The sequence below is a fragment of the Streptomyces sp. NPDC006529 genome, assembly GCF_040611795.1.
GTDB lineage: Bacteria > Actinomycetota > Actinomycetes > Streptomycetales > Streptomycetaceae > Streptomyces.
This window is the reverse complement of record NZ_JBEXPB010000026.1, coordinates 1-54,451: the sequence shown is the minus strand read 5'-3', so window position 1 is coordinate 54,451 and position 54,451 is coordinate 1. Positions and strand designations below refer to the sequence as shown.

Annotated in this window: 54 protein-coding genes (1 of these 54 cut by a window edge); 28 read left to right on the top strand and 26 right to left on the bottom strand. The window is 74.3% G+C overall.

Features of this window, described 5'->3' with window-relative positions; genetic code table 11:
- From rplT to infC, 3 genes are all read right to left on the bottom strand, one after another.
- Nucleotides 1–276: the 5' portion of a 50S ribosomal protein L20 gene (gene rplT, locus ABZY31_RS19280; RefSeq protein ID WP_330329547.1), read on the bottom strand. It extends 111 nt beyond the left edge of the window; the window shows 276 of its 387 coding nt (coding positions 1–276); it begins with the start codon at nucleotides 274–276; its stop codon lies beyond the left edge, outside the window.
- A gap of 103 nt (nucleotides 277–379) precedes the next feature.
- Entirely contained in the window at nucleotides 380–574 is a 195-nt protein-coding gene (gene rpmI, locus ABZY31_RS19275) for a 50S ribosomal protein L35 (RefSeq protein ID WP_030387121.1), read from the bottom strand.
- 103 nt (nucleotides 575–677) lie between these two features.
- Nucleotides 678–1,418, bottom strand: a complete 741-nt coding sequence (gene infC, locus ABZY31_RS19270; RefSeq protein ID WP_356411907.1) for a translation initiation factor IF-3 — start codon at nucleotides 1,416–1,418, stop codon at nucleotides 678–680.
- Nucleotides 1,419–1,834: 416 nt separating this feature from the next.
- Here infC and ABZY31_RS19265 point away from each other — a divergent pair, with 416 nt between their 5' ends.
- Nucleotides 1,835–2,212 (top strand): DUF1844 domain-containing protein, encoded by a 378-nt coding sequence (locus tag ABZY31_RS19265; protein ID WP_356411904.1) that lies wholly within the window; start codon nucleotides 1,835–1,837, stop codon nucleotides 2,210–2,212.
- Nucleotides 2,213–2,318: 106 nt separating this feature from the next.
- On the opposite strand, the gene ABZY31_RS19260 is transcribed toward ABZY31_RS19265, so the two are convergent.
- The 3 genes from ABZY31_RS19260 to ABZY31_RS19250 are packed head-to-tail and all read right to left on the bottom strand — an operon-like array spanning nucleotide 2,319 to nucleotide 5,107.
- Nucleotides 2,319–3,059 (bottom strand): SseB family protein, encoded by a 741-nt coding sequence (locus tag ABZY31_RS19260; RefSeq protein ID WP_356411901.1) that lies wholly within the window; start codon nucleotides 3,057–3,059, stop codon nucleotides 2,319–2,321.
- Nucleotides 3,060–3,071: 12 nt separating this feature from the next.
- The gene (mycP, locus tag ABZY31_RS19255; RefSeq protein WP_356411898.1) at nucleotides 3,072–4,271 is read right to left on the bottom strand and encodes a type VII secretion-associated serine protease mycosin; all 1,200 of its coding nucleotides are present in this window, start codon (nucleotides 4,269–4,271) and stop codon (nucleotides 3,072–3,074) included.
- Nucleotides 4,268–5,107 carry a hypothetical protein gene (locus tag ABZY31_RS19250; RefSeq protein WP_356411895.1) on the bottom strand — a complete coding sequence of 280 codons (840 nt, stop codon included), beginning with the start codon at nucleotides 5,105–5,107 and terminating at the stop codon, nucleotides 4,268–4,270. Before ABZY31_RS19250 ends, mycP begins: the two co-directional genes overlap by 4 nt.
- A gap of 460 nt (nucleotides 5,108–5,567) precedes the next feature.
- On the opposite strand from ABZY31_RS19250, the gene ABZY31_RS19245 reads away from it, so the two are divergent.
- On the top strand, nucleotides 5,568–6,770 hold the full coding sequence (locus tag ABZY31_RS19245; RefSeq protein WP_356411892.1) for an amino acid deaminase/aldolase: 1,203 nt from the start codon (nucleotides 5,568–5,570) through the stop codon (nucleotides 6,768–6,770).
- Nucleotides 6,771–6,802: 32 nt separating this feature from the next.
- Here ABZY31_RS19245 and ABZY31_RS19240 read toward each other — a convergent pair whose 3' ends face one another.
- On the bottom strand, nucleotides 6,803–8,107 hold the full coding sequence (locus ABZY31_RS19240; protein WP_356411889.1) for a haloacid dehalogenase-like hydrolase: 1,305 nt from the start codon (nucleotides 8,105–8,107) through the stop codon (nucleotides 6,803–6,805).
- Between the two features lie 324 nt (nucleotides 8,108–8,431).
- Here ABZY31_RS19240 and thpR point away from each other — a divergent pair, with 324 nt between their 5' ends.
- Nucleotides 8,432–8,977, top strand: a complete 546-nt coding sequence (gene thpR, locus ABZY31_RS19235) for an RNA 2',3'-cyclic phosphodiesterase (protein ID WP_356411886.1) — start codon at nucleotides 8,432–8,434, stop codon at nucleotides 8,975–8,977.
- Between the two features lie 173 nt (nucleotides 8,978–9,150).
- Here thpR and ABZY31_RS19230 read toward each other — a convergent pair whose 3' ends face one another.
- Nucleotides 9,151–10,140, bottom strand: coding sequence for an aldo/keto reductase (locus tag ABZY31_RS19230; protein WP_356411883.1), 990 nt, complete (start codon nucleotides 10,138–10,140; stop codon nucleotides 9,151–9,153).
- Between the two features lie 104 nt (nucleotides 10,141–10,244).
- Nucleotides 10,245–10,937: a GDSL-type esterase/lipase family protein gene (locus tag ABZY31_RS19225; protein WP_356411880.1), complete on the bottom strand. Its 693-nt coding sequence runs from the start codon at nucleotides 10,935–10,937 to the stop codon at nucleotides 10,245–10,247.
- Nucleotides 10,938–11,020: 83 nt separating this feature from the next.
- Between ABZY31_RS19225 and ABZY31_RS19220 the strand changes: the two genes are divergently transcribed.
- On the top strand, nucleotides 11,021–12,088 hold the full coding sequence (locus tag ABZY31_RS19220) for a WD40 repeat domain-containing protein (protein ID WP_356411877.1): 1,068 nt from the start codon (nucleotides 11,021–11,023) through the stop codon (nucleotides 12,086–12,088).
- Nucleotides 12,089–12,561: 473 nt separating this feature from the next.
- Here the strand turns inward: ABZY31_RS19220 and ABZY31_RS19215 are convergent, their stop codons facing one another.
- Entirely contained in the window at nucleotides 12,562–13,149 is a 588-nt protein-coding gene (locus ABZY31_RS19215; protein WP_356411874.1) for a TetR/AcrR family transcriptional regulator, read from the bottom strand.
- Nucleotides 13,150–13,239: 90 nt separating this feature from the next.
- Between ABZY31_RS19215 and ABZY31_RS19210 the strand changes: the two genes are divergently transcribed.
- The 3 genes from ABZY31_RS19210 to ABZY31_RS19200 all read left to right on the top strand — a co-directional run bounded on the left by ABZY31_RS19210 (nucleotide 13,240) and on the right by ABZY31_RS19200 (nucleotide 16,713).
- On the top strand, nucleotides 13,240–14,775 hold the full coding sequence (locus ABZY31_RS19210; RefSeq protein ID WP_356411872.1) for an MFS transporter: 1,536 nt from the start codon (nucleotides 13,240–13,242) through the stop codon (nucleotides 14,773–14,775).
- Between the two features lie 69 nt (nucleotides 14,776–14,844).
- On the top strand, nucleotides 14,845–15,063 hold the full coding sequence (locus tag ABZY31_RS19205; protein WP_356411869.1) for a hypothetical protein: 219 nt from the start codon (nucleotides 14,845–14,847) through the stop codon (nucleotides 15,061–15,063).
- A 126-nt stretch (nucleotides 15,064–15,189) separates the two neighbouring features.
- Nucleotides 15,190–16,713 (top strand): SPFH domain-containing protein, encoded by a 1,524-nt coding sequence (locus tag ABZY31_RS19200; RefSeq protein WP_356411866.1) that lies wholly within the window; start codon nucleotides 15,190–15,192, stop codon nucleotides 16,711–16,713.
- 181 nt (nucleotides 16,714–16,894) lie between these two features.
- Here ABZY31_RS19200 and ABZY31_RS19195 read toward each other — a convergent pair whose 3' ends face one another.
- The gene (locus tag ABZY31_RS19195) at nucleotides 16,895–17,821 is read right to left on the bottom strand and encodes a DUF3027 domain-containing protein (protein ID WP_356411863.1); all 927 of its coding nucleotides are present in this window, start codon (nucleotides 17,819–17,821) and stop codon (nucleotides 16,895–16,897) included.
- A 365-nt stretch (nucleotides 17,822–18,186) separates the two neighbouring features.
- Between ABZY31_RS19195 and ABZY31_RS19190 the strand changes: the two genes are divergently transcribed.
- From ABZY31_RS19190 to ABZY31_RS19175, 4 genes are all read left to right on the top strand, one after another.
- Nucleotides 18,187–19,551, top strand: a complete 1,365-nt coding sequence (locus ABZY31_RS19190) for an MFS transporter (protein ID WP_356411860.1) — start codon at nucleotides 18,187–18,189, stop codon at nucleotides 19,549–19,551.
- 87 nt (nucleotides 19,552–19,638) lie between these two features.
- Nucleotides 19,639–20,154: a DUF2771 domain-containing protein gene (locus ABZY31_RS19185; protein WP_356411857.1), complete on the top strand. Its 516-nt coding sequence runs from the start codon at nucleotides 19,639–19,641 to the stop codon at nucleotides 20,152–20,154.
- Between the two features lie 8 nt (nucleotides 20,155–20,162).
- A complete protein-coding gene (locus tag ABZY31_RS19180) occupies nucleotides 20,163–20,924 on the top strand; it encodes a futalosine hydrolase (protein WP_356411855.1) in 762 nt (253 codons plus the stop codon).
- Nucleotides 20,914–21,798 (top strand): 1,4-dihydroxy-6-naphthoate synthase, encoded by an 885-nt coding sequence (locus ABZY31_RS19175; RefSeq protein WP_356411852.1) that lies wholly within the window; start codon nucleotides 20,914–20,916, stop codon nucleotides 21,796–21,798. Before ABZY31_RS19180 ends, ABZY31_RS19175 begins: the two co-directional genes overlap by 11 nt.
- Before the next feature lie 91 nt (nucleotides 21,799–21,889).
- On the opposite strand, the gene ABZY31_RS19170 is transcribed toward ABZY31_RS19175, so the two are convergent.
- On the bottom strand, nucleotides 21,890–22,273 hold the full coding sequence (locus ABZY31_RS19170; RefSeq protein ID WP_356411850.1) for a cold-shock protein: 384 nt from the start codon (nucleotides 22,271–22,273) through the stop codon (nucleotides 21,890–21,892).
- Nucleotides 22,274–22,492: 219 nt separating this feature from the next.
- Here ABZY31_RS19170 and ABZY31_RS19165 point away from each other — a divergent pair, with 219 nt between their 5' ends.
- Nucleotides 22,493–22,735, top strand: coding sequence for a hypothetical protein (locus tag ABZY31_RS19165; protein ID WP_356412027.1), 243 nt, complete (start codon nucleotides 22,493–22,495; stop codon nucleotides 22,733–22,735).
- Between the two features lie 13 nt (nucleotides 22,736–22,748).
- On the opposite strand, the gene ABZY31_RS19160 is transcribed toward ABZY31_RS19165, so the two are convergent.
- The gene (locus ABZY31_RS19160) at nucleotides 22,749–23,441 is read right to left on the bottom strand and encodes an HAD family hydrolase (protein WP_356411847.1); all 693 of its coding nucleotides are present in this window, start codon (nucleotides 23,439–23,441) and stop codon (nucleotides 22,749–22,751) included.
- An 81-nt stretch (nucleotides 23,442–23,522) separates the two neighbouring features.
- Here ABZY31_RS19160 and ABZY31_RS19155 point away from each other — a divergent pair, with 81 nt between their 5' ends.
- From ABZY31_RS19155 to ABZY31_RS19145, 3 genes are read left to right on the top strand one after another with little or no spacing between them, the layout of a single operon-like run.
- Nucleotides 23,523–24,626, top strand: coding sequence for an iron ABC transporter permease (locus ABZY31_RS19155; RefSeq protein ID WP_356411845.1), 1,104 nt, complete (start codon nucleotides 23,523–23,525; stop codon nucleotides 24,624–24,626).
- A complete protein-coding gene (locus ABZY31_RS19150; protein ID WP_356411842.1) occupies nucleotides 24,623–25,765 on the top strand; it encodes an iron chelate uptake ABC transporter family permease subunit in 1,143 nt (380 codons plus the stop codon). The genes ABZY31_RS19155 and ABZY31_RS19150 overlap by 4 nt, the downstream gene beginning before the upstream one ends.
- Nucleotides 25,762–26,550 (top strand): ABC transporter ATP-binding protein, encoded by a 789-nt coding sequence (locus ABZY31_RS19145; protein WP_356411839.1) that lies wholly within the window; start codon nucleotides 25,762–25,764, stop codon nucleotides 26,548–26,550. Before ABZY31_RS19150 ends, ABZY31_RS19145 begins: the two co-directional genes overlap by 4 nt.
- Before the next feature lie 365 nt (nucleotides 26,551–26,915).
- Here ABZY31_RS19145 and ABZY31_RS19140 read toward each other — a convergent pair whose 3' ends face one another.
- On the bottom strand, nucleotides 26,916–27,971 hold the full coding sequence (locus ABZY31_RS19140) for a hypothetical protein (protein WP_356411837.1): 1,056 nt from the start codon (nucleotides 27,969–27,971) through the stop codon (nucleotides 26,916–26,918).
- A 130-nt stretch (nucleotides 27,972–28,101) separates the two neighbouring features.
- Here ABZY31_RS19140 and ABZY31_RS19135 point away from each other — a divergent pair, with 130 nt between their 5' ends.
- From ABZY31_RS19135 to ABZY31_RS19125, 3 genes are all read left to right on the top strand, one after another.
- Nucleotides 28,102–30,549, top strand: coding sequence for a helicase-associated domain-containing protein (locus tag ABZY31_RS19135; protein WP_356411834.1), 2,448 nt, complete (start codon nucleotides 28,102–28,104; stop codon nucleotides 30,547–30,549).
- A gap of 63 nt (nucleotides 30,550–30,612) precedes the next feature.
- Nucleotides 30,613–31,203, top strand: a complete 591-nt coding sequence (locus ABZY31_RS19130) for a DUF4291 domain-containing protein (RefSeq protein WP_356411831.1) — start codon at nucleotides 30,613–30,615, stop codon at nucleotides 31,201–31,203.
- Nucleotides 31,204–31,335: 132 nt separating this feature from the next.
- A complete protein-coding gene (locus ABZY31_RS19125) occupies nucleotides 31,336–32,979 on the top strand; it encodes a DNA repair helicase XPB (RefSeq protein ID WP_356411828.1) in 1,644 nt (547 codons plus the stop codon).
- Between the two features lie 16 nt (nucleotides 32,980–32,995).
- Here ABZY31_RS19125 and ABZY31_RS19120 read toward each other — a convergent pair whose 3' ends face one another.
- Complete coding sequence (locus tag ABZY31_RS19120) at nucleotides 32,996–33,256, bottom strand: hypothetical protein (protein ID WP_356411826.1); 261 nt, start codon at nucleotides 33,254–33,256, stop codon at nucleotides 32,996–32,998.
- Nucleotides 33,257–33,729: 473 nt separating this feature from the next.
- Between ABZY31_RS19120 and ABZY31_RS19115 the strand changes: the two genes are divergently transcribed.
- Nucleotides 33,730–35,718 carry an AAA family ATPase gene (locus ABZY31_RS19115; RefSeq protein WP_356411823.1) on the top strand — a complete coding sequence of 663 codons (1,989 nt, stop codon included), beginning with the start codon at nucleotides 33,730–33,732 and terminating at the stop codon, nucleotides 35,716–35,718.
- A gap of 425 nt (nucleotides 35,719–36,143) precedes the next feature.
- On the opposite strand, the gene ABZY31_RS19110 is transcribed toward ABZY31_RS19115, so the two are convergent.
- Nucleotides 36,144–36,830, bottom strand: a complete 687-nt coding sequence (locus ABZY31_RS19110) for a copper homeostasis protein CutC (protein WP_356411820.1) — start codon at nucleotides 36,828–36,830, stop codon at nucleotides 36,144–36,146.
- Nucleotides 36,831–36,956: 126 nt separating this feature from the next.
- On the opposite strand from ABZY31_RS19110, the gene ABZY31_RS19105 reads away from it, so the two are divergent.
- Together ABZY31_RS19105 and ABZY31_RS19100 are read left to right on the top strand one after the other, a co-directional pair.
- Entirely contained in the window at nucleotides 36,957–37,619 is a 663-nt protein-coding gene (locus ABZY31_RS19105) for a hypothetical protein (protein ID WP_356411818.1), read from the top strand.
- A 115-nt stretch (nucleotides 37,620–37,734) separates the two neighbouring features.
- Entirely contained in the window at nucleotides 37,735–38,958 is a 1,224-nt protein-coding gene (locus tag ABZY31_RS19100; protein WP_356412025.1) for a Cmx/CmrA family chloramphenicol efflux MFS transporter, read from the top strand.
- Here the strand turns inward: ABZY31_RS19100 and ABZY31_RS19095 are convergent.
- From ABZY31_RS19095 to ABZY31_RS19075, 5 genes are all read right to left on the bottom strand, one after another.
- Nucleotides 38,955–40,397 carry a lanthionine synthetase C family protein gene (locus ABZY31_RS19095; protein ID WP_356411815.1) on the bottom strand — a complete coding sequence of 481 codons (1,443 nt, stop codon included), beginning with the start codon at nucleotides 40,395–40,397 and terminating at the stop codon, nucleotides 38,955–38,957. The genes ABZY31_RS19100 and ABZY31_RS19095 overlap by 4 nt on opposite strands.
- Entirely contained in the window at nucleotides 40,394–43,534 is a 3,141-nt protein-coding gene (locus tag ABZY31_RS19090; protein WP_356412023.1) for a lantibiotic dehydratase, read from the bottom strand. Before ABZY31_RS19090 ends, ABZY31_RS19095 begins: the two co-directional genes overlap by 4 nt.
- A gap of 153 nt (nucleotides 43,535–43,687) precedes the next feature.
- On the bottom strand, nucleotides 43,688–43,843 hold the full coding sequence (lanA, locus tag ABZY31_RS19085) for an SCO0268 family class II lanthipeptide (protein WP_356411813.1): 156 nt from the start codon (nucleotides 43,841–43,843) through the stop codon (nucleotides 43,688–43,690).
- 411 nt (nucleotides 43,844–44,254) lie between these two features.
- Complete coding sequence (locus ABZY31_RS19080) at nucleotides 44,255–44,527, bottom strand: DUF4031 domain-containing protein (RefSeq protein WP_356411810.1); 273 nt, start codon at nucleotides 44,525–44,527, stop codon at nucleotides 44,255–44,257.
- A gap of 10 nt (nucleotides 44,528–44,537) precedes the next feature.
- The gene (locus tag ABZY31_RS19075; protein ID WP_356411808.1) at nucleotides 44,538–44,909 is read right to left on the bottom strand and encodes a hypothetical protein; all 372 of its coding nucleotides are present in this window, start codon (nucleotides 44,907–44,909) and stop codon (nucleotides 44,538–44,540) included.
- 104 nt (nucleotides 44,910–45,013) lie between these two features.
- Here ABZY31_RS19075 and ABZY31_RS19070 point away from each other — a divergent pair, with 104 nt between their 5' ends.
- The 3 genes from ABZY31_RS19070 to ABZY31_RS19060 are packed head-to-tail and all read left to right on the top strand — an operon-like array spanning nucleotide 45,014 to nucleotide 48,653.
- Nucleotides 45,014–46,057: a MurR/RpiR family transcriptional regulator gene (locus ABZY31_RS19070; RefSeq protein WP_356411805.1), complete on the top strand. Its 1,044-nt coding sequence runs from the start codon at nucleotides 45,014–45,016 to the stop codon at nucleotides 46,055–46,057.
- A 12-nt stretch (nucleotides 46,058–46,069) separates the two neighbouring features.
- A complete protein-coding gene (gene murQ / locus ABZY31_RS19065; protein WP_356411803.1) occupies nucleotides 46,070–47,047 on the top strand; it encodes an N-acetylmuramic acid 6-phosphate etherase in 978 nt (325 codons plus the stop codon).
- A gap of 52 nt (nucleotides 47,048–47,099) precedes the next feature.
- Nucleotides 47,100–48,653 (top strand): PTS transporter subunit EIIC, encoded by a 1,554-nt coding sequence (locus tag ABZY31_RS19060; protein ID WP_356411800.1) that lies wholly within the window; start codon nucleotides 47,100–47,102, stop codon nucleotides 48,651–48,653.
- Nucleotides 48,654–48,677: 24 nt separating this feature from the next.
- Here the strand turns inward: ABZY31_RS19060 and ABZY31_RS19055 are convergent, their stop codons facing one another.
- Both ABZY31_RS19055 and ABZY31_RS19050 read right to left on the bottom strand, forming a co-directional pair.
- Nucleotides 48,678–49,928, bottom strand: coding sequence for a serine hydrolase domain-containing protein (locus tag ABZY31_RS19055; protein ID WP_356411797.1), 1,251 nt, complete (start codon nucleotides 49,926–49,928; stop codon nucleotides 48,678–48,680).
- Nucleotides 49,929–49,978: 50 nt separating this feature from the next.
- Nucleotides 49,979–50,197, bottom strand: coding sequence for a hypothetical protein (locus ABZY31_RS19050; protein WP_356411794.1), 219 nt, complete (start codon nucleotides 50,195–50,197; stop codon nucleotides 49,979–49,981).
- Between the two features lie 114 nt (nucleotides 50,198–50,311).
- Here ABZY31_RS19050 and ABZY31_RS19045 point away from each other — a divergent pair, with 114 nt between their 5' ends.
- Together ABZY31_RS19045 and ABZY31_RS19040 are read left to right on the top strand one after the other, a co-directional pair.
- On the top strand, nucleotides 50,312–51,148 hold the full coding sequence (locus ABZY31_RS19045) for a helix-turn-helix transcriptional regulator (RefSeq protein WP_356411791.1): 837 nt from the start codon (nucleotides 50,312–50,314) through the stop codon (nucleotides 51,146–51,148).
- The gene (locus tag ABZY31_RS19040; protein ID WP_356411788.1) at nucleotides 51,132–51,392 is read left to right on the top strand and encodes a DUF397 domain-containing protein; all 261 of its coding nucleotides are present in this window, start codon (nucleotides 51,132–51,134) and stop codon (nucleotides 51,390–51,392) included. The genes ABZY31_RS19045 and ABZY31_RS19040 overlap by 17 nt, the downstream gene beginning before the upstream one ends.
- Nucleotides 51,393–51,398: 6 nt before the next feature.
- On the opposite strand, the gene ABZY31_RS19035 is transcribed toward ABZY31_RS19040, so the two are convergent.
- The 3 genes from ABZY31_RS19035 to ABZY31_RS19025 form a co-directional block, all read right to left on the bottom strand.
- Nucleotides 51,399–52,001, bottom strand: coding sequence for a Uma2 family endonuclease (locus tag ABZY31_RS19035; protein ID WP_356411785.1), 603 nt, complete (start codon nucleotides 51,999–52,001; stop codon nucleotides 51,399–51,401).
- 22 nt (nucleotides 52,002–52,023) lie between these two features.
- Entirely contained in the window at nucleotides 52,024–52,719 is a 696-nt protein-coding gene (locus ABZY31_RS19030) for a beta-glucanase (RefSeq protein WP_356412021.1), read from the bottom strand.
- A gap of 98 nt (nucleotides 52,720–52,817) precedes the next feature.
- Complete coding sequence (locus tag ABZY31_RS19025; RefSeq protein ID WP_356411782.1) at nucleotides 52,818–53,429, bottom strand: phosphoribosylanthranilate isomerase; 612 nt, start codon at nucleotides 53,427–53,429, stop codon at nucleotides 52,818–52,820.
- A gap of 113 nt (nucleotides 53,430–53,542) precedes the next feature.
- Here ABZY31_RS19025 and ABZY31_RS19020 point away from each other — a divergent pair, with 113 nt between their 5' ends.
- Together ABZY31_RS19020 and ABZY31_RS19015 are read left to right on the top strand one after the other, a co-directional pair.
- Entirely contained in the window at nucleotides 53,543–53,923 is a 381-nt protein-coding gene (locus tag ABZY31_RS19020) for a type II toxin-antitoxin system RelE/ParE family toxin (protein ID WP_356411779.1), read from the top strand.
- Nucleotides 53,920–54,255 carry a helix-turn-helix transcriptional regulator gene (locus ABZY31_RS19015; protein WP_356411777.1) on the top strand — a complete coding sequence of 112 codons (336 nt, stop codon included), beginning with the start codon at nucleotides 53,920–53,922 and terminating at the stop codon, nucleotides 54,253–54,255. The genes ABZY31_RS19020 and ABZY31_RS19015 overlap by 4 nt, the downstream gene beginning before the upstream one ends.
- The last annotated feature ends 196 nt before the right edge of the window (nucleotides 54,256–54,451 follow it).

The following is a 54,451-nucleotide window of genomic DNA, read 5'->3' as shown; positions in this document are numbered from 1 at the left end:
GCGGTCCACCTCGATGTTGGCGGCGTTCAGACCCTGGATGAGGCGGTTGTACGTCATGCCGTTCTGGCGGGCCGCAGCGTTGATGCGCTGGATCCACAGCCGACGGAAGTCGCCCTTGCGCTTCTTGCGGTCGTTGAAGTTGTAGACCAGGGAGTGGGTGACCTGCTCCTTGGCCTTGCGGTACAGGCGCGAGCGCTGACCGCGGTAACCCTTGGCGGCCTCGAGGATCGCCCGACGCTTCTTGTGCGCGTTTACTGCCCGCTTGACGCGTGCCACTGTGTACTCCTTGTAGCGGGGCCGTGGATGTCTTCACACGGCCCGAATTCGATGGGGTCCCGGTCCTGACGTCCCGCTCCCGCAGACGGGGAGCGGAGGGACGTCACTTGCCGAGAAGCTTCTTGATCTTCGCGGCGTCGCCGGGGGCCATCTCCGCGGTGCCGGTCAGGCGGCGGGTGACACGGGACGACTTGTGCTCGAGCAGGTGGCGCTTGCCGGCGCGCTCACGGAGCACCTTGCCGGAGCCGGTGATCTTGAAGCGCTTCTTGGAACCGCTGTGCGTCTTGTTCTTCGGCATAGCGCCGTTATCTCCTCGTCGGTGGCGCTCCCACCGGTCCGGAGAACCAGGCTGGCGGGAGCGTCAATTGTGTCGGTTGAATCCGGAGCGGAATGCTCCGGACTCAGGCCTCGGCAGGGGCCTCGGTGGAGGCGGCCTCGGCCGGAGCGTCCTCCGCGGCGGGGGCCTCGTCGGCGACGGCCTCGTCGACTCCGGCCTCGTCCGCGAGGAACTCGTCCTCGGAACCCTCGTCCGTGGCGGAAACACCCTGGCGCTCGGCCTTGCGGGCGGCCTGCGCCTCACGGGCCTCGGCCATCGCCTCGGTCTTCTTCTTGTGCGGACCGAGAACCATGATCATGTTTCGGCCGTCCTGCTTCGGGTTCGACTCGATGAACCCGAGGTCCTCGACGTCCGAAGCCAGACGCTGCAGCAGTCGGTAGCCCAGTTCCGGGCGGGACTGCTCACGACCACGGAACATGATCGTGATCTTGACCTTGTCGCCCTGCTTGAGGAACCGGACGACGTGACCCTTCTTGGTGTCATAGTCGTGCGGGTCGATCTTCGGCCGGAGCTTCATCTCCTTGATGACCGTGTGCGCCTGGTTCTTGCGCGCCTCACGGGCCTTCATGGCCGACTCGTACTTGAACTTGCCGTAGTCCATGAGCTTGCAGACCGGCGGCCTGGCGGACGCCGCTACCTCGACCAGGTCGAGGTCGTACTCCTGCGCGAGCTCGAGCGCCTTCGCGAGCGGCACGATGCCGACCTGCTCGCCGCTCGGACCGACAAGTCGTACCTCGGGAACGCGAATCCGGTCGTTGATGCGGGGCTCGGTGCTGATGGATCCTCCTCGGTTGCACCACCACACGGCCGCCTGGCAGACAGCCGCGTTACGTCTCTGACGTGAGACCAACCGATCCGGAACACAAAAAATGCCCCGGGACGGGACACAGGCGGGGCTCCATGGGAATACCGGAGCACCACCGCATCACAACATCGCGGGGCGCAGCATCAGGCGGCCTTCCATCGTCCGTACGGAACGATGGATACTGCCTTGACCGGTGACCTGCCGTCCCGGAGGACGACTAGGTGGGAGAACGGAGCCTCCACTTGTGGGCCGGACGCATGCGCATCCAGCCGGTCTGGTGACCCCAATATAGCAAGGGGTCTTCCCGGACGCTAACCAGGCCGCGGACCGGCCGGCCCCGGGGGCCGGAAGGGCGGTCCGGGGAGACGGACGGGGCCCGGTCCGCACCCCCCGCGGCCCCGGCTTATCGTGAGGACATGACTGACGCGACGCCCCCCGAGACCACCGCAGCCGACCAGGCTCCCGACTACGACGCCATGACCCGCGACATCGCGGACGTGCCCGCGGTCGAGGTGATCACCACGGTGGCCGTGCACCTGCTGAGCGCCGCCGCGGTCAACCTGGGCCTGGACAAGCCGGACTCCGAGCACAAGGACCTCGACGAGGCCCGCAAGCTGATCACCGCCCTGGCCGGGCTGGTCACGGCCAGCGCCACCGAGATCAGCTCCTTCCACGCGGCCCCGCTGCGCGACGGCCTGAAGTCGCTCCAGCTGGCCTTCCGCGAGGCCTCGCTGGTCCCGGACGAGCCGGGCCAGGGGCCGGGCGAGAAGTTCACGGGGCCGGTCTTCGGCTGATCCGGCCGCTCGACCCGCCCGCCGACGGTCCCGGCCGGTCCCCGCACACCGCGGGGACCGGCCGGGACCTTCTGCTGCGGCCGCCGTACCGCCGCGGTGGCCACTCTCAGCCGCGGACGAAGAGGGGCGCTCCGGGAGCGGGCGCGTCCGCGGGCAGCAGGGCCAGGTCCAGCCCGCGCACCAGCCGGGCGCGCAGGGTCTCGTCGGCCGCCAGCGCCTCGGCGAGGGCCCGGGCGCTGCGCCCCGGGTCCGCGCCGTCGGCGAGCACCACGGCCAGGGTGCCGTCGGCGTCGGCACCGGCGGGGCCGAGGTAGGACCGCAGGACGTCCCCGGTCGCGGCCACGACCGCCCGTACGGCCCCGGTGACGGCCGGATCGGCGAGCGGGTCCGCCTCCGTGCGGCCCTCGGCCGCGGCGAGCAGGGCCGAACCGGTCAGCTGGTAGGGCACCGGGCCCGCCAGGTCGAGCACGAGCGTGTCGGCCTTCTCGTGGGCGAGCGCCGCCAGCGCCTGGTGCAGCGGGACGGCCACGGGCCGGGCCGCCGGGTCCCACAGGGCCAGCGAGGCGGTGGAGGTGAAGGCGGGCAGCGCCCGCCGGTTCCCCGCCTTGAGCGTGGGGACGGCCATGTCGCTGGACTTCTCGCGCTTCAGGCCCGTCTGCGGGTCGGTCTCGCTCTCGCCGAGCACGGCGACGACCGGGACGAGCAGCCGGGCTCCCGCCAGCGCCGCGAGGACCCTCGGCTCCTGGGTTCTGTCCTCGGCCCACGCGGCGAGGGCCGCGCTCAGCCGGGGATCGGCGGAGCCGTCGTCGTCGGAGAAACCGGGGTCTGGGATGTTCTTCTGGGCCACAGTTACCCGACCCTATATCGCGGTACGGGACGCGTCCGCCGGGCGGCGCCGCCGCAGCAGTACGCCCGCCAGCGCGAGCAGGGCCGCCCCGGCGCCCGCCGCGACCGGGGCCGCGTACCGGGTGCGGCGCGCGGGGGGACGTACCGGCTCGGGCCCGGGACCGAAGTAGCGGCCCGCGGCCGGGACCGGGGCCGGGAGGACGGGGTCCGCCTTCAGCCCGTCGGCGGCCTGGAGGGCGGCGACCGGGTCGGCCAGGCCGTGCCCGCGCGCGTCGTCGCGGCCGCCGCGCGGGGCGTCGGAGGCGGTGTCCGCCAGCAGCCGCTTGATCTGCGCCGGGGAGAGTTCCGGGTGGGCGGAGCGGACGAGCGCCACGACGCCGGAGACGGAGGCCGCGGCCGCGCTGGTGCCCCAGCCCTCGTAGTAGCCGCGGTCCGGGTCGGCGATGACGATGTCGACGCCGGGGGCGCTGACGGTGGCGTACCAGTTGCGGGTGGAGAAGGGGGCCTTGGCGCCCTTGCGGTCCACGGCGGTGACGGCGATCACGCCGGGATAGGCGGCCGGGTAGGAGACGTGGTCGCCCTGCTCGCCGCCGTTGCCCGCCGAGGCGACCACGACCACGTCCTTGGCCAGGGCGTACTGCACGGCCTCGTCCTCGGCGGCCTCGTGGTGGGCCGACTGGCTGTCGTCGCCCAGGGACAGGTTGATCACGTCGGCCCCGTGGTCGGCGGCCCAGCGGATGCCCTCGGCGAGGGCGCCGCCCTTGCTCTCGCGGGCTTTGGCCCGGCCCGGGTCACCCTCTTCCAGGATCACCCGGACCGGCAGGATCCGCGCCTGCGGCGCGACGCCGAGGACGCCCTGGCGGCGGTCGGTGCCGTGGCCGTGCCCGGCGATCACCCCGGCCATGGCGGTGCCGTGGCGGGCCCAGGCCCGGTCGCCGCGGGAGGCGCCCATGCCGATCAGGTCGGCGCCGTCCAGGACCTGACCGTCCAGGTCGGGGTGGGTGGAGTCGACGCCGGTGTCCAGGACCGCGACGGTGACCCCGGCGCCCTGGGTGGTGCCCCACGCCTCTTCCGCGCGCAGCGCGGTCAGGTTCCACTGACGGTCGCGGATGGCGTCCGCGGCGGCGGGCGGGGCGGCCAGGGCCGCGCAGGCGAGGGCGAGGACGGCGCAGAGCGCGGCGGAGCGGGGCCCGGTCCCGGGCGGGCGGATCATCGGGAGGGCTCCGGCTTCTCCGTGGGGTGCGGGGAGGTGTGCGGCGAGGCGGGCACGGGCGGGGCGGCGAGGGCGCGCAGGGCGCGCTCGATCCGGTCGGCCACGCCCTTGGCCTCGTAGCCGAGGCCGGCCCGGGCGACGGCGCTGGTGTCGTCCTTCTTCACCGCTTCCTCGGCCGGGCGCGGCGCGGGCACCGAGCGGCCGTCCGCGAAGGCGGAGACGGTGTAGACGAGTACGGGCGCCTCGGGCAGGACGGACACCGTCCAGGCGCCGCGCCGGTCCTCGGCGAACCCGTAGCCGGGCGGCGCCGGCAGCCGGCCGCGCAGCGCGGCCATCGCGGGCGCGTCGGCGGGGGTGAACACCATCCCGACGGAGACGAGGGCGCTGCGGGTGGCGTCGGTGTAGGTGGCGCGCAGGACGCGGGTGCAGCCGGTGGGCGCGAGCAGCGCCCGCCAGTCGGCGGGCAGGGCGGCGGCGCACCCGGCGTCGGGGGCGAGGGCGACCCTCGTCCAGGTCCGGTCGGACCCGCCGGGTCCGGCGCCGCGGCCGTCGAGGGTCGGCGGGAAGAGGGTGTCGACGGGGGTCTCCCGCCAGAGCGACGCCGCGGTGCGGTAGGCGGCGGCGGGGGTCACGGGCCGCTGCCGCTCCCGGTGTTCGGCCCACGCCCCGGCGGCGGCCCCCGCGATCAGCACGGCCCCGGCCGCGGCCGCCAGCCCGGCCAGGACCCGCCTCGCCCGCCCGTGCGGTCGGGGGTCGGCCGGGTGCGCGGGATCCTGCGGCTCCCCGGACCCCTCAGGTACCGCGTGCGGGGCGGTGTGTCGGTCAGACATGGTCATCCGGCGGCTCCGCCCCCGTTCCCTACCGTGCCGTCCCTGCGGTTGCCTGCCCGTACTCTACGACCCCCCGCCCCGCCCCCACCCCCGCAGCCCCGACGGGCACCACCACCTCCGGCCCCGCCAGGCACACCCAGCCCCACCGGGGCTGCACCCGCCGCCATTTCCAGCCCCGCCGGCGTTTGAGGCGCCCCCGGAGGGCCCACACCGCGCCAGCCGGGCACGCACAGGCCCACCCCGGGGCCCACCGGGCACATCCAGCCCCGCCGGCGTTTGAGGCGCCCCCGGAGGGCCCACACCGCGGCAGCCGGGCACGCGCAGGCCCACCCCGAGCCCCGTCGGCACTTGAGTCGGTCACGGCCGCTGGCACCGCGGCCACGGTGGCCCGCCCCCCGCCGCACGGCCCACCGCAGGACCCCGCCGAGCCCTACCCACCGGTAGACCGGCATGGCAAGCTGCGCCCATGACTTCCCCCGCCGCCGACCGGGCCCGCTACGACCGGGCCACCGCCCACCTCGACGCGCCGCTGGCCCTCGTGGACCTCGATGCGTTCGACGCCAACGCCGACGACCTCGTGCGCCGGGCCGGCGGGAAGCCGATCCGGGTGGCGAGCAAGTCCGTCCGCTGCCGGACGCTGCTCGAACGGGTCCTGGCGCGGCCCGGTTTCGCCGGGATCATGTCGTACACCCTCGCGGAGTCGCTCTGGCTGGCCAGGTCCGGTTTCGAGGACGTGCTCCTCGCCTACCCCTCCGCCGACCGCGCCGGTTTCGCCGAACTCGCCGCCGACCCCAAGCTCGCCGCCACCGTCACCGTCATGGTGGACGACCCGGCTCAGCTGGAGCTGATCGAGCACGCCCGCGGCGGCGGCACCGAGGAGATCCGGGTCTGCCTCGAACTGGACACCGCGCTGCACCTGTTCGGCGGTCGGGTGCGGGTCGGCGCCCGTCGCTCCCCGCTGCGCGAACCGGAGCAGCTCGCGGCGCTGGCCCGCGCCGTCGCCGCGCGCCCCGGATTCCGGGTGGTGGGGCTGATGGGGTACGAGGGCCATGTGGCCGGCGTGGGCGACTCCCTGACGGGCCGTCCGCTGCGCTCGCGGGCGATCCGGCTGATGCAGGCCACGGCCCGCAAGGAGCTGGCGGCCCGGCGCGCGGAGGCGGTACGGGCGGTGCGCGCGGTCGTCGGCGAGCTGGAGTTCGTCAACGGCGGCGGCACGGGCAGCGTGCAGCAGACGGCCGCCGAGGCCGCGGTCACGGAGATCGCCGCCGGGTCGGGTCTCTACGTACCGCGGCTCTTCGACAACTACACGTCCTTCCGCGGGCGTCCGGCGGCCCTCTTCGCGCAGCCGGTGGTCCGCCGGCCGGGCGTCGGAGTGATCACCGTGCTGGGCGGCGGCTATCCGGCATCGGGCGCGGCGGGCGCCGACCGGCTGCCGCAGCCGTACCTGCCGCAGGGGCTGCGCTACGACGCCCAGGAGGGCGCCGGCGAGGTGCAGACCCCGCTGCTCGGGTCGCCCGCGGACGACCTGCGGATCGGTGACCGGGTGTGGTTCCGGCACGCGAAGGCCGGGGAACTGTGCGAGCGGTTCGAGGAGCTGCACCTCGTCCAGGGCGACCGGGTGACGGCCACCGCCCCGACGTACCGGGGCGAGGGCCGCACCTTCCTCTGACCGCCGACGGCTGACCGAGGGACGGCCGAGGGCTAGAAGACGGAGTCCGCCTGGTCCGGGATGACCGTGCCGTCGGCGCGCAGTACCGGGCCGGGCGTTCCGTCGCGCCCGGTGTAGCCGGTGGTGGCGCACGGGTAGGGGGCGGGCTTCTGCTTCTTCGGCTCGATGAACATCGGGTTGACGATCCAGCGGCCGTCGGCGTCGTCGTAGGCCCGGCACATCAGCTCGTTCTTGTTGCGGTTCAGGACCAGCCGCAGGGCGGTCGCGTCGCGCAGGAACGAGACGTCGGTGTCGGAGTCGCCAGCGGCGAACACCTGGCGGCGGCCGGGCGGTTGGATCCGTTCGGCGGCCGCGCCGCGCACGCCGAAGACCTCCTGGTTGATCCAGCAGCGCTTGCCGTCGACGTACGTGATCATCGTGTCGGCGCCGTCGCGCACCGATCCGCAGCCCCGCAGGTGCGCGGTGAAGGTGCCGTCGTGCGCGGTCGTGTTGCGGATGCCGATGACGTGGTCGGCGGCCACGCCGACGCCCTCGGCCCAGACCTCGACGACCGGCTGGGGCGAGGCCGAGCTGATCCAGACGTCGAACCCGGCTTTCCGCAGGGCGTCGATCAGGTCCTTCTGCTGGTCGTAGTAGCGCACCCAGGCGGTGGCGTCCGCGCTGCCCACCCGCTGCGTGGCGCCGACGGGCGCGGCGAGGTTCTCCGCGCGCGCGGCGGCGGCGAAGGCGCGGACCTGGCGGGCGGTGTAGCCCCGGGTCAGCTGGGCCAGCCAGGCGTAGGCGGGCTCGGTGGTGCGGTGGTCCCAGCCCGCGAAGGCGGGGGCGCCGGACCGGGTGGCCGAGGTCCCGTAGACGGCGTTGATCTCGTCGGCGCAGCGGATCCCGGCGGGGTCGCCGTCGCCGGTGGGCAGCGGGGCGCCGGGGCGGGCGAGCGGGCCGCAGGCGCCGGCGAGGGCCGTGGCGGCGGCCGGGGTGAGGTAGCGGCTGGTGGTGGACCAGTCTCCGTGGTCGGGCTGGCGGATCCTGCCGTTGCGCAGCAGCCAGAACAGGGTGGCGTCGCCGACGTCGTTCCTGACGACGGTGTTGTCCCAGTCGAAGACGGCGACGGGCTTGTCGTGGCCGGAGCGGTACGGGCCGCACCGCCCGTACCGGTCGATCAGCCGCTGGAGGCGGGCCCGGTTGTCGCCGTACCAGCCGGCGCCGACCTCGGGGGTGGCGCAGGGGGCGCCGGGGCGGGCCGCCCGGGCGGCGGGGGCGGCGGCCACGAGGGCGCCCGCCGTGATCGCGACGGCGGCGCCGAGGGCCTGGAACCGTCGTGCGGTGCTGGGCTGGGTCACGGGGGTGAACGCTCCTGGTTCTTGAGCGGATCGTCGCGGACGGGGAGCACGGCAGCCGGGCGTCGCGCGACGCCGGGCGGGCTGGATTTGCCCCCCGCCACCCCAGCCCCGCCGGCGTTTGAGGCGCCGCCGGAGGCCGCACCCGGCGCAGCCTCGCGCGCGTGCCGGTGCGTACCCGGGCTACGGCCCGGCCCGGCCTCCGGCGGGCCCTCAAACGCCGGGCAGGTTGGATTTGCTCCGCCCGCACTTGAGCTGGGCGCACCCACGCCAGGCCTCTCGGGGGACGTCGGGCCGCCCCGCCGCAGGGGCCGTTAGGGTCGGGGGATGAGACTCTTCGCCGCCGTGCTGCCGCCCGCCGGGGCTGTCGCGGAGCTGCGCGCGGCGGTCCGGGCGCTGCCCGCGGCGCCCGAGCTGCGGTGGACCGCCGAGGCCGGCTGGCACTACACCCTCGCCTTCATGGGGGAGGTCGGGGAAGACCTCCTCCCCGCCCTGCACGCCCGCCTCGCCCGGGCCGCCGCCCAAAGCGCACCCTTCACGCTCCGCATCCACGGCTCGGGCCACTTCGGCGGCCGCGCCCTCTGGGCCGGCGCGGCCGGCGGCCTCGACGCGCTGCGGATGCTCGCCGAGGGCGCCGACGCCGCCGCCCGGCAGGCCGGCGTACCGATGGAGCAGCACCACCGCTACACCCCGCACCTGACCCTGGCCCGCGGGAGCGGGGAGGGCGACCTGCGCCCGTACACCGAGGCCCTCGCGGGCTTCGAGGGCACGCCGTGGCCGGTCGAGCAGCTGAGCCTGGTGCGCAGCAGCCCGGTCCGGGCGGCCGACGGGTCCCGCTACGACGTCGTCGGGGCCTGGCCGCTCGGCGGCTGACCCCGACGCGTTAGTCTCAACAGGTGGATCCCAAGACCCGTAACCGTGTGATGGCCGGTGTGCTCGTGCTGATGTTCGTCGTCGTGGCGGTGGCCGCCGCCGTCGGACAGTAGGCGCGGGCGTGGGCCCGGGCGCCGGCAAGGCGCCCGGACACTACCCGGCGAAGGCCCGCGCTACCAGGCGAAGGCCTCCGGCGAGGCGCCCGGCCCCGGGAAGATCTCGTCGAGCCCGTCCAGCACCTCCCGCGACAGCTCCAGCTCGACCGCGCGCAGCGCGGAGGCGAGCTGCTCCGGCGTACGCGGCCCCACGATCGGACCGGTGATCCCGGGCCGGGTCAGCAGCCACGCGAGGGCCACCTCGCCCGGTTCCAGGCCGTGCTTGCCGAGCAGGTCCTCGTACGCCTGGACCTGCGCCCGCACCGAGCTGTTGGACAGGGCCTCCGCCGAGCGGCCGGTCGCGGTGCGGCCGGACTCCGCGGACTTGCGGATGGCGCCGCCGAGCAGCCCGCCGTGCAGCGGCGACCACGGGATGACCCCGAGCCCGTACGCCTCGGCGGCCGGGATGACCTCCATCTCGGCGCGCCGTTCGGCCAGGTTGTAGAGGCACTGCTCGCTGACCAGGCCGAGCCGCCCGCGCCGCGCGGCCGCCTCGTTGGCCTGGGCGATCTTCCAGCCGGGGAAGTTGGACGAGCCCGCGTAGAGGATCTTGCCCTGCTGGATCAGGACCTCGACGGCCTGCCAGATCTCCTCGAAAGGAGTCTTCCGGTCGACGTGGTGGAACTGGTAGACGTCGATGTGGTCGGTGTTCAGGCGCTTCAGGCTGGCGTCGACGGCCCGCCGGATGTTGAGCGCCGAGAGCCGGTCGTAGTTGGGCCACGGGTCGCCCTCGGCAGCCATGCTGCCGTAGACCTTGGTGGCGAGAACGGTCTTCTCGCGGCGGCCGCCGCCCTGCGCGAACCAGGTGCCGATGATCTCTTCGGTGCGGCCCTTGTTCTCGCCCCAGCCGTAGACGTTGGCGGTGTCGAAGTAGTTGATGCCCGCGTCGAGCGCGGAATCCATGATCGCGTGACTTTCCGGCTCCCCGGTCTGGGGGCCGAAGTTCATGGTGCCGAGGACAAGTCGGCTGACCTTGAGGCCGGTGCGTCCGAGCTGCGTGTACTTCATGGGGCACTAGCCAACTGCTTGGAGCGCACTCGAAGCAAGACCCCCCGGTGAAGGGCGTGTTACGCCACCCCCGTACGGAGCTACGGAGCTACGGACCTACGGAATCACGGGCCCGGGAGCGGCGCGTACGGGGCGCCGATGCCCCAGGCCTGGTGCAGGACGGCCGCGAACTCGCCCGCGAGGCGGTGCTCGCCGGAGACGCTGGGGTGGGTGCCGTCATAGGTGTCGCGGGCCAGTTCGTAGCCCTGCGGCCGGGCGGCCAGCAGCAGCGGCGAGGCGTCGGTGGACAGGTCGGCGACGGCCTTGGCGAGCAGCTCGTTGAAGCGGCTCACCTCGGCGGCGAAGGGAACGTCGACGTCGGCGCGGACGTTGGGGATGACGGGGAGCAGCACCATGCGTATCCGGGGGCGGGCGGCGCGGGCCTCGGCGACGAAGCGGCGGACGTTCGCGGCGGTCTGCTCGGCGTTCGTGTAGAAGCCGAGGTCGATCAGGCCGAGGGAGACCAGGAGCACGTCCGGCCGGTGCGCGCGGGCGGCGTCGCCGATGAGCGGGACCATGTGCTGCCAGCCCTCGCCCCAGCCGGCCAGGTGGCGGCGGGCGGCGGCGGGGAAGCCGGGGTCGGCGTAGGCGTGGCTGGCCGGTGCGTCGGCCGAGGCGTCGTAGAGCCCGCTGCGCGGACCGACGATCTCGTGGGGGCCGCCGCAGCGGGTGCTGAGGTGCTGCCACATCCGGTAGCGCCAGGTGAAGTCGCCGGCGCGTCCGATGGTCATGGAATCGCCGACGAACATGAAACGCATCCGGTCATCATCGCGGATCACCGTCGCGCTGCCCACGTGATGCCGGACACGCGCCGGCCGGGGCGGCCTGGCAGGCTGGGGGGATGCGCCCGCCCCTGCCTGCCGCCTCCGCCTCCGCCTCCGCCGTCGCTGCCGTTGCCGTCACCGCTGTCGGGATCCTGTCGCTGCTGCCGGGGGCCGCCGCGGCAGCAGCCGGTTCGCCCGCGCCCGGGCCGGGGGCCTCGTCCTTCACGATCGCGGATCCGCGGATCAAGGAGTCCAGCGGGCTGGCGGCCAGCAAGATCCACCCGGGGGTCTACTGGACGCACAACGACAGTGACGACGGGCCGTACGTGTACGCCGTCGACTCCGCCACCGGCCGTACGGTCGCCCGCGTCACGATGGCGGGCGTCGGCGCCCCGCGCGACGTCGAGGCGATCTCGCTCGGCCCGGACGGGCAGCTGTACGTCGGGGACATCGGCGACAACCTGGGCGGCACCTGGGACCACGTGTGGATCTACCGCTTCCCCGAGCCGGCCCAGTTGGGCGACGTAACGGTCAAGCCGGTTCAGTTCACGGTGCGTTACGCGGACGGGCCGCGCAACGCCGAGGCCCTGATGGTGCATCCGGTGACCGGGCGGGTGTACATCGCGAGCAAGAGCGAGGACAAGGGCGGGCTGTACGAGGGGCCCCAGCAGCTGTCGGCGTCGGGGAGCAACGAGTTCCGGCGGGTGGCGGACGTGCCGTGGGTGACGGACGGGGCCTTCTCGCCGGACGGGGCGAGCCTGACGCTGCGGGGGTACTTCTTCGCGCGGACCTTCCCCTGGAAGGACGGCAAGCCGCAGGGGGAGGGCGTGCGGGTGGACGCGCCGTGGCAGGGGCAGGCGGAGTCGGTGACGTACGCGCCGGACGGCAGGACGCTGATGTTCGGCTCGGAGGGGGCGAGCAGTCGGGTGGTGGCGGTGCCGGGGCCGGGGCCGGGGCCGGGGCCGGGTGCGTCGTCGCCCGGGCCGGGCGGCGGGCCGTCGGCTCCGGCCGGTGGCGCGGGGCCCTCGGCGGCGCCGGGCGGGACCGACGGCGGCAACGTCACGGTGGGCGCGGCGGTCCTGCTCGGCGCGGCCGCGCTCGCCGTGACCACCCGCCGCCTGACCCGCCGGGGGCGGCGGGACTGAGGGGGCGGTGCCCCCGAGCCAGGGGGTGAATCGGCCGGGGCGCGGCCCCCGCCCAGCACCGCGCCTCAAACGCCGGCGGGGCTGGATGTGCCCTGGGCCACCGGCGAGTGTGACCGCCGGTGGCCGGAGCCAGCGGGACGGATCGGCCGGCCGCAGCCCCGACCCGGTGCCGCGCCTCAAACGCCGGCGAGGCTGAAAATGCCCCGAGCCCCGGCGGGTAAGACCACCACCGGCCCACCGTGGCCATACCCAGCCCCGCCGGCGATTGAGGCGCGGGCGCTGGGGCGGGGGCCAGTTCCGGACGATCCATCCCCCTGGCTCCGGCCACCACCGGGCCACCACCGGCCATACCCAGCCCCGCCGGCGATTGAGGCGCGGTGCGGGGCCAAGGGCCGGGGCCCAGCCGGTTCGCCCCCGGCGCGGAAACTTGAGCCCCGCCGGCGATTGAGGCGGCGGGGGGGGCGGCGGCCCCGTCAGGGGGTCCGGGGCGGCGGCGCGGAGGCGGAGGCGGCCAGGCGCCGCATGCCTTCCGTCAGGTCCGCCGCCGTCGCGGCGGTCGCCGGATCGAACTTCCACTGCAGCATCACCCCCGTCAGCAACGCCTGGTACACCGCCCCCAGCGTGCGGAGGTCGTCCGCGCTCAGGTCCTCCTCCGGGATGCCCGTGAACAGGGAGATCAGCCCGCGCCGCCCCTCGCTCTCCGAGGACGCCAGCATGTCCCCCAGTTCCGGCATCTGGTCCCGGTTGAGCGCGACCTCCATGCTGGCCGCCCACATGGGCGCGGACCGCTGCTGCTGGGAGAGGATCCCCTCCCACACCGAGCGGAAGCGTTCCAGCGAGCCGCCCTCCCCCGTCACGTCCGGGCTGAAGGCATCGCCCCATTCCTCCGCGAGCGCGATGAACGCCTGGGCGAGGAGGGCGTCCTTGGAGCCGTAGTGGTAGCCGATGGAGGCCAGATTGGCGCCGGACGCATTGACGATGTCCCGCGCCGTCGTGCGCCCGAAACCCTTCTCGACCAGGCACTTCTTGGCGCCTTCGAGCAGATCTTCACGATGTCCCATGCCGCCCACTTTAGCAAGACAAGCGTCATATACAGCTGTGCCATACGCACGTACTAGACAATCGTTTATGACGCTTGTACATTGCTGCTCATGACGAACTTCGCAGCACGACGCGCAGGCCGCCGGGAATGGACCGCCTTCACCGTCCTCCTGCTCCCCCTGCTCCTGGTCTCGATGGACGTCTCCGTCCTCTACTTCGCCATCCCCTCCATCACCCGGGAGCTGGACCCCACCGCGACGCAGCAGCTGTGGATCTTCGACAGCTACGCCTTCGCCCTCGCCGGACTCCTCATCACCATGGGATCGCTCGGCGACCGCATCGGCCGCCGCAAGCTGCTGCTGATCGGCGCGGCCGCCTTCGGTCTCGCCTCCGTCGGCGCCGCCTACGCCACCAGCGCCGAGATGCTCATCGCCGCCCGCGTCCTGCTCGGCGTCGGCGGCGCGACCCTGATGCCGTCCACGCTGGGGCTCGTACGCAACCTCTTCCAGGACGACAAGCAGCGCGGGCAGGCCATCGGCATCTGGTCCGGCGCCATGGCCGGCGGCATCGCCCTCGGCTCGGTCATGAGCGGGCTGATCCTGGACCACTTCTGGTGGGGGTCGGTCTTCCTCGTCAACGTGCCCGCGATGCTGCTCCTGCTGGCGCTGGTCCCCGTGCTCGTACCGGAGTTCAAGGACCCGGCTCCCGGCCGCTTCGACCTGCTGGGCGTCCCGCTCTCGATGGCCGCCGTGCTCCCCGTCGTCTACGGCCTCAAGGAGATCGCCGCCGAGGGCTTCGCGCCGGTCCCCCTCGGCTGCCTCGCCGCGGGCCTGGTCTTCGGCGCCGTCTTCGTACGCCGCCAGCTCACCCGGGACGACGCCATGATCGGCCGGGACCTCTTCCGGGGCCGCGGCTTCGCCGCCGGGGTCGCCTTCAACACCATCGCCGCCTTCGTCATGATGGGCTCGGCCTACTTCACCACCCAGTACCTCCAGTCCGTCCTCGGCATGGGCACCCTGGAGGCCGCGCTGTGGTCCCTGGCCCCCTCGCTCGCCGTCGGCGCCGCCGCCCCCGCCTCCACCGCGCTCGGCCAGAAGTACGGCCGCCCCGTCGTCATCGCCGGCGGGTTCGCCACCGGCGCCGCCGGGTTCACCCTCCTCGCCCTCACCGGCACCGACTCGCTCTGGCTGCTGCTGGCCGGCGCGGCCGTCCTGGCCGGCGGGATCGTCGCCGTGATGTCGCTCGTCTCCGACATGGCCCTGTCCTCGGCCCCCGCCGAGAAGGCCGGTTCGGCCGCATCGGTGCTGGAGACCGGCAGCGAGTTCGGCGGGGCGCTCGGCATGGCCCTGCTGGGCAGCCTCGGCACCGCCGTCTACCGCAGCGACCTGGCCGACGCGCAGCCCGCCGTACGGGAGACCCTCGGCGGCGCCGCCGCGGCCGCCCGGCAGATCGGCGGCCGGGCCGGGGAGGGCGTACTGGCCGCCGCCCGCGAGGCGTTCGTCCACGGCATGCACACCGCCTCCTACGGCGCCATCGCCCTGCTGCTCGTCGCCGCCGTCATCGCCGCGACCCGGGTCCGGCGCACCGGCGCCGCCCCGACGGCGGACCCCGGACCGGACCAGACCACGGTCGCGCTCGCCAACTGACGAGCGCGGCAGCGGACGGATGGAACGGGCCCGGGGTCTCCCCGGGCCCTTCCCGCGTAACCTGCCCCCATGGACCAGGACATGGCGGGGATGACCGGGCGGGTCACCGGCACGGTGGGGCCCGGCCTCGTGGGCGAGGTCATCATCCGGATCCGCGGCGGGGCCGAGCACTTCCTCGCCCACCCGGCCCTGGACGGACGGGAAACCCTTCCCGTCGGAACCGTCGTCACGGTGGTCGAACACCTGCCGCCGCGCACGGTGTACGTGACCGCCGCCTACGCCGGCTGACCCCCGCGCCCCGGCACGTATCAAGATTGCGACAAGGCTCCTCCGGCGTCTTCACGCCACCCCCGCGCGGGCGCAGACTCGCCCTCACCGGTGCCGCAACGGCACTGCACTAAGGGGGCGTTGCCGATGGCTATCGGCGTCGTGGCGGGAGCAGTCCTCGCCTCACTACTTCTTCTGATCGGCCTCTTCAAGCTCATGTGGCGGGTGGCCGAACCGAACGAAGCACTTGTCATCTCCGGTTCCACCCACAAGACCGAGGGCCTCGGCGACGGCATGGGGTTCCGGATCGTCACCGGCCGCGGCACGCTCGTCATGCCCGGTGTCCAGGCGGTGCGCAAACTGTCGCTGGACCTGAACGAAACCCAGCTGCTGGTGGACTGCGTGACCCACCAGGGCATCCCGCTCAAGGTCAAGGGCGTGGTCATCTTCAAGGTCGGGGACGACATGGTCTCCATCGCGAACGCGGCGCGCCGCTTCCTCGACCAGCAGAAGATGATCCCGGAACGCGTGCACATCGTGTTCGCCGGTCACCTGCGCTCCATCGTGGGCGGGCTGACGGTCGAGGACATGATCCGTGACCGCGAGAAGCTGACCGGGCAGACCCGGGCGGCCTGCGGCAGCGAGATGGAGAAGCTCGGCCTCATCGTCGACTCGCTCCAGATCCACGAGATCGAGGACCCGACCGGCTACATCAAGAACCTCGCGATGCCGCACGCGGCCGCCGTCCAGCGGGACGCGCGGATCGCCCAGGCCGATGCGAACCTGCGGGCCACCGAGGCCGAACAGGCCGCCTTCGCCCGCATGTCGGAGGCCACCCGGGACAGCGAGATCCTCCAGGCGGGCTACCAGGCCGAGCGGGACAAGGCCGCGGCCTCGGCCCGCCAAGCCGGTCCGCTCGCGGACGCCGCCGCCCGCCAGGAGGTCGTCGTCCAGGAGACCCGGGTCGCCGAGCTGGAGGCCGACCGCATCGAGCAGCAGCTCCAGGCGGACGTGCGCAAGCCAGCGGACGCCAAGGCCTACGAGCAGCGCACGCTCGCCGAGGCCGACCGCGACTCCCGGATCTCGGCCGCCCAGGCCAAGGCCAGGGAGACCGAACTCGCGGCGGCCGCCGAGGCCACCCGGGTGAAGACGGCCGCGGCCGCCGAGGCCGAGGCCACCGAGGCCCGCGGTCTCGCGGCGGCGAAGGCCACCCGGGCCACCGGTGAGGCCGAAGCCGCGGCGACGCAGGCCAAGGGCCTCGCGGACGCCGAGTGGGCGCGGGCCAGGGGGCTGGCGGAGGCCGACGCGGCGAAGGCCAAGGGTCTCGCCGAGGCCGAGTCCATCAAGGCGCGGGCGGCGGCGCTGGCGGAGAACCAGGAGGCCGTGGTCGCCCAGCAGCTCGCCGAGAACTGGCCGCAGATCGTGCAGGCGGGCGCGAGCGCCTTCGGCAACGTCGAGCACATGGTGCTGCTGAACGGGGCCGAGGGGATGTCGGAGATGTTCGCGAAGGCGCTCACGATGGGCGGTACGGGGCTGGGGCTCGCGCGGCAGCTGCTGTCGTCGATGAACCAGGCCGATGCGGGGGCGGCGGTGCCGGTGGCTACGCCGGTGCCGGTGGCTTCGCCGAACGGGAGCCACCCGATCCCGATCACGGAGGACCCCCTCCCGTAGCCCGACCGGGGTGCGCCGCCTCAAGCGCCGGCGGGGCTGAAGCGCCTCCGGCGGGCCCTCAAACGCCGGGCGGGCTGGAAATACAGCCTCGCTGGCTCCGGCCGGCCCTCAAGCGCCGGCGGGGCTGGAATTCCAGCCCCGCCGGCGTTTGAGGCGCCCCCGGAGGGAGCGGACCGGTGGGTCAGGAGTGGCCCAGGTCCGGCGGGGTGGGGTCCGTGGTGGGGACCGAGCCGGTGTCGGGCGTCGGGCGCAGGGTGAACTCGTCCGAGGCCATGGAGTCCAGCACCGGCGGCGCAGGCCGCATCGGCACCGGCATCACCGCCGCCTCGGAGTGCCCCCCGCACCCGTAGGACAGGGACACGAGCCGCCCGTCGGCCGGGCTGAACTCGTTCGCGCAGACCCCGAAGGCCTGCCCCAGCGAGCCGCCGATCGCGACCAGGAAGCCGCACGACACGCACGACGCGGGCGCCGCCTGCGCCATCGGCGTCTTCGCCCCGAAGGACTCGTCCCAGCGGTCGGCCGCAGTGTGCAGGCCGTAGCGGGACAGCACGCGCGCCCGCCGCATGCCGAGTTCCTCGGCCACCGAGGTGATGGACCCGCGCACCGGCACGACCGGCACCACCGCGCGGTCGGTGACGTCCGCGTCCTCCGCCTCGACCAGTTCGGCCATCTCGGCGGAGACCACGGAGTTCGGCGGCGGCGCGTCCTCGCCGGACCAGCCGGGCTCCAGCCGCAGGTCCTCGGCGTCGGTGGGCAGCAGGTCGCCCGGCCCCATGTCACCCGGTCGCAGCCGCTCGCTCCACGGCACCCACTCGGGCGCGAGGAGCGCGTCGGAGCCGGGGAGCAGCACCGTTTCGTCGAGGGTGACGTTCTTCGCGCGGGAGGCGCGGGTCACCGTGACGGCCCAGCGCCAGCCCCGGTACCCCGGTTCCTTGGCCTCGAAGTAGTGGGTGACGACCCGGTCGCCCTCCGCCACGGCGGATACGTGCTCTCCCACCACCCCGGGGTAGGCGGCCTCTTCGGCCGCCGCCCGCGCGAGTTCTACCGCCTCGACGCACAGGCGGTCAGGGGTACGCGGGGTACGGCTTCGCGTCGTCGCAGCACTCACTGGTCTCGTTCTCTCCTACGCCGTCTCACGTGTGCGCCGTCCGTACTGTCGTCCACAACGACCCGTCGGTGCTGTCCGTACGTGGCGCGGGCGGAGCGGACCAGAGGGCCGCGTCGACGTCCGCACCCGATCGGCCTCGGGCGCACCTTTTGCAATCCATTCTGCGGGACAGCGAAGAGGCGCGCGGCCAAGAGCAACCGCCGGTGGCGCGCTACGCACGCTACCTCTTCTTGGGGCCTGGGCCCACATGCACGTCCGATTCGCGGACGCCCGGCTCCCCGCGGCCCCGGCCCCGGGGACACGGGGAGGGGACGGGAAGCGCGCCGGGAGGGGTTCCCGCGGGCCGTGTGGGGCACTATGGCGAGATGGCACCCGTACGGTCGTCCGAAGGCGGCCCGGGACCGGTCCGCAGGACCGGCCGGGCAGTCGGCCGTGCCCTGCACCTGCCGATCACGGGGACGGCGCGCGGAATCCGGCGGGCCACGCACGCCCACGGGGCGGGCGAATCGGGCCTCGGCAAGCTGATCGAGCTGCACGCGATCAACGGCGCCGGTGACGTGATGATCACAGTGGCGCTCGCCTCGACCGTCTTCTTCTCCGTCCCCACCGACGAGGCCCGCGGCCGGGTCGCGCTCTACCTCGCCATCACCATGGCGCCCTTCACCCTGCTGGCCCCCGTCATCGGCCCGCTGTTGGACCGGTTGCCGCACGGCCGCCGGGCCGCGATGGCGGCGGCGATGTTCACCCGGGCGGTGCTCGCCGTGATGATGTCGGGAGCGGTGGCCACGGGCGGGCTGGAGCTGTATCCGGCGGCGCTCGGCGTGCTGGTCGCGTCCAAGGCGTACGGGGTGGTGCGCAGCGCGGTCGTGCCGCGGCTGCTCCCTCCCGACTTCTCGCTCGTGAAGGCCAACTCCCGGGTCACGCTGGCCGGTCTGCTGGCCACCGGGGCCGCGGCGCCGGTGGGGGCGGGCCTGCACGCGATCGGCCCGCCGTGGCCGTTGTACGGGGCGTGCGCGGTCTTCGTCGCCGGTACCTTCGCCGCGCTCTCCATGCCGCACAAGGTGGACGACGCGAAGGGCGAGCGCCGGGCCCGGCTCTCCACCCACGAGGCGCATTCGAAGCGTCCGGGGCTGCGGACGGTCAGCCGCCCGGTCCTCTGCGGGCTGCTGGCGAACGCGGCGATGCGCGGGCTGTCCGGGTTCCTGATCTTCTTCCTGGCGTTCCTGCTGCGGGAGCACCCGCTGGCCGGGCAGAGCGCGGCCGTCTCCCTGGGCATCGTGGGTGTCTCGGCGGGCGTGGGCAACGCGTGCGGGACGGCGGTGGGTGCCTGGCTGCGGGCCCGTGCGCCGGAGACGATCATCGCGGTGGTGCTGTGCGTGACGCTCGGGGTGGCGGTCCTGGCGGCCGTGCTGTTCAGCGGCCTGTTCATGGCGGTACTGGCCGGAGCGGCCGGGTTCTGCCAGGCGCTGGCGAAGCTGTCGCTGGACGCGATGATCCAGCGGGACGTCCCGGAGGCGGTGCGCACGTCGGCCTTCGCCCGGTCGGAGACGCTGCTCCAGGTGGCGTGGGTGCTGGGCGGGGCGATCGGCATCGCGCTCCCGCTGCACGGGGTGCTGGGGATGGGGGTGGCCGCGGTCATCGTGGCGCTGGGCGCGGTGATGGCGGTGCGCGGCCTGTTGTCCTCGCCCGGGCACACCCGGCGCGGGCCGCAGCGGACCCGGGTGGCGTAGGCGCCGGAGCGAGCCGACCGCAGGCGGTGGCGCCGCACCGGGACCCCATGCGGCGGCGCGGCCCGGGGGCCCGATAGCCTTCGGCTCATGACCGCACCGCTTTCCTCGGGTAGGGCCCGCCGCAGTGTCGCGGCCCTCGGAGCCGTTTCCGCCGGCCTCCTCGTCCTCTCCGCCTGCGACAAGCCGACGCCGCTGGCGACCGTGACGGTCGGCAGCTCGTCGGTGTCCGCGCAGGCCACCTGCAAGCTCAAGGACTCGGAGAAGGAGCTGTCGGACGCGCGCGTCCAGGAGTGCCTCGAAGACTCCAAGGGCGCGAAGAACGCCCAGTCCATCGACTACACCGCCGGCGACACCCTGCGTCTGGGCGTCGAGCCCGAGGTCGTGGAGGGCGGCAAGAAGTGGCTGGCCGCCGTCGGCACGCAGCGCCTCGGCGACCTCACCTCCAACACCTACCAGAGCTTCCCCGGCCTGAACCCCTTCTCCACCGGTGGCCAGGGCGCGCCCGCCGCCCCCGTGGACGCCCAGCCGATCCACATCATCGAGCTGAGCGAGAACGGCAAGCCCACCTCCGTCTGGACCTTCAACCTCAAGCTCAAGAAGTAGTCCTCGCCGTGCGCGCGCTCGTCGTGACCGCGGTGGCGGCGGAGGCCGACTCCGTCGTCGCCGGTCTCACCCCTCATCCGGACCTCTCCGGTCCGCCCGAGCCGCGCACGCTCCCCGGCGGGTACCCCATCACCCGCCGGGACCTGCCGGGCCTCGCCCTCGACGTGCTCGTCGGCGGGGTCGGCCCGGCCGCCGCCGCGGCGGCCACGGCCACCGCGCTCGCGGTCTCCCTCGCGGGCGGGCCCGGCCCGAGCGGCCCCCGTCCGTACTCCCTCGTCGTCAGCGCCGGGATCGGCGGCGGGTTCCAGCCGGCCGCTCCGGTCGGCTCGCTCGTCGTCGCGGACGCCGTCGTCGCGGCCGATCTCGGGGCCGAGACCGCCGAGGGCTTCCTGGACGTCCGGGAACTGGGCTTCGGCCACACCGTGCACCTGCCGCCCGCCGCGCTGGCCGCCCGCGCCGCCGAGGCCACGGGCGCCCTGCTCGCCCCCGTGCTCACCGTCTCCACGGTCACCGGCACCGCCGAGGGCGCGGCGCGCCTCGCCGCCCGGCACCCGCTCGCGGGGGCCGAGGCCATGGAGGGCTTCGGGGTCGCCGAGGCGGCCGCCGCGCACGGGCTGCCGGTCCTGGAGATCCGCGCCGTGTCCAACGCCGTGGGCCCGCGCGACCGCGCCGCCTGGCGGATCGGGGAGGCGCTCGGTGCGCTCACCGACGGCTTCCGCGCGCTGGGGCCCGTACTCGCGAACTGGGGAGAACGTCCGCATGCGCAGTGACGAACCGCTGAAGATCGCCTACTCGCCCTGTCCCAACGACACCTTCGTCTTCGACGCGTGGGCGCACGGCCGGGTGCCGGGCGCGCCCGCGCTGGACGTGACCTTCGCGGACATCGACGTCACCAACGGCATCGCCGAGCGCGGTCCGGACGCTCCCGCCGAGGCGGCCGGCCTCGCCGGGCTCGACGTGCTGAAGGTGTCGTACGCGGTGCTGCCCTGGGTGCTGGAGGACTACGCGCTGCTGCCCTGCGGCGGGGCGCTGGGCAGGGGCTGCGGGCCGCTGGTCCTGACCCGCGAACCGGGCGTCGACCTGACCGGGAAGACGGTGGCCGTGCCGAGCGAGCGCTCGACGGCCTACCTGCTCTTCCGGCTGTGGGCGGCGGACGTGCTGCCCGACGCGGTCGGCGAGGTCGTGGTGATGCCGTTCCACGAGATCATGCCCGCGGTGCGCGCGGGCCGGGTGGACGCCGGACTGGTGATCCACGAGGCGCGGTTCACCTACCGGGACCACGGGCTGCACTGCCTGGCCGACATGGGCGAGCACTGGGAGTCCACGACCGGGCTGCCGATCCCGCTCGGCGCGATCATCGCCCGGCGTTCGCTGGGCGCCGAAACGCTGCGGGGGCTGGCCGAGGCGGCGCGTACGTCGGTGCGGATGGCGTGGGACGACCCCGAGGCGTCCCGCCCGTACGTCCGGGCGCACGCACAGGAGCTGGATCCGGCGGTCGCCGACCAGCACATCGGGCTGTACGTCAACGAGTTCACCGCGGACCTCGGCGAGGACGGCTACGCGGCGGTCCGCGGCCTGCTGACCCGGGCGGCGGCGGAGGGCCTGGTCCCGGCGATCGCGCCGGGCGCCCTCGACTTCCCCTGAGACGCGACGCCGGAACGGCCGTGCCCCGGTCCCCCGCGAGGAGCGGGGCCGGGGCACGGCCGTTCACGGCCTCCGGGACCGGGCCGGAAGGTCAGACGTCGAGCTGGTCGGCCACCGCGCGCAGCATGCCGGCGATCTTCGCGCCCTGCGCCTTCTCGGGGTAGCGGCCGCGCTCCAGCTGCTGCGTGACGTTCTCCAGCAGGGTCGTCAGGTCCTGGACGATCGACGCGAGTTCATCGGGCTTGCGGCGCTGCGCGGCCGCGACCGACGGCGTCGGGTCCAGGACCGTCACGGACAGGGCCTGGTCGCCCCGCTGGCCCGCGACCACGCCGAATTCCACGCGCTGGCCGGGCTTGAGCGCGTCGAGCCCGTCCGGCAGTACCGACGAGTGGACGAAGACGTCGCCGCCGTCGTCGCGGGAGAGAAAGCCGAAGCCCTTCTCACTGTTGAACCATTTGACCTTGCCGGTAGGCACGTCCGTCCTCTGTCCTTGCGCTCGTCGGTGTGGCAGATCATCTGTGACCTGTCACCCTCAAGGCTAATGGCCGAGATCACCCTGACAAGGCGTCCCCCGGTCCTTCCTGCAGTGGCCCTTCGGCCAGGGAACTACCCTGGTGAGGTGACTCCCACTCCCCGTTCCGAAAATGCGCGGCCCGGCGAAGCGCAGCCCGACGAAGCGCGGCCCGGCGACGCATTGGTCAGGGCCGGCGGCATCGTGTTCATCCTCGGTGCCGTGGCGACCCTCGCGACGATGGCCCCGCTGTTCCTGCACACGCGGCCGTTCCCCTCGTGGGCGTGGGCCGTGTGCATGCTCATGGGCGTCGGCTTCGCGATCTCCGCCGCCGGGGTGCTCCGCTCTGCCGCCGCCCAGCGCCGCGCGGCCCGCCGCTCGCAGGCCGCCGCGTCGGCCGCCTCCGCCGCGCGGGGCTCCGCGTAGCGTAGGGGTCGGTTCAGACCTCCTGAACCAGCTCGGCCGCCTCCGCCACCACCGGGCGCGTGGCGACGTACTCCGCCAGCCAGGCCGGCAGCGCGGTCAGATCCGCCAGGATCACGTCCGCGCCCGCCGCGCGCAGTTCCGGCTCGGGGCACGGGCCGGTCGGCACCGCTACGGACAGCGCGCCCGCCGTGCGGGCCCCGCGGACATCGCCCACGTGGTCGCCGACGTAGACCTGCGCCCCGTACTCGCGCAGCGCGACCGCCTTCGCCTCCGCCCACAGCCAGCCGATCACCGCGTCGGGCTCGATGCCCAGGTGCGCCAGGTGCAGGCGGGCGTTGGGCTCGTGCTTCGCCGTGACGACGATCGCCCGGCCGCCGAGCGCCCGCACCGCCTCGACCGCCTCGCGCGCCCCGCGCATCGCCGGGGTCGGCGCGATGGCGTGGGCGGGGTAGATCTCCCGGTAGCGGTCGGCCACCTCCGCGATCCGCTCCTCGGGGAACCAGTTCGCCAGCTCGTCGTCGAGCGGCGGCCCGAGCCGGGTGACCGCCTCCGCGGCGTCGATCCAGGTGCCCGTCTCGGCGGACAGCGCCTCGTACGTCGCCCTGATGCCGGGGCGGGAGTCGATGAGGGTCATGTCGAGGTCGAAGCCGACCGTGAACGCGGGCGCGGCGGGGGGTCCGGCGGGGGCCGTGGCGGGAGAGGTCATGCCCTCCATTGTGCCGAGGCCGCGGCAACGCCCGGGAACGTAGACTTAGGCTCGCCTTACCGGATCATGAAATTGGGTGAGATGTCAGCCCCCGCTCCCAGCACCCCCCACCGCGGCGCCCCCGGCCCCGGTGACCGCGACCGCGACCACGGCCCGCCGGCCGCCCGCAGCGCTCCCCTCCCGCGGCGCGCCCTGACGGCCCGCCGCCTCGGGTGGACGGCGGCCGGGCTCGCCGCGCTGCTGTGCGCGGTCGTCCTGAGCCTGGCCGTCGGCGCCCGCTCCATACCCCCGGCGGAGGTGTTCGACGCGCTGTTCCGCGGCGCGCACACCCCCGACGCGGAGGTGGTGCGCAGCCTGCGGGTCCCGCGCACCCTGGTCGCCCTCATGGTCGGGGTGGGCCTCGCGCTCGCCGGGACCGCCCTCCAGGGCATCACCCGCAACCCCATCGCCGACCCCGGCATCCTCGGCATCAGCCAGGGAGCCGGGGTCGCGGTCGTCTGCGCGATCGCCTTCGCCGGGGTGCACACGCTCACCGGTTACGTGTGGTTCGCCTTCGCCGGGGCGGCGGTCGCCTCCGTCGCCGTGTACGCCATCGCGGCGAGCGGGCGCGGCGGCGCGACCCCCGTGAAACTCGCCCTCGGCGGCGCCGCGATCAACGCGCTGCTCGCCTCCGTCACCATGGCGGTCCTCACCACCAAGGCGTCCACCCTGGACGAGTTCCGGTTCTGGCAGGTCGGCTCGGTCGCCGGGCGCGACCTGCGGGTGGTCTCCCAGATCTGGCCGTTCCTGCTGGCCGGGGCGGTGCTGGTGGTGGCGGTGGCGCGCGGTCTGGACGCGCTCGCGCTCGGCGAGGACGTCGCCAAGGGGCTCGGGCAGAACGTCGGCGCCGTCCGCGTCGTCGGCGGGCTCGGGGCCACGGTGCTGACCGGTGCCGCGGTCGCGGCGGCCGGGCCGATCGCCTTCATCGGGCTGGCCGTGCCGCACCTCGCGCGGGCCGCGGTCGGCGGCGACCACCGCTGGGTGCTGCCGATGGCCGCGCTGATCGGGCCGGTGATGCTGCTGGTCGCGGACGTGGCCGGGCGGGTCGTGGTACCGCCGGGCGAGGTTCCGGCCGGGGTGATGACCGCGCTCATCGGGGTGCCGTTCCTGGTCGTCCTGGTCCGCCGCAAGGCGGTGGCCGCGTGAGCGCCCCCACCGGCGTACGGGGCCCGGCTGCGGCCCCCGCCGCCTCCTCCGTGCCCGCCCGGCCCGCCGGGTACGCGCTCGTCCGGGGCCGGCGCGGATCGTTCCTGCTGCACCGCCGGGCCACCGCGGTCGCGTGCGGCCTCGCGGCGCTGCTGGCCGCGGTGTGCGTGGCGTACCTCTGCGTCGGCGAGTCCTTCGTCGCCCCCGGGGAGGTCGTCAAGGTGCTGCTGGGGCGGCCCTCGCCGGACGACCTGGTGGTGGGGACGCTGCGGCTGCCCCGGCTGACGGTGGGCCTGCTCGTCGGCCTCGCCTTCGGGGTCGCGGGCGCGCTGATCCAGACCGTCGCCCGCAACCCGCTGGCCAGCCCCGACATCATCGGCATCAGCCAGGGCGCGGGCGCGGTCACCGTGGCGGCGCTGACCTTCGGGGTGACCTCGTACGCCGTCCTGCCCTACCTCTCCGTGCTCGGCGGGCTCCTCGCGGCCTTCCTGGTCTACGTCTTCGCCTGGCGCGGCGGGCTGCACGCGGGGCGCTTCGTGCTCATCGGCATCGGCTTCGCCATCGCGCTGCGGTCGGTGACGACGCTGCTGATGACCAAGGGCGACTACCTCGTGGCCCAGCAGGCCCAGATCTGGATGACCGGCTCCCTCAACGGGCGCGGATCGGACATCGCCGAACCGCTCGCCTGGGTGCTGCTGGCGCTGCTGCCGGCCGTCCTGTGGGCGGCGCGGGCGCAGCGTACGGTCTCGCTCGACGACGACACCGTGACCGCGCTCGGGGTCCGGCTGGGCCCGGTGCGGCTCGGGCTGGTCGCGCTGGGCGTGGTCCTGGCCTCCGTGGCCACGGGTGCGGCGGGGCCCGTCGACTTCGTCGCCCTGCTGGCCCCGCAGATCGCGCGCCGGATGACCCGGACCGCGCAGATCCCGCTGCTGTGCTCGGCGCTGACCGGCGCCGTGATCGTGGTCCTGGCCGACCTGCTGGCGCGCCGGCTGCTGTCGCCGACCGAGCTTCCCGTGGGCGTGCTGACCGCCGCCGTGGGGGCGCCGTACCTGATCTGGCTGATCGTGCGCGGGCGTACCGGGCGCGCCGGGCACGCCGGTGGCAGTGGCCGTTCTGGCCGAACTGGAGGAGAAACGTGAGCCGTCTGGCGGCGAGCGGGCTGACGCTCGCCTACGAGGACCGGGTCGTCGTGGAGGACCTCGACCTGTCCGTCCCCGACGGGAAGGTGACGGTGATCGTCGGCCCGAACGCCTGCGGGAAGTCCACCACCCTGCGGGCGCTGGGGCGGCTGCTGAAGCCGCGCTCCGGGGCCGTCCTGCTGGACGGCGAGGCGCTCGCCTCCCTGCCGACCCGGCGGATCGCGCAGACCATCGGGCTGCTCCCGCAGTCCCCGGTGGCACCGGAGGCGATCACGGTCGCGGACCTGGTGGCGCGCGGGCGCCAGCCGCACCAGCACTGGTGGCAGCAGTGGTCCGAGGCGGACGAGCGGGCCGTGGTGGCGGCCATGGAGCGCACGTCCGTCTCCGACCTGGCGGACCGGCCCGTGGACGCGCTGTCCGGCGGGCAGCGGCAGCGGGTGTGGATCGCGATGGCGCTGGCGCAGGAGACGGAGCTGCTGCTGCTCGACGAGCCGACGACGTTCCTGGACATCGCGCACCAGGTGGAGGTGCTGGACCTGGTCCGGCGGCTCAACCACGAGCGGGGGCGGACGGTGGTGGCCGTCCTGCACGACCTGAACCAGGCCGCGCGGTACGCGGATCATCTGGTGGCGATGAAGGCCGGGCGCGTGGTGGCGCAGGGCCCGCCCTCCGCCGTGGTCACGGCCGACCTGGTCCATGAGGTCTTCGGCCTCGCCTCCCTGGTCATCCCCGACCCGGTAACGGGCTCCCCCCTGATCGTCCCGACCTCTCCTTGGACCCCCTGAGGGCACCCGGGCCGCTGACGGGGCGGGGAGTCGGGGCTTCCGGGCTGCGGGCCCGTGGCGGCCTCCGGCGGGCCCTCAAACGCCGGGCAGGCTGGATCTGTCCTTGTCGGCACCCGGCAAGCCGAACTTGACCCGCCAAGGCGGAACCTCCCAGCCTCGCCGGCGTTTGAGGCGCGGGTCCGGGCAGGGCCCGGGGGCCGCCCCCGCCCCCTCCGGCGATGCAAGTACCGGTCCGGGAGGCCTCCGGCGGGCCCTCAAACGCCGGGCGGGCTGGATTTGCTCCGGGCCCGGGAGTGGCTCGGCGTGGGCGCCGGGAGCGGCTCGCCCCGCGGGTCAGGGGTGCCCCGGGGTGGGGGCGGGGGGGGTCAGCGGGCGCGGCGGGCGCGCCAGGCCAGGTAGAGGGCCGAGGCGATGGCGGCGGCCCGGACCAGCCAGGGCCACATGCTCTGGAAGGCTTCGCCGAGCTGCGCATCGGCCAGGGGGTCCCCCCAGCGGTGGTTCAGGCGGCCCCACACCCACACCACCGCCCCCGCGAAAACCACCCCCGGCAGCCCGAACACCGCCCACTTCTTCTCGGCGGGCCCGAGCACCCGCGACGCGTACGCCAGCAGCCAGCCGAGCCCGAGCAGCACCCAGTAGCCGCTGACCACGCCGACCGCCAGGAGCAGGGCGGCGAGGAGGAGGAAGGCGTGCGGCTTCGCCCGGACGACCGGGACCTCCGCGACCGGGGTCGTGCCCGCCGCCGCCGCGGCCTCCTTGCGCAGGCGCCGCCGCTCACGCAGCGCCCGTACCGCGGCCCGCCCCCGGGACCCGCCCGCCGCCCTCGCCCCGGCAGCGGCGGCGGCGGCCTCGGCCGCCTCGTCCTCCTCCGCCGGGACCTTGAAGAGGTCGGGCAGCTCGCGCGGGTGCGGCCGCTCGATGCCGCCCACGAAACCGTCGACCTGGGGACCGTCGCCGTAGGGGCCGGGGGTGACCCGCCACCAGTCGGGCTCGCCCGATTCGCCCCCTTCGGGGCCGAGTTCGTCCAGTCCGGCCAGGTGCGGCGACGCGGGCCCGGTGGCCGCGGGCGGCTCGGGGCGCGGCGGCGGGACGGGCGTGCGACCGCGCAACCGCCCCGGCCCCCGCTGCACCGGTACGCCGATCCCCGCATCCGCCTGCGGAGCGGGAGCCGAGGCGGAAGCCGCCCGCGGGCCGCCCGACTCCAGCGCGTCCAGGATCTCCTCGGGGCTGCCGATCCGGTCCAGGATGCGCCGGACCGCCGCCGGGGTCTCCGGGTCGTACTTGGCGCGGCGCCGGTCGATCTCGTCCCGCAGGCCCGTCACGAGCCGCATCCGGTCGCTCGACGCCAGCTGCCGCCGCTGGGCCAAGTCCCCGACCCGGCTCAGATATTCGTAGACCAGATGGTCGCTCTCGATGCCCACGCCCCGGCTCCTCCCGTACCGCCTCGTCGAAAGGTAGCGCGTGCGCCCGTGGAGCGGCCGCGTACGCAGCGGATAACGTGGACCGGATGGGGACCGGCCGACGACCGGCCGACGCGACCAGGAGGCGACCGTGCCCGAGCCACGCACCGCAGGGACCGCTCCGCGTTCTCTCGCCGAGGCGCTGCGCGCCCGCGACGACGCCGCGCTCGCCGCGCTGCTGCGCGCCCGGCCGGATCTGCTGAGCCCGGTACCGGGGGACGTCACCCAACTGGCGACCCGCGCCGGGACCCGCGCGTCGGTGGTGCGCGCCCTGGAACACCTGGACCGCTTCACGCTCCAGACCGCGGAGGCGCTGGCGGTGGCGCCGGACCCGTGCCCCTACGGCGTGCTGGAAACACTGCTGACCGGCGCGGCCCCGGACGGCGACGACGACCGTCGGGAGGCCGCCGACGCGGTGCGGGCCGCGCTGCCGGGCGCCGTGCGGGCCCTGCGCGACCAGGCCCTCCTCTGGGGCGGCGAGGATTCCCTGCGACTGGTGCGCACCGCGCGGGAGTTGCTCGCCCCGTCCGCCTCCCGGCCCTCCCCGACCGGGCTCGGCCCGACCGTCGCCGAGGCCACCGCGGGCATGTCCCCGGGCCGGATCCAGGAGATCGTGCTGGCCGCCGGGCTGCCCGCGACCCACGACGCGGTCTCGGCGGTGTCCGCGCTGACCGCCCTGTTCGCCGACGGGGAGCGGATGTCCGCGCTGCTCGACGAGGCACCCGCCGAAGCCCACCAAGTGCTGGGCCGGCTCGTGTGGGGGCCGCCCTACGGCGAGGTGACCGCGCATCCGACGCCGCCCGTGCGCTGGCTGCGCGACCACGGGCTGCTGCTGCCCGCCTCGACGCGCACGGTCGTCCTGCCGCGCGAGGTCGCCCTGCACCTGCGCGGCGGGCTGGCGCACCGCACGGTGGAGCCCGTCGCCCCGCCGGTGGAAGCGGCGCGCGAACACCGTCCACAGCTTGTGGACGCGAACGCGGCCGGTCAGGCGCTCGCCGCGCTCTCCACCGTCGAGGAGCTCGTCAAGTACTGGGAGCACACCGGACCCGCCGTGCTGCGCGCGGGCGGACTCGCCGTCCGCGACCTCAAGCGGACCGCCGCCGCGCTGGACACCACCGAGGCCCTCACCGCCTTCTGGATCGAACTCGCCTACGCGGCGGGGCTGCTGGCCAGCGACGGCGAAGCCGACGAGCGCTACGCCCCCACCCCCGCCTTCGACACCTGGGTCGAACTCCCGCCCGCCGAGCGGTGGTCGGCGCTGGCCGCCGCCTGGCTCCCGGCCACCCGCACGGCCGCGCTGGCCGGCGAGCAGGACGCCAAGGGCCGCACCCTGTCCGTCCTCGGGCCCGACCTGGACCGCAGCGCGGCCCCCGAAGTCCGCCGCCGGGTCCTGGAACTCCTCGCCGCGCTGCCCGAGGGCGGCTCCGCCGACCCCGCCGCGCTGCTCGCGCGGCTCGCCTGGGAGCGGCCGGTGCGCGGGACCAGCGAGCTGCGGGCCCGCCTGGCGCGGTGGACGCTGGAGGAGGCGGAGCTGCTCGGGGTGACCGGGCGCGGGGCGCTGTCGGCGCCCGGCCGGGCGCTGCTCGCGCACGAGGATCCGGGGCCGCTGCTGGCGCCGCTGCTGCCGGAACCGGTGGACCACGTCCTGCTGCAGGCCGACCTGACCGCCGTCGCGCCGGGTCCGCTGCGCCGGCCGCTCGGGGACGTGCTGGCCGTGCTCGCCGACGTGGAGTCCAAGGGCGGGGCGACGGTGTACCGGTTCACGCCCGGATCCGTGCGCCGGGCCCTGGATGCCGGGCACACCGCCGTCGACCTGCACGCCTTCCTGGCCGAGCACAGCCGCACCCCGGTCCCGCAGCCGCTGTCCTACCTGATCGACGACGTGGCCCGGCGGCACGGCCACCTGCGGGTGGGCGCCGCCTCCTCCTACGTGCGCTGCGACGACGACGCGGTGCTCGGCGAACTCCTCGCCGACAAGCGCTCGGCCGGTCTGGGCCTGCGCCGCCTCGCGCCGACCGTGCTGGCCGCGCAGGCCGAACCGGGCGCGCTGCTCGAGGGGCTGCGGGCCATGGGCTACGCCCCGGCCGCCGAATCCCGCACCGGTGACGTGCTGGTGGCGCGCGCCGACGCGCACCGCACCCCCCGCCGCGCCGCGCCCGTACCGGTCCCGGAGGGGCCGCCGGTGCCGGACGCGACGCTGCTGGGCGCGGCCGTGCGCGCGATCCGCGCCGGCGACCTCGCGGCGACGGCGGTCCGCAAGGAGCCCGCGCCCTCCGCCACGGCGTCCGCCGCCCCCGGTGAACTGCCGCGCACCAGCGCGGCCGAGACCCTGGCGACGGTGCAGGCGGCGGCGCTGACCGGGTCCGCGGTGTGGATCGGCTACGTGAACGCCGAGGGCGCGGCCAGTCAGCGCGTGATCGCACCGGTGCGGGTCGAGGGCGGCTTCGTCACCGGCTACGACCACACCGCGGACGAGGTCCGCACCTACGCCCTGCACCGGGTCACGGGCGTCGCGGAACTGGCCGACGACCAGCTGTGAGACGAGGCGGCGGGCCGCGAAAACCGTTCGCCGGGCGGCTCGGCGGGCGGCCATCCTGAGCGCATGCCCCCAGAACCGACCCGCCGGATCCGCGCCGTCCACACCGCCGACACGATCACCGTCTACCAGGCCTACGGGCCGCACCTGGGCCTCCCCGCAGCGCGTGACGGGCGGTTCCCTCCCGCCTGGAAGCGGGAGCGGATGACCTGGATCAAGCCGTCGTTCCTGTGGATGATGTACCGCTGCGGCTGGGGCACTAAGGCCGACCAGGAGACGGTCCTGGCCGTCGAGATCACCCGGGCCGGTTTCGACGACGCGCTGCGCCGGGCCTGCCTCTCCCACTACGAGGCCGCCACCCACCCCGACCACGGCGCCTGGCGGGACGCCCTGCGCGCCGCCCCCGCCCGCGTCCAGTGGGATCCGGAGCGGGACCTCCACCTGAACCCGCTGCCCCACCGGTCCCTGCAGCTGGGCCTGTCCGGACCCGCCTCCCGCGCCTACGCCGACACGTGGACGGTGTCCATCCGCGACGTCACCCCGCTGGCCCGCGAGATCCACGCCCTGGTCCGCTCCGGGGACGAGGTCGCGGCCCGCGCCCTGCTCCCCGTCGAGACCCCCTACCCGGCGGGCCCCCTCCCGCACCTGGGCGCCTAGGCAGTCCCTTCGGGATACGCCCGGGCAGTCCCTTTCGGATCTCGCCGGACCCCCACACACGGCGGCGGATACGGCAGACTGGAGGTTTGGCCGTCCGCGCCCGGACGGCCACACCGCCGGAAAGGGACGCTCTTGAACGGGCCTCTGATCGTCCAGAGTGACAAGACCCTCCTGCTCGAGGTCGACCACGAACTGTCCGCCGCCGCGCGGCGGGCCATCGCGCCCTTCGCCGAGCTGGAGCGGGCTCCCGAGCACATCCACACCTACCGGATCACCCCGCTCGGGCTGTGGAACGCCCGGGCCGCCGGGCACGACGCCGAGCAGGTCGTGGACGCGCTCGTCGAGTTCTCCCGCTACCCGGTGCCGCACGCGCTGCTCGTCGACGTCGCCGAGACGATGGCCCGCTACGGGCGGCTCACCCTCACCAAGCACCCCGTGCACGGGCTGGTGCTGACCAGCACGGACCGGCCGGTGCTGGAGGAGATCCTGCGGTCCAAGAAGGTCGCCCCGCTCGTCGGCGCGCGGCTCGACGCCGACACCGTCGCCGTGCACCCCTCGGAGCGCGGTCAGATCAAGCAGACCCTGCTCAAGCTGGGCTGGCCCGCCGAGGACCTCGCCGGGTACGTCGACGGCGAAGCGCACCCGATCGAGCTGGCCGAGGACGGCTGGGCGCTGCGCCCCTACCAGCAGCAGGCGGTCGAGGGCTTCTGGCACGGCGGTTCGGGCGTGGTCGTGCTGCCCTGCGGCGCGGGCAAGACGCTGGTGGGCGCCGGGGCGATGGCGCAGGCCAAGGCGACCACGCTGATCCTGGTGACGAACACCGTCTCGGCCCGCCAGTGGAAGCACGAGCTGATCAAGCGGACCTCGCTCACCGAGGAGGAGATCGGCGAGTACTCGGGCACCCGCAAGGAGATCCGCCCGGTCACGATCGCGACCTACCAGGTCCTGACGACGAAGCGGAAGGGCATCTATCCGCACCTGGAGCTCTTCGACTCCCGGGACTGGGGCCTGATCGTCTACGACGAGGTGCACCTGCTGCCCGCGCCCGTCTTCAAGTTCACGGCCGACCTCCAGGCCCGGCGGCGGCTCGGGCTGACCGCGACGCTGGTGCGCGAGGACGGCCGCGAGTCGGACGTCTTCTCGCTGATCGGGCCCAAGCGCTTCGACGCGCCGTGGAAGGAGATCGAGGCGCAGGGCTACATCGCCCCGGCCGACTGCGTGGAGGTGCGGGTCAACCTCACCGAGACCGAACGGCTGGCCTACGCGACCGCCGAGACGGAGGAGAAGTACCGCTTCTGTGCGACGACCGCGACGAAGCGGAAGGTCACCGAGGCGCTGGTGCGCAAGCACCGGGGCGAGCAGACGCTGGTCATCGGCCAGTACATCGATCAGCTCGACGAGCTGGGCGAGCACCTGGACGCGCCCGTCATCAAGGGCGAGACCTCGAACGCGCAGCGGGAGAAGCTGTTCAACGCCTTCCGCGAGGGCGAGATCAGCGTGCTGGTCGTCTCGAAGGTCGCGAACTTCTCGATCGACCTCCCGGAGGCGACGGTCGCCATCCAGGTGTCGGGCACCTTCGGCTCCCGCCAGGAGGAGGCCCAGCGCCTCGGCCGGGTGCTGCGTCCGAAGGCGGACGGTCACGAGGCGCGCTTCTACTCGGTGGTGGCCCGGGACACGATCGACCAGGACTACGCCGCCCACCGCCAGCGGTTCCTGGCGGAGCAGGGCTACGCCTACCGGATCATGGACGCGGACGAGCTGCTGGCCGGCGGCTGAGCCGGCCGCGGGGGCGTCAGCGACGTATGACGCCGGCGTCCTCGCCGTATTCGCCGAGCAGGACCACGCTCACGGCGGTCCCGGCGAAGATCTTCGCCGCGCGCAGCAGGCCGCCCTTGCGCCGCTGGCCGGGCCGCGTGGCCTCGGCCGCGCGGGCCGTGTGAGCGGTGTGCGCCGCGTGGAAGTCGGGGGCGAGGGACGTGGAGGACGGGGTGGTAGAGGTGGTGGCGCCGCGAGTGTGGCGGCCCTGGCTCGGGGTGAAGAGTGCGGTGCTCATGGATCCATGGTCCTTTTCCAGGGCGGATCACACATCGCCCTCGGGGCGGAACCGGGCGACCCCCCGTCTCCTCCTCACGGCGCACGCCCACCCCTAGGGCCCCTCCCAAAGGTTTGACACTCTCAGGTATGACACGGGAGCGTTCTCCCCCCTCCCCGCTCCCGCCCCGCCCCGCCCCGGCCCCGAAATCCGTTCGCGCGCCGCCGCGCCGCTGGCTACACTCTCCGCTCTTGCCGCCTCCCCTCCCGCCGTCGCTCCACCACGCCGCCGGGGAGAGCCGCCGTCCGCTCGGAAACCGGACGGTCCGATCACAGAGATCAGCAGCTGGAGGCAGTTCCGTGTCCGCAGGCAGTGCCGTAGCCCGTCCAGACGGTTCCGAGTCAACCGGTTCCGGGCCAACCGGTTCCGAATCAGCCGGTCCGCTCGCCCGGGAACGGGCCCACCTCGCGGCGTCCCGCGCCGCGCTGCGCGCCATGCGCGAGGACGTCGAGTCCCTCGACATCCGCGACGTCACCGCGAACTGGGTCAACGCCGTCGTCCTCCAGGCCCAGATCGACGACCGCATCAAGGCCCTCGCGGACCTGGCCCACACCCCCCTCTTCTTCGGCCGCCTCACCTACCTGCACGCGCCCGGCGCGTCCCTCGCCGAAGGCGCGGAGGGCGAGCAGTTCTACATCGGCCGCCGGCACGTGCACGACGCGGGCGGCGACCCGATGGTCATCGACTGGCGCGCGCCCGTCTCGCAGCCCTTCTACCGCGCGTCCAGGACCGACCCGCAGGACATCGCGCTGCGCCGCCGCTTCGGTTACACCGGGGGCGAGCTGACGGCGTACGAGGACGAACACCTCCTGGACCCCGCCGAGGCGTCCGCCGTCAGCAAGCTGCTCCAGCAGGAGATCGAACGGCCGCGCGTCGGCCCGATGCGGGACATCGTCGCGACGATCCAGCCGGAGCAGGACGAAATCGTGCGTTCCGGCCTCGGCGGATCGGTGTGCGTCCAGGGCGGGCCCGGCACCGGGAAGACGGCCGTCGGCCTGCACCGCGTCGCCTACCTCCTCTACGCGCACCGCGACCGGCTCGCCCGGACCGGCACCCTCGTCATCGGGCCGAACCGTTCCTTCCTCCACTACATCGAGCAGGTCCTGCCCGCGCTGGGCGAGCTGGAGGTCAAGCAGGCGACGGTGGACGACCTCGTGGCGCGCCCGGGCGGGCCCGAGGTGCGGGCCGCCGATCAGGCCGAGACGGCCGTGGTCAAGGGCGACGCCCGGATGGCGGAGGTGCTGCGCCGGGCCGTACGGTCACACGTCACGCTGCCGACCGAGCCGCTGATGGTGGTCCGCGGATCGCGCCGCTGGCGGGTCCCGGCGTACGAACTCGCCGAGATCGTCGAGGAGCTCCAGAACCGCGACATCCGCTACGGCGCCGCCCGCGACGCGCTCCCGCAGCGCATCGCGCACACCGTGCTCGTGCGCATGGAGCAGGCGGGCGAGGCCCCCGACGACCGCGTGCAGGACGCCGTGGCCCGGAACCCGGCCGTCAAGGCGGCCGTCAAGCAGATGTGGCCGCCGGTGGACCCGGCGAAGCTGGTGCTGCGGCTGCTCGCCGAGCCGGAGTTCCTCGCGGAGCACGCCGAAGGCATCCTCACCGAGGACGAGCAGAAGCTGCTGCTGTGGCCGAAGCCGTTCCGCAGCGTGAAGGCCGCGAAGTGGTCGCCGGCCGACCTGGTGCTGATCGACGAGGCGACGGACCTGGTGGAGCGGACGCACTCGCTCGGCCACGTCGTCCTCGACGAGGCGCAGGACCTGTCGCCGATGCAGTACCGGGCGGTCGGACGGCGCTGTACGACGGGCTCGGCGACGGTACTGGGCGACCTGGCCCAGGGGACCACGCCGTGGGCCACGCGGAGCTGGGCCGAGGCGCTCGGGCACCTGGGCAAGCCGGAGGCGGTGCTGGAGGAGCTGACGGCCGGTTTCCGCGTGCCGCGCGAGGTGATCGCGTACGCGTCGCGGCTGCTGCCGCGGATCTCGCCCGGGCTGGCGCCCGTGTCCTCGGTGCGGGAGGCGCCGGGGTCGCTGGAGGTACGGGCGGTGGCCGGGTCGGCGCAGGAGCTGACCGCGGCCGTCGTGGCGGCCTGCCGGGACGCGCTCGCACACGAGGGGTCCATCGGGCTGATCGCGGCGGACGCGCGGATCGCGGGGCTGGGGGAGGCGCTGGTGGCGGCTGGCCTGCCGTATCTGGGGCCCGGGGAGGAGACGACTGCCGCGTCGCGGTTGACGCTGGTGCCGGCGTCGCTGGCGAAGGGGCTGGAGTACGACTACGTCGTGCTGGACGAGCCGGGGGCGATCGTGGCGGGGGAGCCGGATGAGCGGACCGGGTTGCGTCGCCTGTACGTCTGCCTGACGCGGGCCGTATCGGGGCTGACGGCGCTGCACGCCGGCCCCCTGCCGGACGCCCTGACCTGACCCGCCCCGGGGCCGGGGGCCGTGCCAGCGTGGCCAGGGCCCCGCAGCCGCCCGCGGCACCGCCGCCCTCCGGGGGCGCCTCAAACGCCGGCGAGGCTGGATTTGGCCGCGTGCCCGGGGATGGCCTGAGGCCCGTAATCGCCCGCGCCGCCGCTGCCCTCCGGGAGCGCCTCAAACGCCGGCGGGGCTGGATCTGGCCCCAGCGGCGTCCGAGGCGGCCCACCCACGGCACCGCCGACGTCCGAGGCGACGCACCCCCAGCCCCGCCGGCGATTGAGGCGCACCCGGAGGGGCGAACGGCCGCGGCACCGGGGACGCGGCCCGCCACCCCCCAGCCCCGCCGGCGATTGAGGCGCACCCGGAGGGTGGGACGGGCGCAGGCGGCGGCCGGCCGCGGTCGCGCTAACCGCTCCCGGGCCCGCGGGTCAGGACAAGGCCGTGCGCCAGCGGGCCACCGCGGCCGCGTCGACCGGGGTCGACCAGCCGCCGGGGCGAGCCGCACCGCCGATGTGGAAGGCGTCCGCGCCCGCGGCGCGCAGCCGCGGCAGGTGGTGCAGGCCGAGGCCCCCGCCGACCAGGATCCGCGGCCCGTAACCCGGATCTCCCCGTCGCGCGGTTTCCGCCAGCAGGGTCGCAAGTCCGGCGTCCACGCCCTCGGCGGCGCCCGCCGTCAGGTAGGTGTCCAGGCCCGGCAGGTCCGCGAGGGCCTTGCGCAGGCCGTCCCGGTCCGCGGCCCGGTCGATGGCCCGGTGGAAGGTCCAGGGGCAGCCGTCCAGCTCCGCGACCAGGGTCTCGATGGCCGCCAGGTCCGGCGTGCCGTCCGCATGGAGGAAGCCGAGGACGAACTCCCGCGCCCCCTCCGCCCGCAGCTCCCGCGCCTTCTCGACGAGCGCCCCGACGTCGCCCGCGGCGAAGCCGTCCGCCAGCCGCAGCATCACGCGCAGCGGGATGTCCACGGCAGCCCGGATCGCCGCGAACGTCTCGCGCGGCGGGGTGAGGCCGTCGGCGGCCATGTCGGTCACCAGTTCCAGACGGTCCGCCCCACCGGCCTGGGCCGCGACCGCGTCCTCCGCGGTGAGGGCGATCACCTCCAGGAGCGCACGGTTGCTCATTTGACCCCATCCTTCGGATTGCTGCTCGTATGACTGGTATGGAAAATAGGTCTAGTCCAATATCCAGAGTACGGCCCTCCCGGCACCCACCACCAGCACCCATCACGCCACCCGCACAATGTGCGCATGGACTCCGACACACCGCAGCGCGCACACGGCGCCGCCGAGGGCCTGCGCGCCGCCTGGCACCGGACCGCCACCGAGGCGGGCGCCGACCGCGATCCCGGCCCCTACGCCGACCGGCTGCTGGCCGCCTGGGCCGAACCCCAGCGCCGCTACCACTCCACCGCGCACCTGGCCGCCGTACTCGCCCACGTCGACACGCTCGCCGGGCACGCCGCCGACCCGGTCGCGGTCCGCCTCGCCGCCTGGTTCCACGACGCCGTCTACCGCCCCGACCGCTCCGAGAACGAGGAGCGCAGCGCCGCCCTCGCCGAGCGCGCCCTGCCCGAACTCGGCATCGGCGCCGCCCGCACCGCCGAGGTGGCCCGCCTCGTCCGGCTCACCGTCACCCACGACCCGGCCCCCGGCGACACCGACGGCGAGGTGCTCTGCGACGCGGACCTCGCGGTCCTCGCCGGGTCCCCGCAGGACTACGCCGCCTACGCCGCCGCCGTCCGCGAGGAGTACGGCTTCGTCCCCGACGACGCCTTCCGGGCCGGGCGCGGCGCCGTCCTGCGCCAGCTCCTCGCCCTGCCCCGGCTGTTCCGCACCCCGTACGGCGCGGCGCACTGGGAGGCCCCGGCCCGCGCCAACCTCGCCGCCGAAGCCGCCCGCCTGACCTCCTAGCCGCCTAGCCGCCTGACGGAAGCGAGTAAAACCTCACAAAACAATCCGCGCGGGAATGCTGAACCGTTCCCCGCCGTTGGTGCGACACATGCCCGCAGCAGCCGAACGCACCCGCATGCCCGTCGCCGTCTACGTCCTCGGCCTCTCCGTCTTCGCCCTCGGCACCAGCGAATTCATGCTGTCCGGGCTGCTGCCACCCATCGCCGAGGACATGGGCGTCACCATCCCGCAGGCCGGCCTGCTCATATCCGCCTTCGCGATCGGAATGGTGGTGGGCGCCCCGCTGCTGGCCGTGGCCACCCTGCGGCTGCCCCGGCGCACCACCCTCATCTCCCTGATCGGCCTGTTCGGCCTCGGCCAGGTCGCGGGCGCCCTCGCCCCGACGTACGAGCTGCTCTTCGCCTCCCGCATCGTCTCGGCCCTGGCCTGCGCGGGCTTCTGGGCCGTCGGTGCGGCCGTCGCGATCGCCATGGTCGAGCGGCACCAGCGGGCCCGCGCGATGGCCGTCATGATCGGCGGCCTGTCCATCGCGAACGTGCTCGGCGTCCCGGCGGGCGCCTTCCTCGGCGAGCACCTCGGCTGGCGCTCCGCCTTCTGGTCGGTCGGCGCCGCCTCCGCCGTCGCCCTCGTCGGCATCCTCGCGCTGATCCCGCCGATCCCGCTGCCCGCCGAGAAGCCCCGCCTGCGGCGCGAGCTGGGCATCTACCGCGACCGCCAGGTGTGGCTGTCCATCGGCGTCACCGCGCTCGCCGCGGGCGGCGTCTTCTGCGCCTTCAGCTACCTCTCCCCGCTGCTCACCGACGTCGCCGGACTCGATGCGGCCTGGGTCCCCTGGATCCTCGGCCTCTTCGGCATCGGCGCGCTCGTCGGTACGACGGTCGGCGGCCGGGTCGCCGACGCGCACCTCTTCGGGGTGCTGCTCTGGGGGATCGGCGCCTCCACCGTCTTCCTGACCGCGCTCGCCCTGCTGGCCTCCGCGCAGGCCGCCGCGATCGCGCTGGCGTTCCTGCTGGGCTTCTCCGCCTTCTTCACCGCGCCGGCGCTCAACGCCCGCATGTTCAACGTGGCGGGCGCCGCCCCGACCCTGGCCGGGGCGACCACCACGGCCGCCTTCAACCTGGGCAACACAGGCGGCCCCTGGCTCGGCGGTACGGTCATCGACGCGGGCTGGGGCTTCGCCGCCACCGCCTGGGCCGGCGCCGCCATGACGGTCACCGCGATCGCCCTGGCCGTCGTCTCCCTGCGCCTGGACCGCCATACGCCGCCCCGCGCGACCCGCGTCGTGACCTCGTCCTCGTCGCACGCCTCCGCCGCCGCCCCCGCAGACCAGCCGGTCTAGGACAGCAGCAGCGGCATGTCCCACCCCGCGGGCGCGCCCCCGGCGGCGTAGGCGTCCAGCGCCAGCGCCACGCCCGCGGCGCCGTCCAGGTAGCCCGAGACGTCCGTTCCGTACGGCGTCTTCGTCATCGTGAAGCGGTAGCCGAAGGGCAGCTCCGGATCGAAGTCGGCGACGAGCCGGGCCGCGATCCCGTCCCGGACCGCCTCGATCCGCGGGTCGGCGAGGTGCTCGCCGAGGCGGCCGAGCTGGTGCAGGGCGCCCGCCCAGCCGTGGCACAGCGCGTTGTCCTCGATCCCCCACCGCTCCGGGGGCAGCGTCAGCATCCGCTCCAGCGAGGCGTGTGCCGTGGCCGCCCAGTCCGCCCGGTCCAAGGCCAGCCCGGCCAGCTGCACCGCGCGCGAGACGCCGGGGGCGCCGTAGCACCAGGACGGCCAGCCCGCGGGCCGGGTGTAGGCCCCGGGTCCGGCGAGGTAGTCGGCCAGGCTCAGGTGCGGCGGCCAGTAGGCCCCGTGCCCGTCGCGCACCACCCACCTGGTCAGCAGCGCGACGGCCGACTCGATGGCCTCCCGCTGCCCGGGGACCCGTACGCCCGCGCTCCAGGCCAGCGACATCAGGGCCAGCGGTCCCGCCACCCCGTGCGAGATCCCGAGGTTGAGGTGGCCGTCGGGCAGGGTCGCCTCGGTGCCGATCCGCGGCGCGTCCAGCGCCCACCAGCGCGGCACCCGGTGCCCGCGGTGCTCCACCTCGCCCACGGACAGCCGGACCAGGTAGGCCAGTACGGCCTCCAGCTCCTCCCCGCAGGTGTCGGCGCGGGCGAGCAGGTAGCGGCCGACGCCGGTCATCCCGCGCACCACCTCGTAGTGCCCGATGGTGGGCAGCGGGGAGTTCTCCGGGACGGCGGGCATCGCGGTGCGCACGAGGTCGCGCTGGTAGGCGTCGAGCCGCTGGAGCGCGGAGACGTAGCCGCCGGTGGCGCGGTGGGCGAGCAGCACGGCGAAGGCGAGGGCGCCGGGGCCCTTGAAGATGCCGCTCGGGACGGTCTCCCCGGTGCCGGCGGCCCGGGTGGCGACGGCCAGGTAGCCGTGCGCGCGGGCCGCGTGCAGGGCGGTGGGGCGGGCCGCCCCGCTGAAGGCGATGGCCAGGCCCGGGCTGCCGCTGCCGAGGGTCAGCTCGGCCCAGATCCCCTCGGGCTCGCCGTCATCGGAGGCCTCGGCGGGGATCCGGGTGGCGGCCATGGTGGCGGCGGGGTCGGCGAGCCGGTCGAGGACCTGTGCGCAGACCTCGCCCGCGCGCCGGCGCAGCGTCGTCGTCCCGTCGGCGGCGCCCGCCGGCCCGTCCCGCTCGGCGGTCGCCGGACGCACCGGGCCGGGGCCCTGGCCGGGGTGCATCGGGGGCACCTCGTCGTGGCACGTCCCGAGCGCCTGGTCGTCGCTGTTCATCGGGCGCTCCTGATCGTCGTGGTCGGGGCGCTGCGCGCCGTCCGGGCCGCGTGCGCGCGGCCCTCGATCCGGGTGCGGGCGGCCCCGCGCAGGACGGCGTAGCCACGGGCCTCCGCCGCCGGGTCGATGCCGAAGAGCCGGTTGTGCCGCATGTGCAGCAGCGACAGGACGGCTTCGTCGCGGTCGGCCTCGGAGGCGGCGAGCACCCGCTCGCCGAAGGCGCGCGGTTCGGGGGCCTTCGTCCACAGGTCGGCGAGGGCGGGGATGCCGAGGCGTTCGGCGGCCCGGCGCGCGGTGTCCCCGGGGAGGTCGCCGGGGCGCACCAGGTCGTCGGCGAGCGCGCGGTGGCGCTGGTAGACCTCGTGGTCGGGGCCCTTGGTGAACATGTGGTCCGCCCAGGCGCACCAGTCCCAGTCGCCGAGGGAGTCCAGCAGGACGGCGTGCCCGGCGGCGGCGAACACCTCGTCGGGGACGGCGGCCGCTCCGGCGCGCCGGGCCCGCAGCTGGATGACGGCGGACTGGCTGTCGGTCAGGAAGAGCCCCTCGGCGTCCTCCTGGGCGGCGGGCCCGAGGTAGCGGTCGGTCTCGGGGCGGTAGCTGTCCAGCAGCAGGGTCTTCACGGTGCCCGCCTCGACCAGGCGGCGCACGTGCCGGGCGACGGCGGGCAGCACCCGGCCGTGCAGCGCCTGCGGGTCGCCGTGCAGCCGGATCCGCAGGTGCGGGTCGGGGTCGCGGTAGCGCAGGAAGAACCAGCGGTCGACGTCCTCGTCGACCTCGGCGAGCAGCGGCGGGAGGTGGTCGGCGAGCAGCGCGTCGTGGACGCCCGCTTCGGCGTACAGCTTGAGGTACAGCCAGTCCTCGCCGGGCAGGTGGACGGCGGTGGGCGCGGTGCGGACGGCGGACCGGGCGAGCGGCGCGGGCGGCGCCGGTTCTCCTGGCACGGCGGGTGCGGCGGCGCGGGCGGCCCGGACCAGCGGGACGACGATCTCGGTGCTGTGTCCGGAGTTCCAGCCGAGCCCGGCGCCCCCGGCGGTGAGGTCCTCGTACAGCTGGAACCTCGGTTCGCGGGCGGTCAGTTCGGCGCGCAGCAGCCCCTGGTCCCAGGGGTCGCTCAGGTCGACGGGGAACATCTGGTCGTTGCGGGCGATCTGGATCCGGTCGGGCACCCGGCCGCGGCGCCGCCAGGCGCGCAGCCCCTCCTCCCACACGGCGGTGTCCGGCGAGCGGGCCGCGTCCATCAGCCTGCGCCCGGCGAGCCAGCGGCGCGGGGCGGTGATCACCCGCCCGTAGCGGACGCTGGGGAGGTACGGGAGCACGTCCAGCCCGGCCCAGTCCCAGCCGGACCACACCCGCGGGCGGGCCGCGGCCAGGTCGGAGAGGAAGCGGGCGACGGGCGGGGCCTGGGCGTCGAGGGCCAGCATGTGCGGGAAGACGGGGACGACCGGGCGGCCGGTGGGTCCGTGCAGCAGCCGCAGCCCGTCCTCCCCGGCGGCGACGAGCAGGGTGCGCCAGTCCAGGCAGCGCGGGTCGCCGCGGTCGTCGGCGACCCCGATGGGGATGCGGTGCTCCAGCAGCGGCGGGACCTGCACGATGTTCAGGGAGCGCGGGTCGTTAGGCATGACGTCGACCTGCGCGAGGAGCGGCTCGTCGGCGCCGCCCGGGCCCTCGCCGGGTCCCGCTTCCGGTCCCGCCGCCAGTGCGCGCAGTTCCGCGGTGAGCCCGGCGACGGCGGCGAAGCGGCCCGCGGTCGCGCCGGCCGTCCAGGAGCCGATGTGCGGGCTGCCCAGGAGGGTGAACTCGCCCCGGTCGAGGGCTTCCCGGCTCTCGGCCAGGATCTGGAAGCAGAGTTCGAGGGTGCGCGGGGCGCGGGCCGCGGGGTCGTGTCCGACGGCGGCGGCGAGCCGGGCCACGTCCGCGTCGGTGAGTTCGATGTCGCCGCCGTCGAGGACCGCTTGCTGGGTGAGTTCGGCGATCGCGGCGCGGCGCGGCCGGTCGGCGTCCTCGCCGGGGCCGGTGCGCGGGTGGGCGGGCGCGGGGGCGCCGTAGGAGGGCGGCAGGCCGAGGCCCCGGTGCGGGTCGACGAGGTCGCCGAGCGGGACCGCGCAGGCGGTGCCGTAGCGCTCGATGAACCGCTCGCGGTAGTCCCGCATGTGGTCGAGGGTGGTCCACTGCGGGGTCATCGCCCAGATCGCGGCGGCGTAGCGGCGCACCTCCTCGCCGACGGCCTCCGGCAGCACGAGGTCGGCGGGCATCCGCAGGTCGACGTGGACGGGCGGCCGCGTCCCGGCGGCTTCCTCGCCCTCGCCGTCCAGGGCGCGTACGGCGTCCAGCAGGGCGCGCCAGGAGCCGTGCCCCTCGCCGGGCGGGTCCGCCTCGTGCGCGGCGGCCGCGGCGCGGACCGCGCGCAGCCCTTCGGCGGCGCCGGGCACCGCTCCGTCGACGGCGGCCCCGATCCGGTCGAGGAGCGAGTCGTCGATGCGGTGCGGGGTGAGGGAGGTGAGCAGGAAACCGTGCTGGACGAGTCCGGCGAGCAGGCCGTCGATCCGGTCCGTCCCGACCGTGGGGAAGCGCTCGACGAGGGCGTCGAGGAGTGCGGTGTACGGGACCGGGCGGGCGGCGGCTTCGCGGACGACGGCGACGAGCGCGTTGTCCTGGACGGAGACCTCGCGCTCACCGGTGTGCCGCAGGAGGCGGCCGTCCCGGCGCACGCACAGGTCGTTCAGGACGACGTCGGTCCGGCGGCGGACGGCGGGCACGGCGAGCCAGTCGCGCACCCGCCGGTGCAGCCAGGCCCCGTCGAGCCGGACCGCCACCTGCGGGGGGCCGGTGAGCTCGGCCGCGGCGGTGGCGCCGAAGCGGGCGGTGGTGACGCCGGCGAACAGGCCGAAGGGGGTGGGGCGCCCGCCGGCCCGGCGGGCGTACCGGGTGAGGGTGCGGGCGGCGCTGAGGGTCCGCTTGCGGCCGAGGGCGGCAGCGCCCTCGTCGGTGGCGAGGCGCCGGAGGCTGAGGGCGAGGCTGCCGCTGGCGACCTCGACGGCCTGGCGCAGGAACGGATCGGCGGCGAGGCGGCGCAGGCCCGGGACGGGGTCGGCGGCGTCGATCCGGGCTTCCGCGGCGGCGCGCGGTGTGCTCGCCATGCGCACGAGCACGGGCCCGCGCACCTCGAACAGGTCCGCTTCGAAGGCCAGGTCCGGTTCCGGGTCCGGTCGCACGTCGTTGATCCCCCGTGTCGGTACGGAGAAGCGGGGCGGGCACCGGCCCGCCCCGCTTCACATCGGACGTCTACCGCGTCAGCAGCAGGTGGGGCAGCGGGTGCCGATGGCGTAGCTGCTCGGGGAGGTGAAGGTACCGGCGCCGAACTCCTGCGTCTGGTCGGTCACCTCGGAGATGCTGAGGTCGAGGTCCAGGTCGGAAGCGTCGTTGGCGAGAATCATTTCGATGCGCATGTGTCCCCCAGAGGGTTCGTTGAAGCGAACAAATGATCGGTGCAGCAGGCACGTGTTCGTCCCTGCCCCCCACACCTTTCATTGCGACAGCATTGCGCCGGGAGCGCTTTTTCGGCCAACCGGAAGAAGGAGCGGAGAGGGCCCTCCCGGCCGCAAGAACGGGGCCCGCACCGGCCTTCGCGACTCCCCCGCGAGTGGAATCACCGCTTCAGCCAGGAGCTTCTCCTGCCGCCGACACCGCAGGTTTACGGGCCCCCACGCCCGGAGGACTTGGCCTCGGCGGCCCTGCCGGGCCCCGACCGGCCACATCCGGCCGCCCCGCCGGGCCCGGATAGCGCCCCGTAGGCCCTCCGCGCCGCGTCACCGGCCGCGTGGCGCGATCTTGCCCTTGCCATATGCACAGGCGGCGGCTTACGGAGCGGCCGGGCGGCCCTTAGGGCGGCGCAGCCCCGCCGCCGTGATCCGGCGGACGATCTCCTTGCTGCCCACCTCGACCGCGCCCGCGCGCACGGCGTCCGCGTACCGGTGCGAGGGGACGTCGTAGTGATCGCGCTCGAAGGCGCGCTCCGGACAGCCGATGGCCGCCGCGAAGGCGTGCAGCTCCTCGAACGAGACGTCGCTGACCAGGTGCGACCACATCCGGCCGTGCCCCGGCCAGGTCGGCGGATCGATGTAGAGGGTCACGCGCGGCCCCCTAGCGCCCGAGGACGGGTCCGAGGCCGCCCACGGCGGCCACCTTCACGCCCTGCTTCCCGCACACCCAGTGCGGATCGGGCCCCAACTCCGGGTCCACGTCGAGCGCGTGGAGATCGGCGTGCGAGCAGACCGGGCAGAGCGGCCAGCGCCCGTACTTCTCCAGGAGCGCGTCCTGCACGTCCTGGGCGACGAGCCCGGCGAGGTAGCCGGCGCCCTCCGGCCACTGCTCCGCCCACCAACGGCGGTGCACGACCGAGTCCTCGACGAGGGAGACGACGTCGGCGTCCGCGACCTCACCCGCGATGAGGTCGGCGAGTACGAGAGCGCGAGCGGCGTGCAGCGCCTGCTCCAGAGGGGTCGCGTGGTCCATACGAGTCATTGTGGACCCGCGGCACGCGAAGTGGCGAAGGTCCCCCGGAGGAGCGGCCGCACGGGTCCTTGACGCCCGGAACCGCCTGAAAATATCTTTCAGAGGTGAGCGAAACCGAGAAGGAAACTTTCAGCGCGTCCGCCGGAGCGGCCACCCCCGGCCGCGGCCCCGCACCCGGCCCCGGCCCCGGCCCCGGCCCCGGCCCCGAGACCCTGCGCGCCAAGATCCGCACGCTCGGCCCCTCGATGACCCGCTCCATGCAGATCGTCGCCGAGGCCGTCGCCGCCGACCCGGCGGACTGCTCGCAGCTCACCGTCACCGCCCTGGCCGCCCGTACCGGCACCAGCGAGGCCACCGTGGTCCGCACCGCCCGCCTCCTCGGCTACCCCGGCTACCGGGACCTGCGCCTGGCCCTCGCCGCCATCGCCGCCCGCCAGGAGTCCGGCACCTCCCCCGCCCTCACCGCCGACATAGCCGTCGACGACCCGATCGCCGACGTCGTCGCCAAGCTGGCCCACGAGGAGCAGCGCACCCTCGCCGAGACCGCCGCGGGCCTGGACCACGCCCAGCTGGAGGCGGCCGTCACCGCGCTCGCGGGCGCCCGCCGCACAGACCTCTACGGCGTCGGCGCCTCCGCCCTCGTCGCCCAGGACCTCGCGCAGAAGCTGCTCCGCATCGGCCTCATCGCCCACGCGCACGGCGACCCGCACCTGGCCATCACCAACGCGGTCCTGCTGCGCCCCGGGGACGTCGCCATCGCGATCACGCATTCCGGTTCCACCGGCGACGTGATCGAGCCGCTGCGCCACGCCTTCGAGCGCGGCGCGACCACCATCGCCATAACGGGCCGCCCCGGCGGTCCCGTCGCCCGCTACGCCGACCTCGTGCTCGCCACCTCCGCCGCCCGGGAGACCGAGCTGCGCCCGGCGGCCATGTCCAGCCGCACCGGCCAGCTGCTCGTCGTCGACTGCCTCTTCGTCGGCGTCGCGCAGCGCTCCTTCGCGACGGCCGCCCCCGCCCTGGCCGCCTCCTACGAAGCCCTCGCGCCCCGCCACCGCGCCTCCGCGCCCGCCGCCCCGCGCACCGGCAGCAGCACCCCGGCCCGGAGCGCCGCCCGTACGCCCCGCACCCCCGGCACCGCCCCCTAGGAGCCCTCCGCCATGACCACCGACCCGGCCGTCACCGCCGCCCACGCCGCCCTGCGCGCCCAGCTGGAGACCCTCACCACCGAGGCGTTCCGCCCCGAGCTGGCCGACATCGACCAGCTCCCGACCCTCGACATCGCCCTCACCATGAACGCCGAGGACGCCACCGTCCCCACTGCCGTCGCCGGGCAGCTGCCGCGCATCGCCGCCGCCATCGACGCCATCGCCGAGCGCATGGCCCGGGGCGGACGGCTGATCTACGCGGGCGCGGGCACGGCGGGCCGGATGGGCGTCCTGGACGCGAGCGAGTGCCCGCCCACCTTCAACACCGACCCCGGCCAGGTCGTCGGCCTGATCGCGGGCGGCCCCTCCGCCATGGTCCGCGCCGTCGAGGGCGCCGAGGACTCCGCGGACCTGGCGGTGGCCGACCTCACCGCCCTCGACCTGACCGCCGACGACACGGTCATCGGCATCTCGGCCTCCGGGCGCACCCCGTACGCGATCGGCGCCGTCGAGTTCGCCCGTACCCGCGGCGCCCTCAGCGTCGGCCTGTCCTGCAACGCCGGTTCCGCGCTCGGCGCGGCCGCCGACCACCCCGTCGAGGTCGTCGTCGGCCCCGAACTGCTCACCGGATCCACCCGCCTCAAGGCGGGCACCGCGCAGAAGCTGGTCCTGAACCTCGTCTCGACCATCGTGATGATCCGGCTCGGCAAGACCTACGGGAACCTGATGGTCGACCTGCGCGCCTCCAACGAGAAGCTGCGCGCCCGCTCCCACCGCATCGTGGCCCTGGCCACCGGCGCCCCCGACGAGGAGATCGAGGCCGCGCTCACCGCCACGGACGGCGAGGTCAAGCACGCCATCCTGGTCATCCTCGGCGCGGTCGACGCCCCCCGGGCCGCCGCCCTGCTGAAGTCGTCCCACGGCCACCTCCGCGAGGCCCTGGCGGCCGCCCCGCCCACGGCCGCCCCGGCCCCCGCCCCCGTCACCTGACCTCGCCGGCCCCGCCACCCCGACCACCCACCACCGAGGGACGACCCGCACCGTGTCCACAGACAAGAACCGCGCCACCGCCGCCACGATCCTTCCGCTGGTCGGCGGCTCCGACAACATCACCTCGATCGCCCACTGCATGACCCGCCTGCGCATCGGCCTGCGCGACCGCGCCCTGGTCCGGGACGAGGCCCTCAAGGCCCTGCCAGCCGTCCTGGGCGTCGTCGAAGACGACACCTACCAGATCGTCCTCGGCCCGGGCACCGTCGCCCGCGTCACCCCCGAACTGGAAGCCCTCGTCGCCGAGGAACGCGCCGCCGCGCCCGCGCCCGCCGCCGCCCCCGCGCCCGCCGCCGCCCCGGCGGCCGACCACGCCCCGGCGCCCGCCGACGCGGTGACTGCCGACGCGCTCGCCGCCCGGGGCGCCGCCCTCCGGCAAGCGCAGAAGGCGAAGAACTCCACCCCCGTCAAACTCTTCCTGCGCCGCGTCGCGAACATCTTCGTCCCGCTGATCCCGGCCCTCATCGGCTGCGGCATCATCGCGGGCCTGAACGGCCTGCTGACCAACGCCGGCTGGCTGCCCGCCCTCGTCCCCGCGCTCGCCGCGATGGCCTCCGGCTTCATGTCGCTGATCGCGGTCTTCGTCGGCTACAACACGGCCAAGGAGTTCGGCGGCACGCCCATCCTCGGCGGCGCCGTCGCCGCGATCATCGTCTTCCCCGGCGTCGCGAAGATCGACGTGTTCGGTCAGCAGCTCTCCCCCGGCCAGGGCGGCGTGCTCGGCGCCCTCGCCGCCGCGCTGCTCGCCGTGCACGTCGAGAAGTGGTGCCGCCGCCTGGTCCCCGAAGCCCTCGACGTCCTGGTCACCCCCACCATCACCGTGCTGGTCTCCGGCCTGGTCACGATCTTCGGCCTGATGTTCCTCGCCGGTGAGGCCTCGCACGCCATCGGCACCTTCGCCACCTGGATCCTCGCCACCGGCGGCGCCTTCGCCGGTCTGGTCCTCGGCGGGCTCTTCCTCCCCCTGGTCATGCTCGGCCTCCACCAGGCCCTGATCCCGATCCACACCACCCTGATCGAGCAGACCGGCTACACCGTCCTGCTCCCCATCCTCGCCATGGCGGGCGCCGGCCAGGTCGGCGCTGCCATCGCGGTCTACTACCGCCTCCCGCGCAACGGTTCGCTGCGCCGCACCATCAAGTCCGCGCTCCCCGCCGGTTTCCTCGGCGTCGGCGAACCGCTGATCTACGGCGTCTCGCTGCCGCTGGGCCGCCCCTTCGTCACCGCCTGCGTCGGCGGCGCGGCGGGCGGGGCCTTCGTCGGCCTCTTCAACCAGCTGGGCGTGGCCTTCGGTTCGACCGCCATCGGCCCCTCGGGCTGGGCCCTGTTCCCGCTGCTGGGCGGCAAGGCCGGGCTCGGCGCGACCGTCGCCGTCTACGCGGGCGGCCTGGCCGTCGGTTACGCGACCGGCTTCCTCGCCACCTACTTCTTCGGCTTCACCCGGCAGATGCTGGCGGACCTGAACACCAACCCGGAAGCGGACCCGGCCGCCACCGCTGCCTCCACGGCTTCGCCGGTCCCCGCACAGGAACCGGCGATGTCGTAACGGCCGCCCGCGGGCGCGGCCCCGTCAGCGGGCCGCGGCCTGCGCGGGCAGGTTGAACACGTTCCCAGGCGAGACGATCTTCGTGATCGCCTCCCCGAAGACCGTGGTGGGCTCCGCGCCCTTGTAGTCGACGTCGGTGTTCAGCACCACGACGAGGGTCGCCTTCGCCTCCGGCAGGTACATGGTCAGCGACTCATATCCCGGCAGCGAACCGTTGTGCCCGATCCACCCCTGCACCCGGAAGATGCCGAGGCCGTAACCGGCGCCCGGGATGGTCGTCTTCACCGTGTCCAGCCGCTCCTTCTGCGTGGCGGCGCTGATCAGCGGCTTCCCGTCGGGCAGCACGCCCGTCGCCACGGTGGGCGCCCATATGCGCAGGTCGTCCAGGGTCGAGATCATCGCCCCGGCCGCCCACCCCCACGACGGGTTCCAGTCGGCCGAGTCCTCCAGCTTCCCGCTGGCCGTCTGCTCGGTGTAGCCCTGCGCGTGCGGCTCCGGGAACTCCGCGCCCTTCGGGAAGAGCGTCTTGTCCATCCCCGCCGGGACGGTGATGTGCTCGTGCACGTAGTCCGCGAGCTGCTGTCCGCTCAGCTTCTCGACCACCAGGCCGAGCAGGATGAGGTTGGTGTTGCAGTAGAAGAACCGCGCTCCCGGCTCGAACAGCACGGGGTGCTTGAAGGAGTAGTCGAGCAGCTGCTGCGGCGTGAACGGCCTGTCGGGATTCGAGGTCAGCGCCTTGTAGAAGCCCGGGTCCGCCGAGTAGTTGAAGAGCCCGCTGCGCATCTCGGCCAGCTGGCGCAGGGTGATCCGGTCCCCGTTCGGCACCCCGTCGATGAACTTCCCGATGGGATCGTCCAGTCCCGCCTTGCCCTGGTCCACGAGCTGGAGCAGCGCCGTCACCGTGAAGGTCTTGGTCTCGCTGCCGATGCGCGTATAGAGGTCCGGCGTCATCTTCTGGCCGTTGGCCTTGTCGGCGACCCCGAAGGACCGTACGTACTCGCCCTTGTCCGGCGTCCAGATCCCCACGCTCACCCCGGGCACCTTCGCGTCGCGCAGGACCTGCTGCACGGCCGCGTCCAGCTGCCGCGCCACGGCGGGCGTGAGGTCCCGTACGGTCCCGGGTGCGACCGGTGGATCGGTCGCGGCGGAGACGGCCGGTACGGACGCGCCCTGCGCGAAGGCGGCCCCACCCGCGACCGGCACCAATAGCGTCCCGACCGCGACGACGGTCACGGCCCCCCTGCGCAACCGACTGGACGAGTGCGAGTGCGTCATGGCCGGACTCCTGCCATACGAGGACAAACCCGAGTTTTCAGCGTAGGCGGTCACGGGTGAGCCCGCTCGTGGAGCACCGCTGCCAGCCGCATCGCGGTGTCCAGGTTGCACCGCCCCAGGTCCACGAGCGGAAGCCCGTACGTCCCAGCCGCCGACACCACGTCCACCCCGAGCGAGGGGAACACCACCCCGACGCCGTCCAGCGCCTCCTTGAGCTGCCCCACGGCCTCCTCCGCCGCCTGGCGCCGCTCCTTGGGGGTCATCACCATGACATGTCACCTTTCGCTCTGAGTAATCACTTTCCCCACACAGAGTGGCGACCCGCTCGCTAGCCTTTCAATGCGGACACCGCAACAACGGCACGTGTTGCCCAGGGAGTTGCCATGGCACGAAAGCACCTCGACCCCTCCTCCTCACCCCGCGCCCTGCTCGGCGCGGAACTGCGCGTAGCGCGCGAACGCGCGGGCCTCACCCAGGCCGAACTGGGCGAACCCCTCTTCGTCAGCGGCTCCTTCATCGGCCAACTGGAGGCGGGCACCCGGCGGATGCACCTCGACATCGCCCGCCGGATCGACGAAATCCTGGACACGGGGGGCTTCTTCGTCCGCAACTGCGGGGCGGCGGCGAAGTCGAAGTACCCGGATCACTTCGCCGAGGCCGCCGAGGCGGAGGCATTGGCGACGGACATCCGGGAGTACGCGCCGCTGATCATCCCGGGCCTGTTGCAGACCGAGCGCTACGCCCGAGCCGTCTTCCGCGCCTACCAGCCGACGGCCACGGAGGAGGACATCGATGAACTGGTGGCGAATCGGTTGGAACGAGCAGCGCTGCTGAAGGATCCAACAACGCCGCTGTTGTGGTGCGTTCTCGATGAGGCAGTTCTGCGCCGGACGGGAGACCACAAGGCGGTGCTGGCTGAGAACCTGCGTCACATCGCGGCGCTCATCCGGTCGCACCGGATCATCGTGCAGGTGCTCCCGTTCAGCGCGGGTGTCCACGCCGGCCTGTTGGGCTCTCTCAAGCTGATGACCTTCAAGGACGCGCCCCCGCTCGCCTACGTCCAAGGTATGGGCACGGGCCAGCTGTTCGACGATCCGGCTACTGTGGCCCAACACACCCGGACCTACGATCTCCTCACGGCCACTGCGTTGTCGCCTCGCGAGTCACTGGCCCTGATCGAGTCCGTGGCGGAGGATTACGAACATGACCAGCACGCGTGAGTACGACATCTCGACGGCCCAGTGGCACAAGTCCAGCTACAGCGCGGGCGATGGCGGCAACTGCTTGGAAATGGCAACGTGGCGGAAGTCCACGTACAGCGGCGGCGACGGAGGTGACTGCGTAGAGGTAGCCGAGGACCACGGCCACCCGGACATCGTCCCGGTCCGGGACTCCAAGCGCCCCGACGGCCCCCACCTGGCCTTCGACGCCCCCGCCTGGACGGCCTTCGTCAGCACCCTCTGACCGCACTCAGTGCGGGAAGGCCGCCGTATCCAGCGTCACAGCGAACGGCTCCGGCAGCACCACCTCGTCCCCGAACGGCACGCGGTCCGCGTGCCGGTACGCGCCGTTCTGGGGCCCGGTGAACAGCGTGGCCGTGGGGCCGTGCTCATCGAAGCGGTCGATGAGCAGATAGACCGGGACGGGAGCGTGGGCATAGGCCCACAGCTTCTTCTTCCGGTCGTCCTCGGCGTTGCTCTTCGAAGTGATCTCCACGACAAGCAGCGCCTCGGCGGCGTCGACGGGGTCAGAGACCTCGGCCTGCACGTCCTCGACCAGGACGGACGGCACGACCACCAGGTCCGGCATGTAGAGCTTGTCCAGCGAAGCGATGTGGATGCCGAGCCTCTGGTAGACCCCCCACGCCTCCGGCAGCGCGCCGTACAGCGCGCGCTGCACCCGGGCCGCGATCCCGTGATGGCGGCGGTGCGGCGGTGGCGCCAAGACGATCCGACCACCGTCGATCTCGGCGCGCCAGCCCTCCGGCACGTCCAGGCCGCGCCAGCTCCGCAGCAGGTACTCCCACGTGACGCCATCCGCGTTCCGGCCGGGCCCGGCCATGGCCACGGTCATCGCGGACCCCTTTCCTCCGGCACTAGCGCCGGTACACCTGGAGCGACGCGACCTCGTACGACAGCTCCGTCACCCCCGGCTCGGGAGCCGGGTGGTAGCGGCCGGCCGAGACCGAGAGGTTGACGATGAGGTAGGCGTGCCAGGAGCGGCCCACGCCCCGGCCGTCACTGAAGACGCGCGCGCCGTTGACCCACCAGACGGCCGAGTACCTGCCGAACTCGACCTTGAGGTCGACCCACTCGCCCGGCCGGATCGCCGGATCGCGGTAGTAGCGGTGGGCCTCACGGACGTGGTTCGACAGCTCCAGCAGATCGGGATTGTCGGGGTGGTACTCGAAGACGTCGATCTCCTGCCCGCCGTCCCGCCAGGTCCAGATCGCGGGCCACGCGCCCCGGCCCACCGGCAGCTTCACCCGGGCCTCCAGCACGTCACCGGTGCGCACCATGAAGCCCTCGTCGCTGCCCTCGGTGGTGAGCAGCCCGCTGTCCCAGTCGCCGTCGGGGCGCAGCGTCGCCCGGAACACCCCTCCCCGGCTGTAGGCGGGGTCGGCGACGAGGTGGTCCAGCTTGTTGTCGCCCGGATTGACCGGGCCGCCGTCGGGATAGGCCCACGAGCGGCCGGCGACCCACTGGGTGGGCGAGGTGAAGTCGGCGGTGAAGACGGGAGCACGGCGCGGGCGCGGCAGGAACGGAGTCAACCGCCGCAGTCGTTCGAGCATGTCCGAGACCATGACTTCGGTCTGCCCACCCAGCGCCGCGCCGACACCCGAATTCTCGCTCAGAGTAATCACATCAACACGTAAGGCGACAGACCCACTTACTGCCCGCGCGCCGAGCGGGCCGCCTTCACGAAGGCACGGATCAGCTCGGGCGACTTCACCCCGCGCTCCCGTTCCACGCCACTGGATACGTCGACTCCCCAGGCCCCGGTGGTCAGCACGGCCTCCCGCACGGTGCCCGGCGCCAGCCCGCCCGCCAGCAGCCACCGGCCCCGGGGAGCGGTGAACTCCTGCGACCCCCAGTTCCACGGCTTCCCGGAGCCGGGGTCCGGAGCGTCGAGCAGGAGCAGGTCCTCCCCGTACTCCCCGCAGTCCGCGACCTGCCGGGAGGTGGCCCGCAGCAGCGTCCGCCCCTCGGCCCGCAGGGCCGCGAAGTCCTCGGGCCCTTCCTCACCGTGCAACTGCACGCCCCGCACGCCGCTCTCCTCGGCGAACCGCCGCACCTCGTCCACCGACTGCCCCCGGAACACCCCCACGGTCAGCACCTCAGCCGGAACCCGGGCAACCAGCTCACGGGCCGTGGCGGCATCGACCGTACGCGGACTGCCCGCGGCGAAAACGAACCCGATGGCATCGACCCCGGCCCCCACGGCCACATCGACATCGGCCGCGGTCCGCAACCCACAGATCTTGATGAACACGTCAGTCATGCCAGAAGTCAACCACCCGGCCCGCCGTCAACGCAGACAGCCCTGCCCCTCGATGGGGCGCAACGACCCGACGCACCGTATTATGTCGTCGACAACATAATACGGTGCGTCGCATGGACGAGGATCTGCACGTAATCGAGGTGGAGCCCGCCGTGCGCATCTGGCTGGACCTGCTGCCCGGTAAGCACTACCGGAAGGTCGAGGAGTACGCCGAGCTGCTGGCAGCCCACGGGCCGCTGACCCCGATGCCCTTCGCCCGTCCGCTGAGAGATGGCGTGTACGAGCTGCGACCCACGCTCGATGGCGTGGCCACCCGGATCACCTACTGGTTTGCGCCGGGGCGCAGAATCGTGTTGCTGACCGTATTCCGCAAGACGCGCATGCACGAACCGGACCAAGTGGAACGCGCGGTGGCGGCCCGTATCGTGTGCGCACGGGAGCACGCCCCGGCCCACTCCACGTACAGCCGCGGCGAGGAAGGGGACGCGTCATGAACCACAGCCGCTGGAAGTCGGCCCGCGAACGAAAGGCCTTGCGGGAGTACGCCGAGCCGGCCGAGATCGAGGCCGAGCGGGCGGAGATCCGCCTCGCGATGGCGTTCGCCAAGGCCGTGTACGACCGACGCAAGGCACTCGGCCTGTCCCAGGCTCAGCTGGCCGAGCGGGCGGGGCTCACCCAGGCGAAGGTGTCCCGCGTGGAAGGGGCCGACGCCGTCCCCACGCTGCCCCTGCTGCGCCGCCTCGCCCACGCACTGGACGCATCCTTGACCATCGACCTCGGCCATGACCACGAAGAGGTTGCATTCGTGGCCCACCCGGCCGCGTAACCGGTCGCGGCTTCGCCGCGAGGGGGGCGGGGTTTCGAGCTTCGGGGTCGGTGATGCTCCGGGGGCTGCCCGTCAGTTCCACTGTCTTCCCGTGCCGGGGTGTCCTGTCAAGAGCGCTCCCTGCGGTCGCGTCGCTTCGCGATGGCCTGCGGCCACTCTTGACATGCCACCCCGTCCCGGAAAGCCAAGAACTGTC

Excerpts from the sequence above, each read along its gene's own strand:
- rpmI (WP_030387121.1), bottom strand. The coding sequence starts at position 574 with ATGCCGAAGAACAAGACGCACAGCGGTTCCAAGAAGCGCTTCAAGATC.
- ABZY31_RS19265 (WP_356411904.1), top strand. The coding sequence starts at position 1,835 with ATGACTGACGCGACGCCCCCCGAGACCACCGCAGCCGACCAGGCTCCC.
- mycP (WP_356411898.1), bottom strand. The coding sequence starts at position 4,271 with ATGATCCGCCCGCCCGGGACCGGGCCCCGCTCCGCCGCGCTCTGCGCC.
- ABZY31_RS19250 (WP_356411895.1), bottom strand. The coding sequence starts at position 5,107 with ATGACCATGTCTGACCGACACACCGCCCCGCACGCGGTACCTGAGGGG.
- ABZY31_RS19245 (WP_356411892.1), top strand. The coding sequence starts at position 5,568 with ATGACTTCCCCCGCCGCCGACCGGGCCCGCTACGACCGGGCCACCGCC.
- thpR (WP_356411886.1), top strand. The coding sequence starts at position 8,432 with ATGAGACTCTTCGCCGCCGTGCTGCCGCCCGCCGGGGCTGTCGCGGAG.
- ABZY31_RS19230 (WP_356411883.1), bottom strand. The coding sequence starts at position 10,140 with ATGAAGTACACGCAGCTCGGACGCACCGGCCTCAAGGTCAGCCGACTT.
- ABZY31_RS19225 (WP_356411880.1), bottom strand. The coding sequence starts at position 10,937 with ATGCGTTTCATGTTCGTCGGCGATTCCATGACCATCGGACGCGCCGGC.
- ABZY31_RS19220 (WP_356411877.1), top strand. The coding sequence starts at position 11,021 with ATGCGCCCGCCCCTGCCTGCCGCCTCCGCCTCCGCCTCCGCCGTCGCT.
- ABZY31_RS19215 (WP_356411874.1), bottom strand. The coding sequence starts at position 13,149 with ATGGGACATCGTGAAGATCTGCTCGAAGGCGCCAAGAAGTGCCTGGTC.
- ABZY31_RS19210 (WP_356411872.1), top strand. The coding sequence starts at position 13,240 with ATGACGAACTTCGCAGCACGACGCGCAGGCCGCCGGGAATGGACCGCC.
- ABZY31_RS19205 (WP_356411869.1), top strand. The coding sequence starts at position 14,845 with ATGGACCAGGACATGGCGGGGATGACCGGGCGGGTCACCGGCACGGTG.
- ABZY31_RS19200 (WP_356411866.1), top strand. The coding sequence starts at position 15,190 with ATGGCTATCGGCGTCGTGGCGGGAGCAGTCCTCGCCTCACTACTTCTT.
- ABZY31_RS19190 (WP_356411860.1), top strand. The coding sequence starts at position 18,187 with ATGGCACCCGTACGGTCGTCCGAAGGCGGCCCGGGACCGGTCCGCAGG.
- ABZY31_RS19185 (WP_356411857.1), top strand. The coding sequence starts at position 19,639 with ATGACCGCACCGCTTTCCTCGGGTAGGGCCCGCCGCAGTGTCGCGGCC.
- ABZY31_RS19175 (WP_356411852.1), top strand. The coding sequence starts at position 20,914 with ATGCGCAGTGACGAACCGCTGAAGATCGCCTACTCGCCCTGTCCCAAC.
- ABZY31_RS19160 (WP_356411847.1), bottom strand. The coding sequence starts at position 23,441 with ATGACCTCTCCCGCCACGGCCCCCGCCGGACCCCCCGCCGCGCCCGCG.
- ABZY31_RS19155 (WP_356411845.1), top strand. The coding sequence starts at position 23,523 with ATGTCAGCCCCCGCTCCCAGCACCCCCCACCGCGGCGCCCCCGGCCCC.
- ABZY31_RS19130 (WP_356411831.1), top strand. The coding sequence starts at position 30,613 with ATGCCCCCAGAACCGACCCGCCGGATCCGCGCCGTCCACACCGCCGAC.
- ABZY31_RS19120 (WP_356411826.1), bottom strand. The coding sequence starts at position 33,256 with ATGAGCACCGCACTCTTCACCCCGAGCCAGGGCCGCCACACTCGCGGC.
- ABZY31_RS19115 (WP_356411823.1), top strand. The coding sequence starts at position 33,730 with ATGCGCGAGGACGTCGAGTCCCTCGACATCCGCGACGTCACCGCGAAC.
- ABZY31_RS19110 (WP_356411820.1), bottom strand. The coding sequence starts at position 36,830 with ATGAGCAACCGTGCGCTCCTGGAGGTGATCGCCCTCACCGCGGAGGAC.
- ABZY31_RS19105 (WP_356411818.1), top strand. The coding sequence starts at position 36,957 with ATGGACTCCGACACACCGCAGCGCGCACACGGCGCCGCCGAGGGCCTG.
- ABZY31_RS19100 (WP_356412025.1), top strand. The coding sequence starts at position 37,735 with ATGCCCGTCGCCGTCTACGTCCTCGGCCTCTCCGTCTTCGCCCTCGGC.
- ABZY31_RS19095 (WP_356411815.1), bottom strand. The coding sequence starts at position 40,397 with ATGAACAGCGACGACCAGGCGCTCGGGACGTGCCACGACGAGGTGCCC.
- ABZY31_RS19090 (WP_356412023.1), bottom strand. The coding sequence starts at position 43,534 with ATGGCGAGCACACCGCGCGCCGCCGCGGAAGCCCGGATCGACGCCGCC.
- lanA (WP_356411813.1), bottom strand. The coding sequence starts at position 43,843 with ATGCGCATCGAAATGATTCTCGCCAACGACGCTTCCGACCTGGACCTC.
- ABZY31_RS19075 (WP_356411808.1), bottom strand. The coding sequence starts at position 44,909 with ATGGACCACGCGACCCCTCTGGAGCAGGCGCTGCACGCCGCTCGCGCT.
- murQ (WP_356411803.1), top strand. The coding sequence starts at position 46,070 with ATGACCACCGACCCGGCCGTCACCGCCGCCCACGCCGCCCTGCGCGCC.
- ABZY31_RS19055 (WP_356411797.1), bottom strand. The coding sequence starts at position 49,928 with ATGACGCACTCGCACTCGTCCAGTCGGTTGCGCAGGGGGGCCGTGACC.
- ABZY31_RS19050 (WP_356411794.1), bottom strand. The coding sequence starts at position 50,197 with ATGGTGATGACCCCCAAGGAGCGGCGCCAGGCGGCGGAGGAGGCCGTG.
- ABZY31_RS19045 (WP_356411791.1), top strand. The coding sequence starts at position 50,312 with ATGGCACGAAAGCACCTCGACCCCTCCTCCTCACCCCGCGCCCTGCTC.
- ABZY31_RS19040 (WP_356411788.1), top strand. The coding sequence starts at position 51,132 with ATGACCAGCACGCGTGAGTACGACATCTCGACGGCCCAGTGGCACAAG.
- ABZY31_RS19035 (WP_356411785.1), bottom strand. The coding sequence starts at position 52,001 with ATGACCGTGGCCATGGCCGGGCCCGGCCGGAACGCGGATGGCGTCACG.
- ABZY31_RS19030 (WP_356412021.1), bottom strand. The coding sequence starts at position 52,719 with ATGCTCGAACGACTGCGGCGGTTGACTCCGTTCCTGCCGCGCCCGCGC.
- ABZY31_RS19025 (WP_356411782.1), bottom strand. The coding sequence starts at position 53,429 with ATGACTGACGTGTTCATCAAGATCTGTGGGTTGCGGACCGCGGCCGAT.
- ABZY31_RS19020 (WP_356411779.1), top strand. The coding sequence starts at position 53,543 with ATGGACGAGGATCTGCACGTAATCGAGGTGGAGCCCGCCGTGCGCATC.
- ABZY31_RS19015 (WP_356411777.1), top strand. The coding sequence starts at position 53,920 with ATGAACCACAGCCGCTGGAAGTCGGCCCGCGAACGAAAGGCCTTGCGG.